The sequence below is a fragment of the Halogeometricum sp. CBA1124 genome, from assembly GCF_009741955.1.
GTDB classification, from domain to species: Archaea; Halobacteriota; Halobacteria; order Halobacteriales; family Haloferacaceae; genus Halogeometricum; species Halogeometricum rufum.
In genome coordinates this window covers 1-56,710 of the sequence record NZ_WPCD01000006.1, presented here as the reverse complement: position 1 = coordinate 56,710, position 56,710 = coordinate 1, and the positions used below count along the sequence as shown (strand labels likewise).

Annotated in this window: 51 protein-coding genes and 7 pseudogenes; 35 read left to right on the top strand and 23 right to left on the bottom strand. The window is 66.7% G+C overall.

What is annotated here, in order from left to right:
• The coding region (locus tag GJ632_RS01880; protein WP_191451904.1) for an NAD(P)-dependent oxidoreductase at positions 1-791 on the bottom strand (791 nt) is incomplete at its 3' end.
• 169 nt (positions 792-960) lie between these two features.
• Here GJ632_RS01880 and GJ632_RS01875 point away from each other — a divergent pair.
• From GJ632_RS01875 to GJ632_RS01860, 4 genes and pseudogenes are all read left to right on the top strand, one after another.
• Positions 961-2,237: pseudogene (locus tag GJ632_RS01875) on the top strand (amidohydrolase).
• A pseudogene (locus GJ632_RS01870) lies at positions 2,231-2,578 on the top strand (serine/threonine dehydratase); the annotation flags it as partial. The pseudogenes GJ632_RS01875 and GJ632_RS01870, both read left to right, overlap by 7 nt.
• A 3-nt stretch (positions 2,579-2,581) precedes the next feature.
• The gene (locus tag GJ632_RS01865; protein WP_191451903.1) at positions 2,582-3,361 is read left to right on the top strand and encodes a DMT family transporter; all 780 of its coding nucleotides are present in this window, start codon (positions 2,582-2,584) and stop codon (positions 3,359-3,361) included.
• Positions 3,244-5,205 carry a CocE/NonD family hydrolase gene (locus tag GJ632_RS01860; RefSeq protein ID WP_191451902.1) on the top strand — a complete coding sequence of 654 codons (1,962 nt, stop codon included), beginning with the start codon at positions 3,244-3,246 and terminating at the stop codon, positions 5,203-5,205. The genes GJ632_RS01865 and GJ632_RS01860 overlap by 118 nt, the downstream gene beginning before the upstream one ends.
• Before the next feature lie 86 nt (positions 5,206-5,291).
• Here the strand turns inward: GJ632_RS01860 and GJ632_RS01855 are convergent, their stop codons facing one another.
• Complete coding sequence (locus GJ632_RS01855) at positions 5,292-6,662, bottom strand: aminotransferase class III-fold pyridoxal phosphate-dependent enzyme (protein ID WP_191451901.1); 1,371 nt, start codon at positions 6,660-6,662, stop codon at positions 5,292-5,294.
• Positions 6,663-6,944: 282 nt separating this feature from the next.
• On the opposite strand from GJ632_RS01855, the pseudogene GJ632_RS01850 reads away from it, so the two are divergent.
• Both GJ632_RS01850 and GJ632_RS01845 read left to right on the top strand, forming a co-directional pair.
• A pseudogene (locus GJ632_RS01850) lies at positions 6,945-8,371 on the top strand (amidohydrolase).
• A 105-nt stretch (positions 8,372-8,476) separates the two neighbouring features.
• A complete protein-coding gene (locus GJ632_RS01845; protein ID WP_191451900.1) occupies positions 8,477-8,914 on the top strand; it encodes a hypothetical protein in 438 nt (145 codons plus the stop codon).
• A 359-nt stretch (positions 8,915-9,273) separates the two neighbouring features.
• Here the strand turns inward: GJ632_RS01845 and GJ632_RS01840 are convergent.
• Positions 9,274-12,396 (bottom strand): annotated as a pseudogene (locus GJ632_RS01840) (FAD-binding and (Fe-S)-binding domain-containing protein).
• A gap of 629 nt (positions 12,397-13,025) precedes the next feature.
• Here GJ632_RS01840 and GJ632_RS01835 point away from each other — a divergent pair.
• The 4 genes from GJ632_RS01835 to GJ632_RS01820 all read left to right on the top strand — a co-directional run bounded on the left by GJ632_RS01835 (position 13,026) and on the right by GJ632_RS01820 (position 15,003).
• Entirely contained in the window at positions 13,026-13,265 is a 240-nt protein-coding gene (locus GJ632_RS01835; RefSeq protein WP_089809656.1) for a hypothetical protein, read from the top strand.
• A complete protein-coding gene (locus tag GJ632_RS21795) occupies positions 13,262-14,194 on the top strand; it encodes a hypothetical protein (RefSeq protein WP_197427810.1) in 933 nt (310 codons plus the stop codon). Before GJ632_RS01835 ends, GJ632_RS21795 begins: the two co-directional genes overlap by 4 nt.
• Positions 14,195-14,330: 136 nt before the next feature.
• Positions 14,331-14,753 carry a CBS domain-containing protein gene (locus GJ632_RS01825; protein WP_191451899.1) on the top strand — a complete coding sequence of 141 codons (423 nt, stop codon included), beginning with the start codon at positions 14,331-14,333 and terminating at the stop codon, positions 14,751-14,753.
• Positions 14,754-14,823: 70 nt separating this feature from the next.
• Positions 14,824-15,003 (top strand): hypothetical protein, encoded by a 180-nt coding sequence (locus GJ632_RS01820; protein ID WP_191451898.1) that lies wholly within the window; start codon positions 14,824-14,826, stop codon positions 15,001-15,003.
• Positions 15,004-15,082: 79 nt separating this feature from the next.
• Here GJ632_RS01820 and GJ632_RS01815 read toward each other — a convergent pair whose 3' ends face one another.
• Positions 15,083-16,306, bottom strand: coding sequence for a Tm-1-like ATP-binding domain-containing protein (locus GJ632_RS01815; protein ID WP_191451897.1), 1,224 nt, complete (start codon positions 16,304-16,306; stop codon positions 15,083-15,085).
• Positions 16,307-16,467: 161 nt separating this feature from the next.
• Here GJ632_RS01815 and GJ632_RS01810 point away from each other — a divergent pair, with 161 nt between their 5' ends.
• Positions 16,468-16,875 (top strand): cupin domain-containing protein, encoded by a 408-nt coding sequence (locus GJ632_RS01810; RefSeq protein WP_089809665.1) that lies wholly within the window; start codon positions 16,468-16,470, stop codon positions 16,873-16,875.
• A gap of 27 nt (positions 16,876-16,902) precedes the next feature.
• Here the strand turns inward: GJ632_RS01810 and GJ632_RS25075 are convergent.
• A pseudogene (locus tag GJ632_RS25075) lies at positions 16,903-17,737 on the bottom strand (phosphoenolpyruvate hydrolase family protein).
• A gap of 94 nt (positions 17,738-17,831) precedes the next feature.
• Between GJ632_RS25075 and GJ632_RS01800 the strand changes: the two are divergent.
• From GJ632_RS01800 to GJ632_RS01790, 3 genes are all read left to right on the top strand, one after another.
• Positions 17,832-18,677, top strand: coding sequence for a DUF6544 family protein (locus GJ632_RS01800; RefSeq protein ID WP_191451896.1), 846 nt, complete (start codon positions 17,832-17,834; stop codon positions 18,675-18,677).
• A gap of 100 nt (positions 18,678-18,777) precedes the next feature.
• Positions 18,778-20,121, top strand: coding sequence for an NAD(P)/FAD-dependent oxidoreductase (locus GJ632_RS01795; protein ID WP_191451895.1), 1,344 nt, complete (start codon positions 18,778-18,780; stop codon positions 20,119-20,121).
• 150 nt (positions 20,122-20,271) lie between these two features.
• Positions 20,272-20,676 carry a DUF5518 domain-containing protein gene (locus GJ632_RS01790; protein WP_089809672.1) on the top strand — a complete coding sequence of 135 codons (405 nt, stop codon included), beginning with the start codon at positions 20,272-20,274 and terminating at the stop codon, positions 20,674-20,676.
• Here the strand turns inward: GJ632_RS01790 and GJ632_RS01785 are convergent.
• The 3 genes from GJ632_RS01785 to GJ632_RS01775 all read right to left on the bottom strand — a co-directional run bounded on the left by GJ632_RS01785 (position 20,670) and on the right by GJ632_RS01775 (position 22,326).
• Positions 20,670-21,113 carry a response regulator transcription factor gene (locus tag GJ632_RS01785; protein ID WP_191451894.1) on the bottom strand — a complete coding sequence of 148 codons (444 nt, stop codon included), beginning with the start codon at positions 21,111-21,113 and terminating at the stop codon, positions 20,670-20,672. The genes GJ632_RS01790 and GJ632_RS01785 overlap by 7 nt on opposite strands.
• A gap of 96 nt (positions 21,114-21,209) precedes the next feature.
• Positions 21,210-21,872, bottom strand: a complete 663-nt coding sequence (locus GJ632_RS01780; RefSeq protein WP_197427809.1) for a helix-turn-helix domain-containing protein — start codon at positions 21,870-21,872, stop codon at positions 21,210-21,212.
• Positions 21,873-21,978: 106 nt separating this feature from the next.
• On the bottom strand, positions 21,979-22,326 hold the full coding sequence (locus tag GJ632_RS01775; protein ID WP_197427808.1) for a helix-turn-helix transcriptional regulator: 348 nt from the start codon (positions 22,324-22,326) through the stop codon (positions 21,979-21,981).
• Between the two features lie 138 nt (positions 22,327-22,464).
• Between GJ632_RS01775 and GJ632_RS01770 the strand changes: the two genes are divergently transcribed.
• Positions 22,465-23,766, top strand: coding sequence for an MFS transporter (locus GJ632_RS01770; protein ID WP_191451893.1), 1,302 nt, complete (start codon positions 22,465-22,467; stop codon positions 23,764-23,766).
• Positions 23,763-24,638, top strand: a complete 876-nt coding sequence (locus GJ632_RS01765; protein ID WP_343160959.1) for a polymer-forming cytoskeletal protein — start codon at positions 23,763-23,765, stop codon at positions 24,636-24,638. Before GJ632_RS01770 ends, GJ632_RS01765 begins: the two co-directional genes overlap by 4 nt.
• A 236-nt stretch (positions 24,639-24,874) precedes the next feature.
• Here the strand turns inward: GJ632_RS01765 and GJ632_RS01760 are convergent, their stop codons facing one another.
• Together GJ632_RS01760 and GJ632_RS01755 are read right to left on the bottom strand one after the other, a co-directional pair.
• Positions 24,875-26,257, bottom strand: a complete 1,383-nt coding sequence (locus tag GJ632_RS01760) for an amidase (RefSeq protein WP_089809685.1) — start codon at positions 26,255-26,257, stop codon at positions 24,875-24,877.
• Complete coding sequence (locus tag GJ632_RS01755) at positions 26,257-26,610, bottom strand: hypothetical protein (RefSeq protein ID WP_191451892.1); 354 nt, start codon at positions 26,608-26,610, stop codon at positions 26,257-26,259. The genes GJ632_RS01760 and GJ632_RS01755 overlap by 1 nt, the downstream gene beginning before the upstream one ends.
• Before the next feature lie 332 nt (positions 26,611-26,942).
• Here GJ632_RS01755 and GJ632_RS01750 point away from each other — a divergent pair, with 332 nt between their 5' ends.
• Positions 26,943-27,269, top strand: coding sequence for a NifU family protein (locus tag GJ632_RS01750; protein WP_191451891.1), 327 nt, complete (start codon positions 26,943-26,945; stop codon positions 27,267-27,269).
• Here the strand turns inward: GJ632_RS01750 and GJ632_RS01745 are convergent.
• The 3 genes from GJ632_RS01745 to GJ632_RS01735 form a co-directional block, all read right to left on the bottom strand.
• Entirely contained in the window at positions 27,251-27,712 is a 462-nt protein-coding gene (locus GJ632_RS01745; RefSeq protein WP_191451890.1) for a metal-dependent transcriptional regulator, read from the bottom strand. The two genes, GJ632_RS01750 and GJ632_RS01745, sit on opposite strands and share 19 nt — an antisense overlap.
• Positions 27,713-27,822: 110 nt before the next feature.
• The gene (locus GJ632_RS01740) at positions 27,823-27,978 is read right to left on the bottom strand and encodes a hypothetical protein (protein ID WP_191451889.1); all 156 of its coding nucleotides are present in this window, start codon (positions 27,976-27,978) and stop codon (positions 27,823-27,825) included.
• An 11-nt stretch (positions 27,979-27,989) separates the two neighbouring features.
• A complete protein-coding gene (locus GJ632_RS01735; protein ID WP_191451888.1) occupies positions 27,990-28,922 on the bottom strand; it encodes a hypothetical protein in 933 nt (310 codons plus the stop codon).
• 613 nt (positions 28,923-29,535) lie between these two features.
• Between GJ632_RS01735 and GJ632_RS01730 the strand changes: the two genes are divergently transcribed.
• From GJ632_RS01730 to GJ632_RS01675, 12 genes and pseudogenes are all read left to right on the top strand, one after another.
• Positions 29,536-30,177, top strand: a complete 642-nt coding sequence (locus GJ632_RS01730; protein ID WP_191451887.1) for a helix-turn-helix domain-containing protein — start codon at positions 29,536-29,538, stop codon at positions 30,175-30,177.
• 168 nt (positions 30,178-30,345) lie between these two features.
• Positions 30,346-30,588 (top strand): 4Fe-4S ferredoxin N-terminal domain-containing protein, encoded by a 243-nt coding sequence (locus GJ632_RS01725; RefSeq protein ID WP_191451886.1) that lies wholly within the window; start codon positions 30,346-30,348, stop codon positions 30,586-30,588.
• Positions 30,581-33,069, top strand: a pseudogene (locus GJ632_RS01720) (molybdopterin-dependent oxidoreductase). Before GJ632_RS01725 ends, GJ632_RS01720 begins: the two are co-directional and overlap by 8 nt.
• Before the next feature lie 2 nt (positions 33,070-33,071).
• Positions 33,072-33,902, top strand: coding sequence for a sulfate reduction electron transfer complex DsrMKJOP subunit DsrO (dsrO, locus tag GJ632_RS01715; RefSeq protein WP_191451885.1), 831 nt, complete (start codon positions 33,072-33,074; stop codon positions 33,900-33,902).
• The gene (nrfD, locus tag GJ632_RS01710; protein ID WP_191451884.1) at positions 33,902-35,209 is read left to right on the top strand and encodes an NrfD/PsrC family molybdoenzyme membrane anchor subunit; all 1,308 of its coding nucleotides are present in this window, start codon (positions 33,902-33,904) and stop codon (positions 35,207-35,209) included. Before dsrO ends, nrfD begins: the two co-directional genes overlap by 1 nt.
• Positions 35,206-35,793 carry a molecular chaperone gene (locus GJ632_RS01705; protein WP_191451883.1) on the top strand — a complete coding sequence of 196 codons (588 nt, stop codon included), beginning with the start codon at positions 35,206-35,208 and terminating at the stop codon, positions 35,791-35,793. Before nrfD ends, GJ632_RS01705 begins: the two co-directional genes overlap by 4 nt.
• Before the next feature lie 75 nt (positions 35,794-35,868).
• Positions 35,869-36,219, top strand: coding sequence for a hypothetical protein (locus GJ632_RS01700; protein WP_191451882.1), 351 nt, complete (start codon positions 35,869-35,871; stop codon positions 36,217-36,219).
• Positions 36,212-37,252 (top strand): Mrp/NBP35 family ATP-binding protein, encoded by a 1,041-nt coding sequence (locus GJ632_RS01695; protein ID WP_191451881.1) that lies wholly within the window; start codon positions 36,212-36,214, stop codon positions 37,250-37,252. The genes GJ632_RS01700 and GJ632_RS01695 overlap by 8 nt, the downstream gene beginning before the upstream one ends.
• Positions 37,253-37,404: 152 nt before the next feature.
• A complete protein-coding gene (locus tag GJ632_RS01690) occupies positions 37,405-37,890 on the top strand; it encodes a molybdopterin-dependent oxidoreductase (protein WP_191451880.1) in 486 nt (161 codons plus the stop codon).
• A gap of 26 nt (positions 37,891-37,916) precedes the next feature.
• Positions 37,917-38,543: a molybdenum cofactor guanylyltransferase gene (locus GJ632_RS01685; RefSeq protein WP_343160957.1), complete on the top strand. Its 627-nt coding sequence runs from the start codon at positions 37,917-37,919 to the stop codon at positions 38,541-38,543.
• Positions 38,544-38,601: 58 nt separating this feature from the next.
• Positions 38,602-38,862, top strand: coding sequence for a hypothetical protein (locus GJ632_RS01680; RefSeq protein WP_394351772.1), 261 nt, complete (start codon positions 38,602-38,604; stop codon positions 38,860-38,862).
• A gap of 124 nt (positions 38,863-38,986) precedes the next feature.
• Entirely contained in the window at positions 38,987-39,316 is a 330-nt protein-coding gene (locus GJ632_RS01675; protein WP_191451878.1) for a carboxymuconolactone decarboxylase family protein, read from the top strand.
• Positions 39,317-39,714: 398 nt separating this feature from the next.
• On the opposite strand, the gene GJ632_RS22795 is transcribed toward GJ632_RS01675, so the two are convergent.
• Both GJ632_RS22795 and GJ632_RS22790 read right to left on the bottom strand, forming a co-directional pair.
• Complete coding sequence (locus GJ632_RS22795) at positions 39,715-40,695, bottom strand: bacterio-opsin activator domain-containing protein (RefSeq protein ID WP_343160956.1); 981 nt, start codon at positions 40,693-40,695, stop codon at positions 39,715-39,717.
• 39 nt (positions 40,696-40,734) lie between these two features.
• Entirely contained in the window at positions 40,735-42,450 is a 1,716-nt protein-coding gene (locus tag GJ632_RS22790) for a PAS domain S-box protein (protein ID WP_343160955.1), read from the bottom strand.
• Positions 42,451-42,681: 231 nt separating this feature from the next.
• Between GJ632_RS22790 and GJ632_RS01665 the strand changes: the two genes are divergently transcribed.
• Complete coding sequence (locus GJ632_RS01665) at positions 42,682-42,987, top strand: hypothetical protein (RefSeq protein ID WP_191451877.1); 306 nt, start codon at positions 42,682-42,684, stop codon at positions 42,985-42,987.
• A gap of 111 nt (positions 42,988-43,098) precedes the next feature.
• Here GJ632_RS01665 and GJ632_RS01660 read toward each other — a convergent pair whose 3' ends face one another.
• The 3 genes from GJ632_RS01660 to GJ632_RS01650 all read right to left on the bottom strand — a co-directional run bounded on the left by GJ632_RS01660 (position 43,099) and on the right by GJ632_RS01650 (position 45,344).
• Positions 43,099-43,500: a hypothetical protein gene (locus GJ632_RS01660; RefSeq protein WP_231751241.1), complete on the bottom strand. Its 402-nt coding sequence runs from the start codon at positions 43,498-43,500 to the stop codon at positions 43,099-43,101.
• A 5-nt stretch (positions 43,501-43,505) separates the two neighbouring features.
• Positions 43,506-44,381, bottom strand: a complete 876-nt coding sequence (locus GJ632_RS01655; protein ID WP_089809935.1) for a ParA family protein — start codon at positions 44,379-44,381, stop codon at positions 43,506-43,508.
• Between the two features lie 645 nt (positions 44,382-45,026).
• A complete protein-coding gene (locus tag GJ632_RS01650; RefSeq protein WP_191451875.1) occupies positions 45,027-45,344 on the bottom strand; it encodes a hypothetical protein in 318 nt (105 codons plus the stop codon).
• Between the two features lie 228 nt (positions 45,345-45,572).
• On the opposite strand from GJ632_RS01650, the gene GJ632_RS22785 reads away from it, so the two are divergent.
• The 3 genes from GJ632_RS22785 to GJ632_RS01635 all read left to right on the top strand — a co-directional run bounded on the left by GJ632_RS22785 (position 45,573) and on the right by GJ632_RS01635 (position 49,537).
• Positions 45,573-46,892, top strand: a complete 1,320-nt coding sequence (locus GJ632_RS22785) for a PAS domain S-box protein (protein WP_191451874.1) — start codon at positions 45,573-45,575, stop codon at positions 46,890-46,892.
• Positions 46,883-48,928 (top strand): bacterio-opsin activator domain-containing protein, encoded by a 2,046-nt coding sequence (locus GJ632_RS01640; protein WP_191451873.1) that lies wholly within the window; start codon positions 46,883-46,885, stop codon positions 48,926-48,928. The genes GJ632_RS22785 and GJ632_RS01640 overlap by 10 nt, the downstream gene beginning before the upstream one ends.
• 276 nt (positions 48,929-49,204) lie before the next feature.
• Complete coding sequence (locus tag GJ632_RS01635; protein ID WP_191451872.1) at positions 49,205-49,537, top strand: hypothetical protein; 333 nt, start codon at positions 49,205-49,207, stop codon at positions 49,535-49,537.
• 134 nt (positions 49,538-49,671) lie between these two features.
• Here GJ632_RS01635 and GJ632_RS01630 read toward each other — a convergent pair whose 3' ends face one another.
• The 4 genes from GJ632_RS01630 to GJ632_RS01615 form a co-directional block, all read right to left on the bottom strand.
• A complete protein-coding gene (locus GJ632_RS01630; protein WP_089809937.1) occupies positions 49,672-49,956 on the bottom strand; it encodes a PadR family transcriptional regulator in 285 nt (94 codons plus the stop codon).
• A 418-nt stretch (positions 49,957-50,374) separates the two neighbouring features.
• Positions 50,375-51,937 (bottom strand): Na+/H+ antiporter NhaC family protein, encoded by a 1,563-nt coding sequence (locus GJ632_RS01625; RefSeq protein ID WP_191451871.1) that lies wholly within the window; start codon positions 51,935-51,937, stop codon positions 50,375-50,377.
• Positions 51,938-52,184: 247 nt separating this feature from the next.
• Positions 52,185-52,751, bottom strand: coding sequence for a YdcF family protein (locus GJ632_RS01620; RefSeq protein ID WP_089809750.1), 567 nt, complete (start codon positions 52,749-52,751; stop codon positions 52,185-52,187).
• 132 nt (positions 52,752-52,883) lie between these two features.
• The gene (locus tag GJ632_RS01615) at positions 52,884-53,756 is read right to left on the bottom strand and encodes an alpha/beta fold hydrolase (RefSeq protein WP_191451870.1); all 873 of its coding nucleotides are present in this window, start codon (positions 53,754-53,756) and stop codon (positions 52,884-52,886) included.
• Between the two features lie 164 nt (positions 53,757-53,920).
• Between GJ632_RS01615 and GJ632_RS01610 the strand changes: the two genes are divergently transcribed.
• A complete protein-coding gene (locus tag GJ632_RS01610) occupies positions 53,921-54,769 on the top strand; it encodes a hypothetical protein (RefSeq protein ID WP_191451869.1) in 849 nt (282 codons plus the stop codon).
• Positions 54,770-55,154: 385 nt separating this feature from the next.
• Here GJ632_RS01610 and GJ632_RS01605 read toward each other — a convergent pair.
• Positions 55,155-55,741, bottom strand: a pseudogene (locus tag GJ632_RS01605) (flavodoxin domain-containing protein).
• Positions 55,742-55,944: 203 nt separating this feature from the next.
• Between GJ632_RS01605 and GJ632_RS01600 the strand changes: the two are divergent.
• Positions 55,945-56,710, top strand: a 766-nt coding sequence (locus GJ632_RS01600) for an alcohol dehydrogenase catalytic domain-containing protein (RefSeq protein ID WP_191451868.1), incomplete at its 3' end; no start/stop codon positions are given.

The following is a 56,710-nucleotide window of genomic DNA, read 5'->3' as shown; positions in this document are numbered from 1 at the left end:
GGGTCGGTCACGTCGAGGGCCGCGCCGCGAATCTTGTTCGACTGGAGAGCCGAGACGAGGGCGTCGGTGTCGACGATACCGCCGCGGGCGGCGTTGACGAGGACGGCGTTCGGCGGCATCGTGGCGAACTCCGCCTCGCCGACGAGGCCGCGCGTGAGGTCGTTCAGCGGACAGGCGACGACGACGTACTCCGACCGCGACAGGGCGTCGTGGATGGCGTCCTCGTCGAAGCCGACCACCTCGTCCGTCGGCCCGCCCTTCTCGGGCGTGTAGCGGACGCCGATGGTCTCCACCTCGAAGCCCTGCAGTCGCTGGACGAGTGCCTGCCCGATGGAGCCGAGACCGACGACCGTGACGGTGCTGTCGGTGAACTCGTCGGACTGGAAGTGCCGCCACTCGTTGTTCGCCTTGCGGCGCCACCCCTCGTGGAGGCGGCGGGTGAAGACGAGCATGTTCGCGATGGCCTGTTCGGCGATGCCGGGCGCGTGGATGCCGCCGGCGTTCGTCACGGCGACGCCCCGGGCGGCGAGTTCGTCCATCGGGACGTGGTCCGTGCCGGCGAACGTGCAGGCGAACAGTTCGAGGTTCGACGCCTCTTCGACCAGTTCCGGGTCGAGCGTGATGCCCGTCGCGACGCGCGCGTCGGCGACGAGTTCGCGTTCCTGCTTCGGCGTTCGGGCGAGCGCCACGGTTCGGTCGGGGAGGCGGTCCCGAAGCGTCTCCGCGTACGATTCCATCGAGAGTCCTTCCGTCCCCTCGCGGAGGACGACGACGTCGGGTGTGTCTGTCATTGTCGAATCATCGGTGGGTGTCGGTCGGTCGATTCCGGCCGGACGGCGGTGGCTCCGTCCGGCCCGAGTCGCTAGCGACCGATTGTCACTCTCGAACTTAGTCTTTTGTGTATCCGCTGTGTACGGAATTTGTGTACCATTAAGTGGGAGGAGTGTGTTACACCGTCGTATGCCAGCGACGACCACGCTAGACCTCCGTCAGTTACGACGAGCGTTCCACCGCTACCCCGAACCCGGGTGGCGGGAGTTCTACACCACGGCCAAACTCGTCGAGGAAGTCGAATCCATCGGCGTGGACGAACTCGCGGTCGGTCCCGAGGCGTACGACCCGGCGGACCGGATGGCCGCGCCGGACCCCGAGGACGTGCGGCCGTGGATGGACCGCGCCGTCGAACGCGGCGCGGACGAGGAACTGGTCGAGGCGATGGCCGGCGGCAACACCGGCCTCGTCGCCGTCCTCGACCGGGGGGAGGGACCGCACGTCGGGGTCCGCGTGGACATCGACGCCCTCTACGTCGAGGAGTCCGCGGCCGACGACCACGTCCCGGCCCGCGAGGGCTTCCGCTCGGAGGTAGACGAGACGATGCACGCCTGCGGCCACGACGCCCACATGACGTGGGGCCTCGCCGTCCTCGACGCGGTGAAGCGGAGCGACTTCTCCGGACGGCTCACCGTCTTCTTCCAGCCCGCAGAGGAGGTGTCCGGCGGGGGGCACCCGATGGCAGAGAGCGAGTACGCCGCGGGACTGGACTACCTGTTCGCGGCCCACGTCGGCCTCGACCACCCGACGGGCGAAGTCGTCGCCGGCATCGAACGCATCCTCGCGATGTGCCACGTGGACGCGACGTTCGAGGGGACGTCCGCGCACGCCGGGAAGGCCCCGAACGAGGGGGACAACGCGATGCAGGCGCTCGGAACGGCCATCCAGAACGCCTACGCCATCCCGCGGCACGCCGACGGGATGACCAGAGTGAACGTCGGCGTCGCGGAGTCGGGCACGGCGAGCAACGTCGTCGCCGAGGAGGCGACCATCCACGGCGAGGCGCGCGGCGAGACGACGGAACTGATGGAGTACGTGAAGGGAAAGCTCTCGACGACGCTCGAATCGGCCGCGGAGATGCACGGCTGCGACGCGCACGTGGACGTGGTCAGCGAGTCGCCCCGCGTCGACAGCGACCCCGAACTGGCGCGCGTCGTCGCCGACGTCGCCGGCGGGGTGGACGGCGTCGAGACGGTCAGGACGCACGCGGACTTCGGCGCGAGCGAGGACGCGACGTTCCTCATGGGACGCGCACAGGAGGCGGGCGGACTGGCGACGTACCTCGTCGTCGGGACTGACCACCCGACGAGCCACCACACATCGACGTCGACGTGGACGAGCGGAGCCTCCCCATCGGCGTCGAGGTGCTGACGAACGCGGTGCTGTCGGCGGGTGAGGCGACGTGACCGGCGAACGCGTCGCCTGCGTCGTCTCCGGCGGCAACGTCGACCTGACCGAACACGCCGAACTCACCCGAACCGGCCTGCTGGAACTCGACCGCTACGTCGAGGCGCGTCTGCACGTCGCCGACTGGCCGACGGCGCTCGGACGGGTCGGCGATGCGGTGGCCGACGCCGGCGCCGGACTCGACGCCGTCGAACGGGTCGACCGGACGGCGGGCGACCCGCCGAATCGGACGCCCGTCGCCGTCGGCATCGAGGGGAACGGCGCGGACCACCTCCGTGAGGTGCTGGGGTCGTTGGCCGAACTGGACGGCGTCGCCGTGGCGTCGCACACGCTCGCCTGACGGATGTCGGTCGCACTCGCCCTGCTCTCGTCGGTCGGCTTCGGGTTCCAGACGCTGTTCGTCAGACACGGCCTGTCGCGGGACGACGACAGCACGCCGCTGACGGCGGCGACGGTGACGCTCGTGACGAGTTGCACGCTCCTCGCGGCCATCCTGTTCGTTCGCCGGGGCGTCCCGACCGTTCCCGCGCTCCCGTCTCTCCTGCCGTTCCTCGTCGCCGGCGTCCTCGACCCGGGCGTCTCGCGACTGCTCTACTTCGAGGGTATCGACCGGGTCGGCCCGTCCGTCGCCGCCGCCCTCACGGCCAGCAGTCCCGCGGTGGCGACGATACTCCCGCTCGCACTCGGTTCCGGTCGGGTGCGGCGGTACGCCGGCACGACGAGCACGGAGGCGCTTGCGTCGTTCGCCGCCGCCGGCGTGTTCGTCGGAACCGCCTGGTACGCGATGTTCCTCGCCCTCGACCTCGGCTCGGTCGTCACCGTCCTCCCGGTGGTCAGCACGTACCCGCTCGTGGTCGTCGCCGCGTCGTACGCGCTGGCGGGCGAGTGGCCGCGGTCGCCGGCGCTGCTCGCGGCCGTCTTCGCCATCGTCGCGGTGCGGCCGCCGTCCAAGTCGGCTGAGCGCACGGGGGAACCTACAAGACCGAGGGCTGTCAACTGCTGGCAATGCTCGGGTCGAACGATGTCGTCCGACACGAAGACGTCCGCATTCCGGTCGCCGGCGACTCCGTCGCCGCGACGCGGTACGAACCGGCCGGCGACGGTCCGTCGCCGGCGCTGTTGATGTACGTGCCGTACCACCACCAAGACGGTATCACGTACGGCGCGTACGACCCGCTCAACCGCTACCTCGCCGCCGCCGGCTACGAAGTCGTCGTCGCCGACATGGTGGGAACGGGCGGGTCGACGGGGTTCATCGAGGACCCGTTCACGCGCCGCGAGGGGACCGAACCCGCCGAAATCGTGACGTGGCTCGCCGACAGACCGTGGACGACGGGCCGCGTCGGGATGTTCGGGAAGTCCTACGGCGGCATCACCGCCCTCGACGCCGCCGCGCAGCGACCGGAGGGGCTGGAAGCCATCGTCCCCATCCACACCCCGTTCGAGGGGGTGCGGAACGCCTACACGTACGGCGGCCTGTTCGAGTTCCTCACCATCGGGATGGACTGGCTCACGCTGATGCAGGCGCTGGACGCCAAGCCGCCGTCGAACCCGGACGCCGACCCGGCGACGATGGACGCGTGGCGAGAACGCCTCGACCGACTGGGCGACCGGGAGCCGTGGCTGTTCCAGTTCCTGGACGCGGAACCACACGAGGCGTACTGGGACGACAAGGTCATCCCCGTCGAGCGAATCGACGTCCCGGTCCTCGCCGTCGACGGTTGGCGCGACCCCTACACCGAGGACACCCTTCGCTACGTCGACCGAATCGACGCGCCCACGCGCGTGCTCTTCGGCCCGTGGCGACACCGGATGCCCCACCGGGGCCGCGAGTCGGCCGTCGACTTCCGCCGGCAGGTGCGCCGGTGGTTCGACGAGTTCCTGCGAGACGAGGACCACGGCGTCCTCGACCACCCCGAGTTCCGCGTGTGGACCGAACTCGACGGCGGCGGGACGACGGCGGGTCGGTGGCGCGGGCTGGACCGTTGGCCCACGCTGTCGACGGAGGATGCGGACACCGTCGCGTTCGCTCTGAGTCCGGGGGGCCTCGTCTCGCCCGCCGAGTACGACGGCGAGGGCTTCGAGGAGACGTACGAGTTCGACCCGACGGTCGGTCTCTCCTCGACCGACCCGTACGGCGCCACCGTCGCGCCGTCGGCCACCAACGACGACGACGCTCGCAGTCTGACGTTCGACTCGCAACCGCTGGAGACGGCGGTCGAACTGACCGGGACGGGAGCCGCGTCGCTTCCCCTGGAGTCCGCCGTCGCCGACCCGACGGTGGTCGTCCGCGTCGTCGACGTCGCCCCCGACGGGAGCGGGACGCTCGTCACGCGGGGGGCCGTCCGCGGGCAGTACCGCGACGGGATTGACGAGTCGAAACCGCTGACGCCCGGCGAGGAGTACGACCTGTCGGTCCCGCTCGCGCCGAAGTCGCACGTCTTCGAGGCGGGCCACCGCGTCCGGGTCGCCGTTGGGTCGTCGATGTTCCCGGAACTGCTCCCGACGCCCGAGTCGGGGTCGTTCACGCTCCGGTCGCGCCCGGACGACCCCGCCACCGTCGCGTTCCCGGGGGGACGGCTGGAGCGCGTCGCGTTCGACGACGCCGTTCGGATGGCGCCGCCGGACGACAGTCTCCCTGCGTCGCCCGAACGCGCTTCGGGCGCGTCCTCGTGGGTGACCGCCCGGGAGCACGTCTCCGGCGAGGCGCGGGTCGAGAAGGCGAACGAACTGACCGTGGACCTCCCGCACGGGACGCTCTCGCGCGACGCCACCTTCGAGGCGTCCGTGGCCGAGGACGACCCGGGATCCGCGTCCGCGCGGAACGAACTCCGACTGACGGTCGAGAACGGGTACGGGGCGTTCGAGGTGCGCGCGAGTAACTACATCTCACGGTCGTTCTGCCGCGTTCGCACCGAGGTGACCCACGACGGCGACCCGGTGTTCGAGCGGACGTGGACGCGGTAGCCGTCGCTCGTCACGACGCCGAGTAGCGAACGAAACGAGTCGGCCGCGGCGGCGGCCGAACGTCGGATTCGGGCGGACGAACGGCGCTACGAGGACGGTGCGGAGGGAGTTCGGGTCGCCACGCTGTCGACGGCGTCGGTGAAGATGTCGATACCGAGCGCAATCTCTCGTTCGGTGGCGTCGAGCGGTGGGAGCAGACGGATCGTCTTCTCGCCGCAGCCCAGCGTGAGGAGTCCGCGCTGGAGCGACGCCTCGACGACGGCGTTGCGCCGGTCTGCGGTGTCGAACTCGACGGCGAGCATGAGGCCCTTTCCGCGCACGTCCGCCACGTACTCGGGGGCGTCGTCGCGGAGCAGTTCCTTGGCCTGCCGACCGCGTTCCGTCGCGTTCTCCAGCAGGTCGTACTCCTCGATGGCGTCGAGGGTGAAGACGCCCTGCATCGACGAGAGGACGTCCCCGCCGCCGAACGTCGACCCGAGCCGGTTGGACTCCGCGGGGAACAGTTCACCGTTCGCGATGGTCGCGCCGACGCGGAGCCCTTTCGCGCTGGCGATGACGTCGGGTTCGATGGGGTAGTGGTCCGACGCCCACATCTCGCCGGTCCGACCGACGCCCGACTGAATCTCGTCGACGACGAGGGGGATGTCGTACTCGTCGGTCACGTCCTGCACCTCCTGCATGAAGTCGTCGCTCGGGAAGCGGTAGCCGCCGACGCCCTGAATCGGCTCCATCACGACGAACGCCACCTCTGCGGGGTTGACGTGGCCGCCCTCCGGACTGAGCATGCGGCGCAACTGCGTGCCCTCGCCCGTCACGAACCCGCAGTCGCAGGTGGCGGCGGTACACCCCCGGTCCGTGCAGAAGGGGACCGTCTCGATGCCCGAAATCTGGGGGTAGTGGCGCGTGTACACCTCGCTGGACTTGGTGACCGACAGCGTCCCCAGCGTCCGCCCGTGGAAACTCCCCTCGAAGGCGACGCCGTACTTCGCCGCCGGCGCGTTGTCGTGCGTTACCTTCATCGCGTTCTCCATCGCCTCAGCGCCGGAGTTCGAGAGGAAGACGGTGTCCATATCGTACCTCTCGGACACCTCGCACAGTCGCTTCATCAGGTGGCTGGACCCGGGGAACGGTGACGACTCGGGGTCTTCGCCCGCGCCGAAGTACATGTCCTGCCCGGCTATCTTCATCGGTTCCACGAGGTCGAACTCGCGGAGTTTGTCGAGCACTTTCTCGTTGTTGTAGCCGAGGGGTGCCGCGCCGATGTGGCAGGTGAAGTCCAGCAGGACGTTGCCGTCGACGTCCGTCACGAACGGCCCGTCCGCCTCGGCGGTCACGTCCCAGACGAAGTCGTGAGAGTACTCGCTCGGGGCCGCGTGCTCGGAGTGGAAGTCGATCCACTTGGCCGCGTTCGGACCCGGCAGACCCTCCGCTGTCGGTTCCGCGGTGTGCCTATCCATACACAACGAGTGTGTATGCCGTCCATTAAAACTAATTATTTTTGAGCACAGTAGTGTAGGAATAATCGAGAATTTCCACGTGTAGCGGGCCTCTCGTTCCTCTGGCGTGGCGTATCGACGGTGGAGTCCGCTCGTGGCCTCCGACCACGACTCGACTTCTTAGAGTAAATACACATAGTGAATGTATCTGGTGAACATCAGTAGTGAACACAAAGACTACCGGATCGCGCGGCGCAGTCGTGCGGGACACAGGTTGAATACGGCCCGGTTCGAGCGTCAGTCATGGCAAAATCGGACGTGTTCGCCCGGGTGGACGAGGCGGAGGACCGGTTGACGCGTATCGCGCGGGAGTTGTGGGAGACGCCGGAACTCGGCCTCCACGAGGAGCAGTCCGCGGCGGTCCTGCGGGACGCCCTCGAAGCGGAGGGGTTCGAGGTGGAGAGCGGCGTCGGCGGGATGCCGACGGCGTTCGTCGCCACCTACGGCGACGGCGACCCGACGGTCGGCATCTTGGGCGAGTACGACGCGCTCCCCGGACTCTCCCAGCGAGTCTCGGCCGACCGGGACCCGGTCGAACCGGGCGGGCCGGGACACGGCTGTGGCCACAACCTGTTCGGGACGGCGGGGGTCGGCGCCGCCGTCGCGGTGAAGGGGGCCATCGACGCGGGCGAGGTGGACGGAACCGTCGCCTTCTACGGTTGTCCGGCCGAGGAGACGTTGGTCGGAAAGACGTACATGGCCCGCGCGGGCGCGTTCGACGACCTGGACGCGGCGTTGACGTGGCACCCCGGCGACCTCAACACGCCGCGGATGGGCTCCTCGAACGCGCTCGACTCGCTGACGTTCACGTTCGAGGGCGTGTCGGCGCACGCCGGTGGGTCGCCCGACTCCGGTCGGAGCGCCCTCGACGCCGTCGAACTGACGAACGCCGGGGTGGAGTACATGCGCGAACACATCTCCGACGACGCCCGGATGCACTACGTCATCACGAACGGCGGGCAGGCACCCAACGTCGTCCCCGCCGAGGCGACGGTGTGGTACTACGTCCGCGCGCCGACCCGCGAGGAGGTCGAACGCAACACCGACTGGCTCCGCGATATCGCCGAGGCGGCCGCGAAGATGACGCAGACGACCGTCTCGGAACGGTTCCTCACCGGGTGCTACGACTACCGCGCCAACGACGTCGTCTCGAACGTCGTCTGGGAGAACGTGCGGGCGGTCGGTCCCATCGACTACGACGACGCTGACCGCGCGTTCGCCGCCGAGTTGCAGGCGACGGTGGCCGACGAGCGAATCGAGTCGCGCCTCTCGGACCTCCCGGACGAACTCGCCGACCGGGTTCGAGGCGAACCCCTGTACGCCGACCCGGTCGAACCGTTCGACCACGACCAGCAGACGCACGGGTCGACCGAAGTCGGCGACGTCAGTTGGATAACGCCGACCGGCCAGTTCCGCGGTGCGACGTGGCCCGTCGCGTCCCCGGCCACTCGTGGCAGGTGGTCGCGGCGAACGGCGACTTCGGACTGAAGGGCGTCGCCTTCGCGGCCAAAGTGCTCGCGGGCGCGACGTACGACCTGTTGGCCGACGAGGAACGACTGGCGGCCGCGCGCGAGGAGTTCGAGGCCGAAATCGGCTCGGACGCCTACGAGACGCCGCTTCCCGACGACGCGGAACCGCCGTTCGACGTGACTGCGATGGGCGGTGAGTGAGGGTTCGAACCGGTCGCGAGACTCCCGGTCCGACGGCACGGTCGTTCTCGATTCGTGGTTCTCGGGGGGGGCGGATAGATACGCTCGGCCGACGTAGTTCTCGGCATGAACACCTTCGCCCGAATCGCAATCGCTCTCGTCGTCGGGAGTCTCGGCTTCGCCGTCGTCGCCGTCGGCATCACCGCGGCCCTCGAACCTTGGGTCGCCTTCTCGCTGATAGTCGGTCTCCCAGTCGGACTGTCCGCCGGACTGACCGCGGCGTTCGCGACGTACGCCGGGTTGCGTTACCGCGACCAGGTGAGACGCGGGTCGGTGTCCAACTCGGCGGTTCGGACGCTCTGGGCCGGTATCACGGCCGTCTTGGACTTCGTCACCGTCACCGCTCTCGGTCTGACCGTCTACTTTCTCGTGGACGGAAGTCTCGGCATCGGACTTCTGGTCGTCGGCCTACCGGTGACGCTGCTCCTCGCCGCGGTTGCCGGCTATCTGAGCGCCGATACCGGTCGTGAAGCCGACGATGGGTCTCGATTCTCCGCCCGGTGACGGCCAACCGCTCCGGCTGTATTGCACGAACGAGGATTATAATCGAGTAATTATTAGTTCGAGAAAAATGGGTAGAAAATATATCGAAGTGATAAAATAACCCGCAACGCGGGTCGATTTGATAAGATACGACGGAGTATCTGCGTACCACTCGGTGGTGAGTAGAACCGGAAATCAGCTCCAGTAACCCGATTACCCGTCAGCTTCTCGACCGAGCGTAATCGAGGCCGAACGACTCGGTAGTGGGGAGATGTCGAAATATCGTCGAATCGGGGTACCGGTTCGAGAGCGGACGACCACCGACCGGTGACGACCGCCGGCCCGAACACGCGACGGTCCTCGAAGCGCTGGTGCGGGGGTTACTGCGACAGCGCGTGCGCGAGCAACTCGACGGGCGTCGGCGGTTCGTCGCGGTCCAGCGCCGTTCCCGCGATGGCGCTCGTCGCCGGCACCGGGTCGATTCGACCGTCGCCGAGTTGCGTCCGGCAGGACGCGCCCGGGGCGGTGACGACGTCCGCGGCGCTCTCCTCCACTTGGTCGAACAGGATGTCGCCGACGGCCTTCGACAGCGAGTAGTGTTCGGCCTCGTAGCCGAAGCTCCCGGCCATCCCGCAGCAGCCCGAATCCAGCGGGTCGACGTCGTACCCCGCCCGGCGGAGGACGCCGACGGCGTGGTGGTCTCGCTTCGTCGCCTTCTGGTGGCAGTGGCCGTGGTAGGTCAGCGACACGTCCGGGTCCGTCCACTCCACGTTCGCGTCGAGGCGGAACGCGTCGAGGTACTCGCAGGCGCCGTACGCGTTCGCGGCGACGGCTTCGACGTCCTCGCCGGACAGCAGGTCCAGCGCGTCCGACTGGAACATCACTGCGTCGGAGGGTTCCGCGAGGACGACGTCCCAGCCCTCGGCGACGCGCGGCGCGAGTTCGGCGACGTTCTTCTCCATCGCCTCCCGCGCCTTCCCGACGAATCCCTTCGACAGCGGGGGCCGACCGCTGTTCGTCCGCGTCGCCACGTCCACGTGGACGCCCGCGGCTTCGAGGACGCGCACGGCGGCTTTCCCGACCTCGGGGTGGCTGAAGTTCGTGTACGTGTCCGCGAAGAACACCGCCTTTCGTGTCGCGTCGTCCTCCGAGACGCGCGCGCCGCCCCGGCTCTCGAACCAGTCTCTGACCGTCTCGCGCCGGAACTCCGGCAGCGAGCGCTCGCGTGCGATACCGACGAACCGCTCTGTGAGCGTCCGCGCCCCCGGGAGCGACTGTGCGACGTCGAGAGGGGGGCGAGCGCGCTCCCGACCTTCGAGAGCGCGTCGACGTTCGCGAACAGTTTGTCGCGGAGGCTCGACCCGTGCTCTTGGTGCCGCGCGTGCATGACTTCGGTCTTGAGTTTCGCCATGTCCACCTCGCTCGGGCAGTCGCGGGCACAGCCCTTGCAGCCGATACAGAGGTCGAGTACCTCCTCGGCGAACTCGTCGTCCGTCGGGTCGTCGGGCAAGTCGCCGCTCATCGCCTGTCGGAGCAGGTTCGCCCGGCCGCGCGTCGCGGTAATCTCCTCGTCGGCGGCGCGGTAGGTGGGGCACATCACGCCCCCGGTGGTGTCCTGTCCGCTGCGGCAGCCACCGCATCCGTGACAGAGTTCGACCATCCCCTGCATCCCGTTCTCGTTGTCCCAGTTCAGCGACGGCTCGAACCCCGCGTCGAAGTCGTACTCGTCGTCGTACCGGAGGTGTTCGGTCATGCCGTGGCGTTCGACCGCGCTCGTCCCCGTCGCGGACGCTCCCTCCTCCAGGCCGCAGACGTTTCCGGGGTTGAGGAGCCAGTCCGGGTCGAACGCGGTCTTCAGGTCGCGGAACGCCTCCCACAACCGGTCGCCGTACAGCTTGTGGTTCCACTGCGTGCGCGCGCGGCCGTCGCCGTGTTCGCCGGAGACGCTCCCGCCGAACTCGACGACCATGTCGGTCACTTCGTCGGCGATTTCGACCATGTCCGCGCGGTCCTCCGCCGCCTTCGTGTTGACGAGCGGGCGGACGTGCAGCACGCCCGGACCCGCGTGGGCGTAGAACGCGGCGTCGACGTCCCGGTCTTTCGCCGCGAGGAGCGACTGGAACCGCTCGACGAACTCCGGCAGGTGCTCCGGCGGGACGGCGCAGTCCTCCATGAAGCTGATGTGCTTCTCGTCGGAGGTGCGCGAGAGGAGGATTGGGAGCCCGGCCTTCCGGAGCGTCCAGAACTGCGTCCGGTCGGACTCGTCGTGGGCCTCCAACCCCTCGAACGCGAGCGTCGGCCCGGACGCGGCCCCCTCGGCCGCCGTCCCCGCCTCCGTCGCGTCGCTGTCGGCGTCCCGAACCCTGTCGGTCAACAGGTCGGCCGTCTGCGCTCGTCCCGCCTCGTCGTCGCCGGCGTAGAACTCGACCAGCAACGCGCCTGCGCGTCCCCGGGGACGAGTGCGGCCACGTCCTCGAACTCGGCCGTGTTCCGCGCCAACCCGAGGAGGACGTCGTCGACGAGTTCGACGGCGGCCGGGTCGTGTTCGAGGACGTACTGCACGTCGGTCACCGCGTCGAGGACGCTCTCGTAGAACAGTAGCGACACCGCCTTCGTCTCGGGGACGGGTTCGAGCGACACCTCCGCTTCGGTGACGACTGCCAGCGTGCCCTCGCTCCCGGCGAGGAGTCGCGCGAGGTTGACGGTGCCCGTCTCCGCCTCCGCGACCAGCACGTCGAGATTGTAGCCCGAGACGTTGCGCTTCAGGTCCGGGAAACGCGCGTTGACCGCTTCGGCTTCCTCGTCGAGGATGCGGACGACTTCGGCGTACACCCGTTCGAGGAGGGTCCCGGTCGGGTCGGCCTCCGCCCGCAGGTCGGCGACGTCCGTCTCGCCCAGCGTGGTGACGGTGCCGTCGGCGAGGACGACTTCGCAGGACTCGACGTAGGCGTCGGTCTTGCCGTAGACGAGCGAGTGTGCGCCCGTGGAGTTGTTTCCGATGGCGCCGCCGACGGCGCTCCGGTTACCCGCGGCCGGGTCGGGCGCGAACTTCAGTTCGTGCGGGGCGAGCGCGTCGTTCAGGTCCGCGAGGACGACGCCCGACTGAACGCGGGCGACTCTGTCCTCCGGGGCGAGTTCCACCACGTCGTCCATGTGCCGGGTGAAGTCGAGGACGACGGCTTCGTTGACGGCCTGCCCGGCGAGACTCGTCCCCCCGCCCCTCGGCAGGACCGGAATCTCGTTTTCGGCGCAGTGGGAGACGACGGCGGCCACGTCGTCGGTCGAATCGGGGTAGACGACGCCGATCGGGGTACTCTCGTAGGCGCTCGCGTCGGTCGCGTACAACTGCCGCGTGTAGGTGTCGAACCGGACGTCGCCGTCGACTCGGCCTCGGAGCGCGTCGAGGAGGTCCGGCCGTTCGCGTCGTCGGAGACGTAGTCGTAGTCGGCGCGTCGGTCCGCGTCTGGTCCGGTCCGAATCGGTATCTGCGTGCGGTCAGACATCTGTGCGGGGCGAGAGAGTCTCGACTCCGTTCGACGGTGCTCCGCCGGCGCGACTCGTGACGGCTTCGCTCACGCGGATCCTCCGGTGGGTCTCCCGCGACGGAAACGCACACCTCGTCTGCTGACGATGGGTGACATGACTGGTCGTGCGTATCGCACACACGCCGATAAGTCTGACCGTCCGGTCCGTTCCCGGATGCGGACGCGCCGGTAAGTCGACGGGCATCGACGACGTGGACCGCTTTCCCGGGGGAATTCGGTACTACCGAACACGCGCCCTCGGGTCTCGTTGATGTATCGGAATCACGTGACACATCCGTGGACGCGAATACGTCACAGATACGACTAGACGGCCGCATCGGACATTCGTTCCAGGAGAGCGTACGGCGTCCGACTCTCCCGAACTCTCTACGTAATCACAATCTGCACGTCGCGTTACATATCTGCTCTCTTCGCTCACGAATCGCTCACTACGTGGTGGAGGGGTCCCCGACATTCGCCTTCCGGCACTCGGTTCTCGGTCGTTCCGCTACCCGGTAGGTCGTTCCGGTCGTCTCCCTTCAGACTCCCTCTCTCCTCCGCCGTTGGGTACTACGCTTATCATGTTACGTCTCGTACAACAAATAATTATGTTAGCCGAGTTGCGGCGGGCGAACCGGGACACACGCGTCCAGTACGGTCTCATGCTCCTCTTCGGGACGCTGTGTATCGCCGCCGCGTTCGCACCGCTCGAAGCGTCGCTCCGAGCGACCGCCGTGGGAACGCTGTTCGGCTTCACCGCCGGTCTCTGGGTCTCACATCTCGTTCAGGTCCTCAGACGGGCCGCCGACGCGCGGCGCGACGACATCACCGGAGCGCCCTCCCGATGAGCGATCGCACGACTCTGGTCGAACGACCGGACGCCTCCACCGACGCGGAGGCGGAGCCGTCGTTCCTGAAGGCCATCGAGTTCGTCACCGGTGAGGACGCCAACCTGGGGTCGTTCCTCCTCGTCGTGGCCATCGTGACCGCCGTGTTCATCGCGCTGTTCCAGTTCACGCTGCCGGCCCCGGCCTCCAACCTGCTCACGGTCGGGGTGCTGTTCGTCACCGCTCTCAGCGCCGTCTTCGCGGCGCTCTTGGACCGCCTCGGCTACTTCGACCGCCCCACCGTCTCGGCGACCGACGAACCGGACGCCGAACCGGCGGCGACGCCGTGGGTCCCCGTCGGGAAGGCGTCCGCGCCGCTCCCCCCGTTGATAAACTTCGACGCCGAACTCAGGGCGTACGCCGAGCTGTACGACGGCGAACTTCCGGCGGCGTTCGACGCGTTCGTCAGCGACTACGTGCGTCTGAAGACCAACACGCGGAACCGCCGCACCATCGCCAGCGACCTGCGCGCCGACCTCAACGCCGTCGGCGCGCTCTTCGAACGAGGGTCCGAGGGGGACAGACTCTACGAGGACATCTCCCGGCGACTGTTCCGGTACATCGGCGACAGGGACGGCCACGTCACCGTGGACCGCGTCGCGTTCTACGACGCGACCGGCACTGAGACGGACGTTGCGGCCGCCACGAACGAACTCGTTCGGGTCGAACTGACCGTCACCAACGAGGGAGAGGCGGCCGACGTCTCGGTGGTCGTCGACCTGTACGACGCCGACGGCGTCCCGGTCGCACGCCGCGTCTGTCCCGCGGGCGTCGTCAGCCCCGGCGCCACGAAGACGCTCGAAACCGACGTCTACGTGCCGCCCGAGGTCGAACGAGCCCAAACGACCGTTCAGCTCTCGAACGCGCCCGCGCCCGTCGAACGAACCTGACGGCTCCGACGGTTCGGGAGTCAGTCACCTTGTCTCGTCTCCTCGGATGACGGCCGGACGGACTGTGCGTGATATTTTCACGCTTTGGGAACTGACGACGGAGGTTAACAGCTCTCCTCGTGTACGGGTACTCGCCATGACACTGGAAGACGTGGCGACCCCGGGAGTCGAGACTGCGGGACCGGACACGAGCGTCGAGGTACTCGCCGACACGATGGCAGAGCGCACCGTCGGCAGCGTGGTCATCACCGAGGACGGCGCGCCGGTCGGCATCGTCACCGACCGCGACCTCGCCCTTGCGACCCTCCGGGGCGACGCCGACCCCGCGACGATGACCGCGAGCGACGTCATGACGCCCGACCCGCGGACGATGAACGTCAACGAGGGAATCCTCGAACTCACGAACGCGATGTGTCGAGACGAGGTGCGCCGGATGCCCGTGGTCGACGCCGACGGGCACGTCGTCGGCATCGTGACGCTCGACGACCTCGTGAGACTCCTCGTCGCCGAACTCGGCAACCTCGCCGGCGTCATCGAGGCGGAGTCTCCCCCCTACTAGTCGGCGGCGGCCCACGTCGGTCGCCGTGTGCTAACTGCAACCTTTTGTTGGCGAACCGACTAGCGGGTGTATGGAGACACGTCACGCCGTTCTGTTGCTCGTCTCGGCCGTCACGGTCGTGATGGCCGCCCGAGCGGTCGTCGCCCTGCAGAACGGCGAATTCGGAACCGTCGGTCGTCAGGTGGGCGTCGGCGCCGTCGTCCTCGTGTTCGGTGTCGCTCTGTACCGACGGTGGGAGACGCTCGGCTGACCGACCGCAGGGGCCGTGGTCGCGTCCCGCCGGTCGGTCGACCGTCTCGCCGGTGAACGCGCTGGTATCGGTCGCCTCGTCACTCCGGCGCGCGCCCGGCCGCCCGCATGTACGCGTCGAGTCGCTCTACCATCGCCTCCGCGAACGCGTCGTCGTTGATGGGAACGTCGAGTTCGAGCAGTTCCACGTCGTCGTCGAGATGTTCCCGTAGCGCGTCGAACAGGGCGGTGTCGGCGTCCGGGTCGTGGAAGTCCTCGCCCTCGACGTCGAGCATCGAGACGCCGCCGAGGGGCAGGGCGAGTGCGGTCGGACCGGTCGCGGCGTTGAGTTTCTCGGCGACGATGCGGCCGAGTTCCGCGTTCTCCTCCGGCGTCGTCCGCATCAGCGTCACCTGGGGGTTGTGGACGTGGAACCGTCGCCCCTCGAACTCGTCGGGGACGCTGTCGCGCGGCCCGAAGTTCACCATGTCGAGCGCGCCCGTCGAGACCACCTGCGGGATGCCCGCCTCGCCGGCGGCGTCGAGTCGCTCCGGGCCGGCGTTGAGGACGCCCCCCACGAGTTCGTCGGCCCACTCGGTCGTCGTCACGTCGAGGACGCCGTCGACGACGCCCTCGCGAATCAAGTCCTCCATCGCGCGTCCGCCGGTCCCCGTCGCGTGGAAGACGATGGTCTCGTACCCGCGGTCTTCGAGCATCTTCCGCGCCGTCTTCACGCACGGCGTCGTGACGCCGAACATCGTGATGCCGATGGTGGGCTTCTCTTCGACGTCGATGCCCGGGTCGTTGGCGACCATGCCCGCCACGGCGAGGGCGGCGTTCGCGATGACCGTCCGCGAGAGCTGATTCAGCCCCTCGATGTCGGCGACGGAGTACATCATCGTCACGTCCCGCGACCCGACGTACGGCTCCGTGTCGCCGGACGCCATCGTCGAGACCATGAGTTTGGGGACGCCGACGGGCAACGCCCGCATCGCCGTGGTCGCGATGGACGTGTTGCCAGACCCGCCCAGACCGAGGACGCCCTTCAGCGTCCCGTCCTCGTGGAGTCGCTCCGCGACGGCGGCCGCACCCTCGCCCATCGCCTCCATCGCCGCGCCCCGGTCGGCGTCCGCGCGCAGGCGTTCGAGCGTCGTCCCCGCCGCCTCCGCGACGGCTTCGGCCGACGTGTCGGGTTCTATCGTCGGCCCCCCCATCACGCCGACGTCCACCACGTGTACGTCCAGTCCTTGCGACTCGACGACGTCTCGCGCGAATCCGATCTCTTCACCCTTCGTGTCTAACGTTCCGATGACGACGACGGCCATGTCAACTCACTATCATCGAGAATCGTGATAAACGTTGGCGAGAGACGGCCCGAGCGGGTCCGAGCGCAGACCGCGACCCGGCCGGTCGTCGGACGCGTCGCCGCCACGAGCGGCGGTAAATAGCACGAAAGAATATTGTTATCCGGCGTCTATCGGGGTTCATGTCAGACGAGAAGCGATTCGTCTCGCCGGAGGACGTGGAGAGCCAGCGGTTCGGGTGGGGCGTGTTGAAGTGGATGTCGACGCCGGCGGAGACGGGGTCATCGCGGATGAGTTGCGGCGTCGTCCGACTGAACCCCGGAAAGGGCCACGAGCGACACACCCACCCCGAGAGCGACGAGATGCTGTACGTCGTTCGCGGCGAAGGCGAACAGGAGATAGGCGAGGAGACGCGCGACATCGCCGCGGGCGACATGCTCCACGTTCCGGAGGGCGTCCCGCACGGCACGGTCAACACCGGGTGGGAACCGCTGATACTGCTGGCGGTGTACGCGCCGCCGGGGCCGGAGGAGGAACTCCGCGACCTACCCGACTGTGAGGTCATCCCACCGGGCGAACTCCCGGAGTGAGGGCCCGGCGGGCCGGCCGACGCGGCGTCAGAACTGAATCGACTTGAACTCCTTGGCCTGATTCTCGATGGCCTGTTCCGTCGGCAGTCGTTCGAGGCTGGACGCACCGAAGAAGCCGACGACCCCCTCTGTCTCGTTGAGGACGTACTCGGCGTCGTCCGGCCACGCGATGGGGCCGCCGTGGCAGATGACCATCACGTCCTCGTTCACCGACTTCGCGGCGTCGTGGTGCGCCTGCACCCGTTCGGCGGCGGTTTCGAGGTCGAGTGCCGTCTCCGCGCCGATGTCACCGGACGTCGTCAGCCCCATGTGCGAGACGACCACGTCGGCGCCCGCTTCGGTCATCGCGCGGGCCTGTTCCTCGCTGAAGACGTACGGGCAGGTCAGCATCCCCTGCTCGGACGCCTCTCGAATCATCTCGACCTCCTTGTCGTACCCCATCCCGGTCTCTTCGAGGTTCTGCCGGAAGCTGCTGTCCTCGTCGATGAGGCCGACCGTCGGGAAGTTCTGCACGCCGGAGAATCCTCGCCGCTTCAGGTCCTCGACGAACACCTCCATCCGCCGGAACGGGTCGGTGCCGTTCACCCCCGCGAGGACGGGGCGTGTCCTCGACGACCGGCAGGACCTCCCGACCCATGTCGAGGACGATTTCGTTCGCGTCGCCGTACGGCAACAGGCCGGCGAGCGACCCGCGGCCGTTCATCCGGTACCGGCCGGAGTTGTAGATGATGAGGAGGTCGACGCCGCCCCGTTCGGCGAACTTCGCGGAGATGCCCGTCCCCGCGCCCGCCCCGATGACCGGGTCGCCGTTCGCCACCGTCTCGCGGAGTCGCGAGAGCGACTCCTCTCGTGTGAACATCATGGCTCGTTCACACGTTCGTGAGACGGTCGCATCAACGTTGCCCCGCGTCGACCCCGTGGCGAACACTCAGGTCGGTGGCGGTCGAACGGCCGGTATGCCCTCGAAATCCGCTCGGTGGCTCTCCGCCGCCGCCCTCGGTGCCGTCGCCGCCGTCGCCCTGAGTCGAGTCCGCCTCGAACGCGCGACGGCGCGGCGCGTCCGCACCCTCCTCGCGGACGCCGACCCGCCCTCGAAACCGACGTACGGCCGCGACGACGTGGCCGACCTCCCCGAACCGGTCCGGCGCTACTTCGAGACGGTCCTGCGGGACGGACAGTCTCGCGTTCGCTCGGCGCGACTGGAGCAACGCGGCGAGTTCCGCCTCGGCGACGACGAGGACGACTGGAAGCCGCTGGTGGCCACCCAGCACTACACGACGAACCCGCCGGGGTTCGTCTGGGACGCCGACATCCGGATGCTACCGTTCCTCCCGGTTCGCGTGGTCGACGCGTACGAACGCGGCCGCGGGTCGCTGCGCGCGATGGCCCTCTCGACGGTTCCGGTCGCGACGGCCGACCCCACTCCGGAGATGGACGAGGGGGAACTGCTCCGCTACCTCGCGGAGGCGGTCTGGTTCCCGACCGCACTCCTCCCCGGCGAGGGCGTCGAGTGGGAGGCCAGAGACGACCGGTCGGCCCGGGCGACGCTCACGGACCGGGGAACCACCGCGTCGGTCGTCTTCCACTTCCGCGAGGACGGCCGCGTCGAACGAGTCTCCGCGGACGAACGCTACCGGCAGGCGGACGACGGCTTCGAACGGTGGACCGGCCACTTCGACGACTACGAACGCCGCGAGGGGATGTCGGTGCCGACGACGGCGTCCGTCGAGTGGAACCTCCCCGACGGCGACGCGCCGTACTGGCGGGCGACCATCACGGGGTTCGACGTACGGACGCGGTGACTGTCCGGGCACGTCGCCTCTCCGTCGGGGCACCGGCGAGCCCCCGAGTGTGACATGTTTTAACAAGACACGATCGAAATATCGTCGGAGGGGAGTCGACATGACGTTAGCCACGGTTCCGCGGTACGACCCGAGGCGGACCGGCGAACGAGGGGGGAGCGCGGTCGTCGTGGGGGCGGGCATGGCCGGCCTGTTCGCCGCCCGCGTGTTGGCCGACGAGTTTCGGACGGTGACCGTCGTCGAACGGGACTCGCTCCCGGCGGACGCGACTGCTCGCGGCGGCGCCCCGCAGGACAGACACGTTCACATCCTGCTGTCGGCCGGGCGTGCCACGCTGTCGGACCTCTTTCCGGGCTTCGGTGAGGACGTGGTCGCCGCGGGCGGACTGATAATCGACGGCGCGAGCGACCTGAAGCACTACGACGAAGGCGACTTCCTCGCCGACGGTACGGGTCGGATTCCGATATACACCGCCTCCCGACCCGTGTTCGAGCGAATCGTGCGCCGGCGAGTCGCCGACGTCGACGGGGTCGAACTCCGACCGAACTGCCGGTGGACGGACTACCTCACCGACGGCGACGGCGTCGCCGGAGTTGCGGTCGCGTCGGCCGACGGCGAGACGAGGACACTCGCGGCCGACCTGGTCGTGGACGCGACCGGTCGGACCTCCCGCACCCCGGCGTGGTTGGCGGACCACGGCTTCGAACGCCCCGAAACCGACGAGGTGCGCGTCGACATCGCGTACAGTACGGCCCGCCTCGAACGCGACGCCGGTGAACGTCGCATGCTGTTCGTCCCCCCGTCTCCGCCCCGCACCCGCGGCGGCGCGGCGTTCCCCATCGAAGACGACCGCTGGCAAGTCACCCTGTTCGGCCTGCACGGCGACCACCCGCCCGCCGACGTCGACGGCCTGACCGACTTCGCCGCGAGCCTCCCGGTACCCCACCTCGAACGACTCCTCGATGCGCGACCCCTCGCGAGCGAGGACGTGGCTCACTACCCGTTTCCGACCAGCCTCAGGCGCCGTTACGAGGACCTCGACGAGTTCCCGGACGGCCTGCTCGTCGTCGGCGACGCCGTCTCGAGCTTCAACCCCATCTACGGACAGGGGATGACGGTCGCCGCCCTCGAAGCGCTGACGCTGCACCACACGCTCGCCGGCGGCCGCGAGAACCTCGCCGCTCGCTTCTTCGAGGACGCGACGGCAGTCGTCGACACGGCGTGGACGCTCGCGGTCGGTGCGGACTTCGCGTTCGAGGAGACCGACGGGCCGAGGCCCCGCGGGACCGGCCTGACGAACCGCTACCTCGCCCGATTGATTCGGGCGGCGCACACCGACAGCGCCCTCCGTGACGCGTTCAGCCGCGTGCTCATGATGGAACGGCCGCCGGAGACGCTGTTCCGTCCCGGCGTCCTCTGGCGCGTGTTCGGCCCGACCGGGTGAGTCACCGACCGCGGGCCGTCCACTCGTCGCCGGTCGTCGACCCTGTCCGCAGTCGGGGACCCCCCACCGCTTCGTCCCCGGTAACCGCCGATTCTCAGCGTCGGGGAAGCGCCCGCACTATCTAACTCGACAGCGGTCGTACGCTTGCACATGAGCACAGAAAACACACTCAAGAACGCGGTCATCGGCGCAGTCGTCACCGTCGCGCTCTCCTTTACGGCCGTCTCCCCGGTGCTCGGCGGAGGCGTCGCCGGCTACCTCCAGCGCGAGTCTCCCAAGCGCGGCGCGAGAATCGGCGCCATCTCCGGCGCAATCGCGAGTCTCCCGTTCTTCCTCGTCCTCGTCCTCGGTCTGGTCACGCTGTTCGGGACCGCGATGGGGGGGTTCGGCGTCCCCGGCGGGGTGGAACTGGTCATCATCTTCCTCGTCGTCCTCCCGCTCCTGTTCGCCTGGAACGTCGGACTGAGCGCCCTCGGCGGCTACCTCGGCGCGTATCTCCGCTCGGAACGGCAGTCGGCCAGCGGTGAGACGGTGCCGCCGGACTCCGGCTACTGAGCGGGCCCGCTGTCCCGCTTCGAACCGTCCGTCACCGCCTGAGCAATCGGCCGACTCGCCCGCTCGCGTTCCAGGGCGGCGTCGACGGCGTCGAGGAGCCTGTCGCGACAGACCGGTTTTGTGAGGTAACACGAGACGTCTTCCGCTCCGAGGTCAGCGTCCGGTTCGTTCCCGCTCACGACGACGACCGACCCGTCGAAGCCGTCTTTCGAGAGCGCGCGGACGACTTCGCCCCCCGAGACGAGGGGCATCTCGCGGTCCAGAACGACGGCGTCGGCGGCGGGCGTGACCAGTTCCAACGCCTCCCGCCCGTCGGCCGCCGCGCGAACGTCCCACGCCGACCGCGCCGACAACCACAGTTCGAACGTCTCGCGGAGGTCCTCGTCGTCGTCGGCGACCACGACGGTCGTCTCTCGGTCCGCGGGGGGGTTGCTCATCGTAACCGAACGTCCTTCGCCATCCGCATAGCGCGTTCTCTTGTCGAGACCGGCGCTTTATAAGTGATTTATCAGCGGCTTATCCGTGCAGTCCCGTCAGTTCGTCCCGCCTCTCGTCGACGCCGACAGGACGTTCTCCAGCACCTTCTGTTCGGCCCGACGGAGGCGGTCCGAGAACGCCTGCTGCGTGATGCCCAGTTCCTCGGCCATCTCCGACATGTCCGTCTCCTGCGGCGTGTCGAAGTACCCGCGCTTGAGTGCGATGACGAGTGCCTCTCGCTGTTTGGGCGTGAGTCCGAAGTTTCGCCCGCGGAGGCTCTCCTCGGTGAGCGTGTACGTGCGCTCGATGTGGATGGGGATGTCGCGTTCCGTACAGAAGTTGTAGAAGTCCGCGACGTGTTCGTGGTCGAGGAATCGCAGTTGGAAGTACCACTCCTCGGAGCCCTCTCCCTCCAGAATCGTCCCGCCCGTCGAGACGATGCCGTTGAGGAGGTCCTCGTACTCGCCGGTCCACTCGACTCGGTAGAGCGTGTGGTCGCCTATCTGGTCGACGACCGAGAGGTTCTGCACGTACTCGCTGGCGTCGACGTCGGCTTTCAACTGCTCCGGTCGTTCGCCGACGACCCAGAAGAACGGAATCACGGTGTTCTCCATCGGGATGATTCGCTCGAGTTGGACCTGTCTGTCGGACGCACTGCTCAGTGCGCGACCGAGTGCGAACTCGTCCCACGCGAGCGTGAACTCCAGGATGACTGTCACAGTGGGTATAGGGCGGGCGAGGGGAGGACCCTTTTGTTCACAGTCAGCGACTGCGAATTGGCCGAAGATATCTCGAACTGCGAGATAGCAATCGACGACGCCCGCGTCAGTTCGACCCGTCTCCGAACGCGGCGAGCAGGGTGCGCACTCGCCCGTCGTCGTCCCGGCGCCGAACCCGTCTCGCCGTCGCCTCGGCGTCGTACGTTATCAACCCGGCTTCGTGCAGTTTCGGGAGGTCGACGTGGTGCAGACGCAGCCGAATCTGCTCGTCCGAACGCCCGTTCGCATCGCTCTGACGCTCCGAGAGGTGGTCCGCCAGTTCGGTCAGCGTTGCGGTCTCTCGGCCACTCTCCTCGAAGTGTTCGAGGACGCGTCGACGACGCTCGTTCGCGAGTGCCGCGAACAGGTCGTCGACCGCTCCGGCGTCGCTCGAAGTCCGCTTCTGATTCTTCACGTTGTGTATTTCTCGTCTGCTCGGAAGTGTAGGTTAACTGGCTGTTGGAACAACCGTTTTATCCGATACGTCCGCGTCGCCGGTCAATCGCCCCCGGCAACTAAGACGTTCGGCGCCGCACGTTCTCCGAGAGAGAACGTGCGATTCGTCGAGTTCCTCCGCGCGCGCCAATGGTCGACGGTGTTCGGCTACCTCCTGTTCGTCGCGCTCATGGTCGCCGGCTACTACTACAACATCACGTTCGTCCAACTCGGGCTCATCGACCTCGGCGTCCGACTGGTCGGGATGACGGAGACGGCCGTCTCCGCGTGGATGGCCGGACTGGCGCTGTGTACACTGGTCGTCGCCGTCGCGACGGGCGTGACGATGGACCGCCGCGGGTGGAGTACGGACCTGCGGACGAAGTTCAGACTGCTGTTCGGCGTCGTCGTCGTCCAGTTCGTGCTGACGCTCGTCGCGCCGTCGATTCGGTCGGTCCCCGGCTTCGGCGCGTGGGTCGTCGCCGCCTCGGTCGGACTCGGCGTCGGGTTCCCCGTCTCGTTCTCGCTGGCCATCGACTTGATTCCGGTCGCGGACCGCGGCCACGTCGCCGCCGCCATCACGGCTATCGCGTACTTCGCCGCGAACGCCTATCCGCTCACCTGGTCGGTCGACGTGTTCAGTCGGTTGCTGGTCGCCGCGATGCTGCCCGGCCTCCTCGTCCTCGGCGTCCTCGCCTCCGGCCGGGTCGCCGCCGTCGAGGCCGTCGTCTCGGAACTGGCCGACCAGCACCGCGCGTTCGGCACCGGGCGGTTCTGCCGCCCGACGCCCGTTCGACTGCGGAGTTTCGCCTTCGTCGTCCCCCTCGTGCTGATGTTCGGCGTGTTCTTCGTCGACAGTCTGGGGTTCCTCCGCATCATCGACACGCCGGCGCTCCTGCTCAGTTCGTGGCAGTCGCCCGCGCTCTCGACGCGACTGCTCATCGCCGCGGCGCACGTCGTCGGCGCCGCGATGGCCGGCGTCCTCTACGTCAACTTCGACCTCGAACGGGTCTTCCTGTGGACGTTCGCGCTGTTCGCCCTGACGCACGTCCTCTACACCTCGGACCTCCGACTCGCGTCGACGTTCCCCACGCTCGCCACCGCGGGGCCGTCGCCGCTGAATCCGATGTTCTACGCGGTGGCGGTGAGTTTCTACACCACGCTCAACTTCGCGCTGTGGCCGGACCTCTCGACGGCGGCCAGCGTCGGAACCTACTCGGCGGTCGGTATCGGCGTCGCCGGATGGCTCGCCACCTTCCTCAGCACCGCGCTCTCGCTGTACTTCGCGGCGGCCGACCTCACGCTCCTGTCGCACCTCAACGTCGTACAGGCGCTCTCGCTCCTGCTCCTGTTCGGACTCGCCGTCGGGGTGTACGCGCGCCGCGTCCTCGGACTCGTCAGGGAGGGTGCCGCCGCGTGACGCCGACCGAGGTCATTCCGTTGCTGGTCCTCGTCCTCCTCCTCGTCTCCGCGGGCGGCGCGGACGTCGAGCAGATGTCGGTGACGTTCGAGGGTGACCGCGCCGTCGAGGCGGTGGACGACGTCCTCGTCGTCGCCGGCGGGAACACCACCGTCGCGGCCGACGCGTCCGTCGAGGGCGACGTCTACGTCGCCGGCGGGTCGGTCCGAGTCGACGGCCGCGTGGACGGCGACGTGACGGTGCTTGCGGGTCGACTCTCGGTCACCGAGGGGGCGACGGTCACCGGAACCGTCCAGCGCATCGCCGGCGAGGCGGCGATTTCCGACGGTGCGAGGGTGGGCGAGGTGTCCGCGCTCGACCCGCCGACGCCGGCGAACTCGCCGACGAGAGCCGTCGTCACGTTCCTGTTGCAGTTCTCGGCGCTCGGCGCCGTCGGCTGGTGGGTCGCCCGCCGCCGCCCGGCGATGCTGGACACCGTCGGGCACTCGATAACCCAACACACGGTCGTCAGCGGCGTCGTCGGCGCACTGGCCGGCGCGACGCTCCTCGTCCTGTTCGTCTACATGGCGTTCACGCTGCTGTTGCTCCCGCTCAGCATCGTCGGTCTCGGCGCGCAACTGCTCGTCGTCGCCTACGCGCAGGTCGCCTTCGGCTACCTCGTCGGAGAGCGACTGCCCATCGACCGCACCGACGTGGCCACCGTCGTCGGCGTCGGCGCGTTCCTCCTCGGACTGCGACTGCTCGGCGAACTCCCCGTAGTCGGCGGACTGGTCCAGTTCGCCCTCGTCGTCGTCGGGTTCGGTGCCGTGCTGAACACGTACTTCGGGCTCCAGCGGTTCGAACCGGCGACGATTCCCCGCGCCGACGACTGACCGCTCCGCGCCGCCGTCTGCGGGTGCCGCCTCGACGGAACGCGGCGACGGCCGTCCGGCGTGCTGGCGAGCGACGTTCCGTGCGACCGCTGGCTCGAAAAACCGCGGCCAGCGCCGGGTCTAACAGACGAAACGAGGGGGGCCCTTCGGCCGGTGGGAGGGGAGGTGGCGGCCGTCCGCCCGTCTCGGTCGTCCCGCCCGCCCGTCCGTCGGTCGGTGCCCCTGCGCTGCGTCCGTCAGTCGGACGCCGTCGCGGCTTCGGTCTCCGACTCGGAGTCGGACTCGCCCTCGAACAGGGGCGTGTCGAGCAGGTCAGTGTAGTCGACGTGGTCGGTCCGCGACTGGTACTCCTTCGCGAGTTCGACGAGTTTCAGGTCGGCGAACGCCCGCCCGGTGAATATCAGCGCCGTGGGCACGCCCTCGTCGTCGAAGCCGTTCGGAATCGAGATACCGGGGAGACCGGCGACGTTCGCCGCACCGCCGATGGACCGGTTCGGGAGCACCATCGCGTCGTACGGGGCGAGCGTCTCGTCCAGTCGCTTCTGCACGAGTCGGCGGACGCGGTTCGCCGTGACGTAGTCCTTCGCGAGGATGGTGTCGTAGGCGTAGCCGCCGATGCTTCCCTGCGGCGACGTCAACTCCTGCACTCGGCCGGACTCTATCAGGTCGTCGAACACCGACCCCGCCTCCGCGAACAGCACGGTGCTCGCCGTCTCCTCGTACGGGAGGTCCGGCAGTTCGACCGTCTCTATCTCCGCGAACTCCTCCAGCGTCTCCATCGACCGCTGGAACTGCTCGTCGTCCAGCGCGCTCTCGAGCGTCGCGAGTTTCGGCGTGTCGGGGAGGGCCGCGAGTTCGTGAATCGTCTCCATCTTATCGACCGAGGTGTGGTCCTTCGGATCAGGGCCGGCGATGGTCTCGAAGACGAGCCGACAGCCCTCCGCGGACCGGCACATCGGCCCGAGTTTGTCCATCGTGTAGGACAGCGCCATCGCCCCGTATCGGCTGACGACGCCGTACGTCGGGCGGAGTCCAGACAGGCCGCAGTTGCCCGACGGGGAGAAAATCGAGCCCCACGTCTCCGACCCGATGGAGAAGCCGACCAGACCGGCGGCCGTCGCAGAGCCCGGACCGCTGGAGGACCCGCCGCTCCACACGTCGGTGTTCCACGGCGTGTAGCCCGTCCCGGTGAACGTCATCGCGTCGGGCGAGTAGCCCATCCCTCCGGCGAGTTCGACCATCGCCAGTTTCGCGACCAGCACGGCGCCGGCCTCGTCGAACCGCTCGATTATCGTCGCGTCGTAGTCGAACTCCTGGTCGCGGTACGGCGCCGCCCCCCAGGTCGTCTCGTAGCCGTCGACGGCTATCAGGTCCTTGACGCCGTACGGGATGCCGTGGAGCGGCCCCCGGTCGGTGCCGTTTCGCAACTCCTCGTCCGCGCGCTTGGCCGCCTCCAGCGCGCGGTCGCGGGTCAGCGTCACGACCGCGTTCAGTTTCGGTCCGACGCGCTCCAGTCGGTCGAGGTACGCCCGGGTCAGTTCCTCCGAGGTGACCCGGCCGGCTCTGAGGTGGTCGCCCAGTTCGGGAACCGTGTCGAACAGCGTCTCCTCGGAGACCATCAGTACGACCCCCGGTAGGCCCGAAAGGTCAGCGCCATGTCGTCGCCGTTCTCCAGTTCGACCCCGTCGAGTGCCTGCGCGCGGCGGACGTTGCCGGCGACATCGTCTGCCAGTTCGTCGAGGTCCGCGTCGGCGAGTTGGTCGCCGTACCGCGCCCCGAGGTAGTCGAGCAGCTCCCGCGTCCCGACCGGCCGGTCCGGCCGCTCCTCGTCGCCCTCTTCGGACTCCGTCTCCTCGTCCTCGTCGGCGGCCGCAGCGCCGGAGAACGCTCCCGCCCCCGCGACTGCGGTGAGTAGTTGCATGGCCGACCGACGACTGAGCAAGTGGTCCGTTCGGTGATTCTGGTCTGTCATCTCGATGACCGATTCGACACATTCGGCACGCACAGTTAGTTTTTCTGTGGAAAGACTAGTGAAATTCTTGTGAAATATTAGGAATAACTGTCTGACTCCGACACTTTCGGATGTCGTATATTCACGGCTGTGAACGAACGCCGCGCGTCTCGAAGAGTCGGAGATGCTGACACGACCGTCGTCGATTTCGCGTTCGAACTGTCCGAAGACGGGGCGCACGCTCAGTAATTTGACAAACGTTTTTTGTTTGGCCCACCTAAAAACACGTTCGTACGGTTTAGGCAACCCAAACAGCATACATTTATGACAATACGAGATATACGACTACGTGTATGAGCGCACAAAGCCTCGAACGACAGACGCGGAACTACCTGAGCAACAACGTCCCGCAGATTCAGGAGCACGGCGGGCACTTCGAGATAGAGGACGTGGACGAGGAGTCCGGCGAAGTGACAGTCGCCATCGGCGGCGCCTGCTCCGGGTGCGGCATCGCCCCGATGACGATGCGGGCCATCCGACACCGCCTCCCCGACGAGGTGGACGACGTCTCGAAGGTGACGGTCCGACGCGCCGGCGGGCCGCGGGCGGCCGTGATGCCGAACAAGACCGAAGAGATGGAGGAGATGGAGGAGTACGAGGACTACTCGCCGCCGTTCTGATCCGTCGAGACCGACTCCCTCCGCTCTCGGGGGTCGGTGGCGTCGTCCAACGGCGTGACCGACTCTCGGACTCCGGCGACCGACTCGCCGTCGAACGGGAGCGTCGCCGCGAGACGGACCGCCGTCTCGGCACTCACGACGCCCGCCATCTCCATCGCCTCCCGCTCGTAGTCGTCGAGTTCGAGGACGCTCCGAAAGAACCACGAGAGCGTCACGTACGTCTCGTGCAGGTCCTCGGCGACGTCCCGTCCGCGCTCCGTCAGCGCCGCGCCCTCGTACGGTTCGTACGTCACCAGTCCGTCGTCGTCGAACCGGTGGAACGCCTCGATGACCGTCGCTGGCGTCCGCCCGAGTCGCTCGGCGACGGCCCCGGGCGGGACGGGTGGCGACTCCCGGTGCTCCGTGATGTAGAGCGCCAGCAGGTACTGCGGGCTCCCACTCATCGGTCGTCGACCCGCGGCACGGACAGTCGCCGACCGCACTCGTTCTCGGGGGAGGCCCCGACTCGACTCGCCGTGTGGGGGCCGGGGAACGTACCGCCGTCCGACATCGGTCACTCCTCCTCCGTCGCTTCCGACGACGACGGGGACTCCGTCCGCTTCCCGGTTTCACGCGGCGATTCCGTCGGTTCGTCCGTCTCGCCGTCGTCGCCGCCGACAGTCGCCGTGTACGCCCACGCCCAGAGGCGAGCGCGTTTTCGAGGGCTCACGCGCCGCACGGTCAGGCCCCCGTCGGTCGAATCGGCGCCCTCGCCAGGTCGCCGGGGTCCGGTTCGCGCGCGAGTACGAGTCGGACGCGCCAGTCCTCGTCGTCCGAGTCCGTCACCTCGACCGACGCGGGCGACCAGTCCCAGCCGCCGCGGTAGAGTTCGACCACGAGCGGGAGGGTCGGGAGTCGACCGTCTTGCGGCGATAGCGCGTACTCGTGCAGGCGCACGACGACAGACCGGGTACCCTGTCGCAGGTCGACGGACCACGGCGAGCGACTGACGCTCTCGACGACGCCCGCCGCTCGCAGATGCGCGAACGCGGCGTCGATTCGCGGCCCGCGCGCCGTCGTCCTCGAATCCAGTCGGGACGCGGCGTCCGACAGGACGGCCGCCTGCTCTGCGGGCGAGAGGCGCGCGTCGAGTTCCGCCGCGACGCTCTCGAGCAGGCACAGGCAGAGTTCGTCCGTGTCTTCGACGGACTCGGCGAGTTCGAAGTACGCGTCCATCACCGCGGTTTCGACGGCGTCGTAGCCCGTCTCGCTGAGCGTCTCGAACACGACGGCTGCGACTTCGTGACAGAACTCCGTCAGTCGCTGCCGGTCGTCCGCCGTCGCCGTTCCGCGGAGTACCGGTTCCGAGAGCGACCAGCGGTCCTCGCCGGCGTCTCGTGCCTCTCCTCCGGCGGCGGCCGACGTTCCGGTGCCGGCGTCCTGACAGACGACGAGGTCGCGGTAGGGTACCTGTTCGTCGTAGCGACGGAGGGAGGTCCGATACTGTTCGGCCGCCCGTACGGCGCTTCTCGCGGTCGCTCTCCCCTCGAACCGGAGTCCCGTCGTGGGGATGGGTCGCTCTCCGGTGCGGGCGCAGACGAGGAAGTACGTCCCCCCGTCGCTGGCGAGACTCTCGACGCGTTCGCGGAGTTCGATGAGTGTCGTTCCGACCATTGTCTGTGTCTCCGTGTTCGCTCGTGTCGCCCGGTTCCTCCCTGCCGACGGCGGCCGTGACGGTTCGCTGGCGGTCTGGCGGCAGTCCGGCCACCGCCGACAGTCGCCATCGAGCGACTCTCTCTGCTTATTTAGGCCACCCTAAAACACTAAGCTGTTTCGATTATTAGGCGAACCTAAACGACCGCGACGACGGTCCCCGGCACCGTGATTCCACAACCTCGGAGGATGATCTTGATGCGCGGCTCATCTGTGCTATATTCTGTCCTGAACTAGCCGATCGGTACGCTTGCGAAGTCTGTGACCCATACCGACCGTCCGAATCCCGTGGCCGAGTTAGAGACCATGACTGGACCTCCGCCGGAACATACGTTGGGGTGCGCTCGTTCTTCCAAGCGTCTCGAGACTCCACGTCTGTGTGAGCAGGTCTTCGAGTCGGATAGCCACCACTCACTACGACCTGTTCGCTTCTCAACCTCTCTCGATCAGGTAGTACCGGTGTCTACAAGATGTGGGTAGAATCACACAATATTGTCTATCATCGATTAATATTTGTAAATGTCGTTGCGCTGTCGAAGATTGTTTATACGAGTGTAAAGAATATTTGAATCGAATGGAGCAGTCTGAGAGCGGGGTCGTTGATTCAGCAGACAGTGACCCGAAGAGGCGAACCCTTCAGGTCGTCTTCGAGATCGAACTCTCCGAAAGTGGTTCGTGTCCGCTCTCGAACCCGGAGTCCTCGGTCGAAGCCGTTCACAACCAAATCGACGGAGAGGTTTGTCACGCAGACGTGACCGTCGCCGACGAGGGCGACAGCACGCAGATGCTGCATACGACAACTCAGGTCGGGGACTCGTGTCTCTGTCTCGCGTTCGGCGACGTCGGGTGCGTCCCCCGATTCCGACGTGTCGACGGCGAGACCATTCTCATCGAGACGTACGCTGGAGACCGGAACGACATCAGTGAACTCGTCGCCCGACTGAAATCCGTGACCGACCGCGTGAGTCTGCGTCGACTCACGACCCGACAACAGACCGACGGCGCGACGGTCGAGTCGACGACGGTCGACCTCTCGCGTCTCACCGCGAAACAGCGGGAGGCAGCGACGATTGCGGTGTCCGAGGGGTATTACCAGACTCCTCGTCAGACGAGTCTCGAGGAACTGTCGGAAGCGCTCGGTATCTCGAAATCCGCCCTCTCACAGCGACTGAGTGCGGTCGAATCGAAACTCGCGACGGCCGCGTTCGACCCGTAACGTCGGTTGCAGGTCCGTTCGTGCGAGCGGTGACTCTTCTCAGTCTCCTTCTTCGAGGAGTGACTCGACCGCGGGGAGGCCACACCGTCGATATTCTCCCCCATATAAACCGCTTCAATATACAGCGTTCGTCCTACCGGACTCCGACCGCACGTACTAGATAGAGCCATGAACGACCCACAACAGCCGCGGTTGACGCCGATCGACGAGTGGGAAGAGGAAGCCGAAGCGATGCTGGACGGCGTCGAGTACGACACCGACCTGGGAGTACGAATGGCTCGCGACGCGATTCGTGTCTCAAACGGTGAGATGACCGACGCCGAGTTCCACGAGAAGTACCACGACGAGGTGCTCGAGGAGTTCGGTGAAGACGAGCGTCCGACCAAACCAGAGGGATTCGACGATGACTGACGAGGGAGTCCACCGACGCGACGTGTTGAAGGCCGGCGGTGCTGCTGCCGCCCTCGGCCTCGGCGGTGGCGGGTTCGTCCAGACGCTGGTCGAGAGCGTTGACGACGTGCAATCGACGCGCGACCCCGGGGTCGAGAGTTTCGTCGGGCAGAACGAGGTTATCCAGACCGTCTGCTCGCCCAACTGTCGGGGGAAGTGTCCGATCGACGTCCACGTCCGTGACGGACAGGTCAAGAAGATCGAGCCCCACCCGCCCGAGGACGAACAGTACAAGCGCGCCTGTGTGCTCGGCCTCTCGCACACCCAGCGCGTCTACGACCCGACGCGGCTGAAGTATCCGATGAAGCGCGCTGACTGGTCACCCGACGAACCCAATCCGAAGGGTCGCGGCCCAGACGCCGAGTTCGAGCGTGTCTCCTGGGACGAGGCGCTCGACCTCGTCGCCGGGAAGATGCAGTCGCTGAAAGCCGACCACGGCGCAGAGAGCGTGCTCTTTCACGAGGGGTCGGGCAACTACGGACAGACGGGGAAGTCGTTCAACCGACTGGCTTCGCTGTTCGGTGCGACCCAGTCCGCGTGGGGGATCGACGCCAACGTCGGCCGCGGGTTCAACCGCGTCACTGGCGTCGGCTTCTTCCTCCCGCCGACGAACGAGGCGGAAGACTGGGAGAACGCCAACACCATCATCGTCTGGGGGTCGGACATCTTCTCCAGTCAGTTCCAGATGGACGCCTCGAAGATACTCGACGCCGTCGAGAACGGGGCGAAACTCGTCGTCGTCGACCCCGTGTACACGACGACGGCGTCGAAGGCCGACCTGTGGCTTCCGGTCAAGCCCGGCAAGGACGTGCACCTCGCGCTCGCGATGATGCACACCGTCTTCGAGGACGAGACGTACGACGAGGAGTTCCTCCGGAAGCGGACGACCGCGCCCGCGCTTATCCGCAAAGACACCGGCGAACTGCTCAGCGCGAGCGAGGTCTTCGACGACGGCGGCGAGGACCAGGTCGTCGCCTTCGAGCAGGGGACCGACAGCCCGGTCGAACTCGAACCCGAAACCGGCGGTCCGTACGCCCTCTTCGGGGAGTACACCGTCGACGGTATCGAGTGTGAGACGGCTCTCGAACGGCTTCGAGACCACGTGGCGGACTACGCGCCCGAGAACGTCGCCGAGAAGACGGGTGTCGACGCGGAGAACATCCGGACGGCCATCCGCTGGCTTGCGACGCGTGGTCCCGGCGGAATCGCCCCGAGTTACGCCATCGGGCGCTACAAACACGGGCACATCTTCGGGCAGGCGTACGCGATGCTGATGGGCCTGACCGGCGACTACGGTCGGCACGGCAACATCCACGCTCACCACTCGGGCGGGGCGACGCTCAGCGCGGGCGACTGGGCCGCACCCGAGGGGGCCGACCCCGGGCCGTCGATGTTCTTCCCCGACTACCCCGACGCGATGATAGACGGCGACCCGCACGAGGTTCGGGCCGTCTACTCCATCGAGTCGAACATGATGGGGAACCAGTTCCCCGACCGCCAGCGGTTCCAAGAGGCCATCGAGAGCCTCGACATGTACGTGGTCGCGGACATGCACCACACGGACACGGTCCAGCACGCGGACATCATCTTGCCCGTTCCGCACTGGTTCGAGCAAGAGGACATCAGCTCCGGGTGGGGCTCGCACCCGCACCTCGGCTATCGGCACAAGGTGCAGGAGCCGCTGTGGGAGACGAGAGACGACTACTACGCGATCCGTGGGCTCGCCGAGCGACTCGGCTTCGGTGACCGGTTCCCCGAGACGAAACGCGAGATGCTCCGAGAACTCGTGAGCCGAGACGACGACATCGACTTCGACACCTGTTCGAGCAGGGAACCCAGAAGAAAGAGAGCGTCCCCATCGTCAAGTACACCGACGAGTTCCCCACGGAGACGGGTCGCATCAAGATGTACGACGACGACGCGCCGAGCGAAGAGGGCGTCACGTTCGACGTCCCGCGCCCCCTCGAAGACCGGACAGCCGACGACTACGAGAAGGCCGACGACTACCCGCTGATGTTCATGCAGAAGCACAGCCGGTTCCGCATCCACTCGCAGTACGAGATGCTGAACTGGGTGCGGGAGATCAACCCCGAGCCGCAGTTGGACATCCATCCGAAGGATGCGAAGGCTCGCGGTATCGAAGACGGCGACTACGTTCGGGTGCACAACGACCGCGGCGAGATGGTCGTGAAGGCGAAGTACAACGAGGCGTTCCAGCCCGGCCTGGTCAACACCGACCAGGGCTGGTGGTCGCGTGACTACGTCAAGGGCCACCACAACGACCTCACGCACAACGAGACCAGCGAAATCGGGAAGACAATGTCGTTCTACGACGTGCGTGTCGAAGTCGAGCCCGCACCCGACGACATCGAGACGGAACAGTACGAAGCGAACAACCCGCGCGGAGCCGGCGCCGAGGCGTCGCACGCAGGAGGTGACTGAAGATGACGAACTACGGTTTAGTAATCGATCAGGAGCGGTGTATCGGCTGCCAAGCGTGTGCAGTGTCGTGTAAGCAGGAGAACAACGTCCCGATGGGGCAGTTCTGGAACCGCGTCCTCACGGAGGGGGGCGACAAGATGGACACCCCGGCTGGCGGCTACCCCGAAGACGGGGGAAGCGGCTCGCTGGACATGCAGTACCAGCCGACCGCGTGTCAACACTGTGAGAACGCCCCCTGCGTGAAGGTCTGCCCCGTCAACGCGACGTACACCCGCGACGACGGCATCGTCGAGATCGACTACGACAAGTGTATCGGCTGTCGCTACTGCATGGCCGCCTGTCCGTACAACGCGCGGGTGTTCAACTGGGACGAACCCGAGCACATGCCCGAGGAGGGGACGGGAGACGTTCCCGCCCGGCCACAGGGTGTCGTCGAGAAATGTACGTTCTGTAGCCACCGCGTCGACGAGGGCCTCGACCCGGCCTGTGTCGTCAACTGTCCGGCCGACGCACGTATCTTCGGTGACCTCGACGACGAGGAGAGCACCGTCTCGAAGTACATCAACCAGTACGAGACGAGCCAGTTACTCGAAGACCGCGGGACGAACCCGAAGACGCACTACATCAGCGGCGAGATGAGTCCCGGCCGCCCGCAGACGTCCGACAAACTGGAGAGCGAACTCGACGACGTCTCGCCGTGGTCGGACGGGGCCGACGACGTGCCGTCTGATCCGTCGGAAGGCGGCAGTAGCGACTCGGGTGGTGGCCACCACTCGGTCGACAACGGGGCCGTTCCGCACGTCCCTGCCGCGAAACCGGGAGGTGACGACTGATGACGACGAACACTGACCGGTCACGCATCGCGATTCCGCAGTTCGGCACGAAGGGGAAACTGTGGCTCGGTCTGCTCGCCGCGGTTATGCTCGGCGGACTGGCAGCCTGGGGCTATCAGCTCACGACGGGTCTGGTCGTCACGGGAATGCGCAACGTGTTCTCGTGGGGGCTGTACATCATGATGTTCGTCCTGTTCGTCGGGCTGTCGGCGGGTGGGCTCATCATCTCGAGTGCGCCGAAGTTCTTCCACTCGCACCGCTACGAGGGGTTCGCTCGGCTCGGCGTGCTGGTCAGCCTCGCGTGTATCACCGTCGCGGGACTGCTCATCCTCCCCGACATCGGCCGTCCGGAACGGCTGTACCAGTTCTTCACCTCACCGGACTTCCGGTCACCGATGGTGTGGGACTTCGGTATCGTCCTCCTCTACGGCCTCTTGAACGTCTGGTATCTGTGGCTGCTGACCAGACGCGACCTCGCTGCTCGGGGGTCGCCGCTGGCCCTGGGTGTCGAAGACACCGAAGCCGGCCGTGAGCGCGACCGCACGCTCATGTTCTGGACGGCCGCAGTCGCGCTGCCGACCGCCGTCGCACTCCACTCGGTGACGGGGTGGATCTTCGCGACGCAGATCGGTCGCGGTGACTGGTTCAGCCCGCTCGTCGCTCCGGTGTTCATCGCCAAGGCGCTCGTCTCCGGGCTCGGGCTGTTGTTGGTCGTGTCGGTCCTCGCCGACCGGCTGACGAACTTCGAGGTCGACCGCGAGGAGCTCACGAGTCTCGGCAAGATACTCGGCATCTTCCTCGCGTTCCACGTGGTCTACCTGCTCGCAGCCGAGCGACTGCCACACGCCTGGGCCGACCACTTCGAGTTCTGGGCCATCACGAGCAGTTTCCTCATCGGTGAGTCGGCGTACTTCTGGCTGTGGACGGTCGTCGGCGGGGCAGTTCCCCTCGCGATGCTGGCGATTCCACGGCTTCGCAAGCGTGTGGCAGTCATCTTCACGGCGAGCGCTCTCGCCGTCTTCGGCACGATGTTCGAGGGCGTTCGACTGGTGTTCACGGGCTACGAAGTTGCCAACATCGACCTCCCGCCGGGCATCTCGCTCGGTGGCGCGTATTCGGGCATCACGACCGACGTCTGGGCGACTGCAGGAGCTTACACCCCGACGCTGGTCGAGGTGGCTGTCACCCTCGGCATCGTCGCCTTCGGCGCACTCATCGTCACCCTCGGTCTGAAATACGTCCCGATCCAGCGAGCTGACGCACAGGCATCGTACGTGACTGACGGCGGCAGCGAGGAAGGCCGATGACCGAACAGACGAACGCACCCCGCGAGCGGGACCGACCAGCCGCACTCGGCACCGAGAGCGACGAGATCCAGTCGGCGGTCGCGGCGACGTACGCCGTTCTCGCCGAGTGCTGGCGGGAGCCGACCGAGCAACTGGTCGAGGTCGTCCACGCTGGTGAACTGGCCCCCGTCGTCGGCGACGTCGGGCCGGTGGACCTTCGAGACCTCCGAACCGAATACACCCGGCTGTTCATCGGCCCGGCGGGACCACCGTGTCCGCCCTACGAGAGCGTCTACCGCGACGGTGAAGCCCCGGACGAACTCGGGCCGGTCAAGGGACCAGCCACGATGGCGGTCACGCGCTGGTACCGGGAGTTCGGGGTCCAACCCGCACCGGACCACCCGGACCTCCCGGACCACCTCGCGACGGAACTGGAGTTCACCGCCTACCTCGCAGAGCAGGGGTTCGACGACCGACTCGACCAGTTCCTCGACGAGCACCTCAGACAGTGGACCGACGAGTTCCTGACGCGGGTGGAACGAGAGACGCGTGAACCGTTCTACACGGCGCTCGCAGAAACGACCCGAGAGGTGGTCCATCAGTAGACGGCCTCCGGGTTGCTCGCCGGAACCCCCCGAGACAACCCAGGTGTATGTCCCATGACCACTCACGAACGATACGTGTACGAAGTCACGTACGATGTCGTCGACCCCCACCGTGAGGAGTACGAGACGTGGCTTCCGGAGACGACAGAACAGTGGATACTAACCCCGACCGTCGCCGGCTTCAGCAGCGAACAGAGCGTGACGGACGAGAGCCCAGAGATGCGTCTCCGGCTCGAATTCGAGACGCTCGCCGACTGGCTGGTGTTCGTCGAATCAGATCCGTTCACGCACCGCCTCGAACAGCTCCAAGATATGACAGATACACTGGCGACCCACCTCTGGAAACCGACCGCAATCTCACTGAACCCGACAGCCGACGGCGGCGTCTCGATGGCTGCACACACCTCGGGAGTCCACGATGACTGACGTCGCCCCTCGCGAGGTCTTACAGACCGTAGACGACCCGCAACTCGGCACGGACATCCTCTCGCAGGGGCTCGTGACCGACGTCACGGTCGAAGACGGCGTCGTGTCGGTTTCGGTGGCACTCGGCGCACCGCACGCACCAGTGGCGAACGAGATCAGCCGTCGTATCGAGGGGGCATTCGAGGAGCGAGGCGTCGAGGCAGTGGTCTCGACGGAGCCCGAAACGGCAGGGCACGAAGACGGCGGTCCGCTCTCCGGCGTGACGAACGTCATCGCCGTCGCGTCTGGCAAAGGTGGGGTGGGGAAGAGCACCGTTGCGGTGAACCTCGCTGCCAGCATGGCCCGTCGTGGCGCACGCGTCGGCATCCTCGACGCCGACGTGTACGGCCCGAACATCCCCCGGATGCTGGACGCCCGTGAGCGACCGGACGTGACCGAGGACAAGCACCTCGTCCCAGTCGAACGCCACGGGCTTTCGGTCATGAGCATGGAGTTCATCACCGAGGGGGAAGGGCCCGTCATCTGGCGCGGTCCGATGGTCGACAAAGTCATCACCCAACTGCTCGACGACGTCGCGTGGGGAACACTCGACTATCTCGTCGTCGACCTTCCCCCGGGAACGGGCGACACCCAACTGACGCTCCTCCAGCGTGTGCCCGTGACCGGTGCGGTGGTCGTCACGACGCCGCAAGCGGTCGCTGTGGACGACGCGGATAGGGGCATGCAGATGTTCAGCGAGTACGACACCCCCGTCCTCGGCGTCGTCGAGAACATGAGTGGGTTCGTCTGCCCAGACTGCGGGTCAGAACACGACATCTTCAACAGCGGTGGCGGACAGGCGTTGGCCGAGAGCTTCGACTTGCCGTTCCTCGGGAGCGTACCCCTCGACCCCGAGATACGGACGCGCGGAGACGACGGACGGCCGGTCGCGTTAGACGAGACGACAGAGACGGGCCGGGCGTTTCACGAACTCACGGCCGCCGTCATGGACAATACCAGCCTGGTGCACCGACGAGAACGGTCTGACGAGTGAGCCAGTCGCTCGTCGCACCGGCCGTTCGCACGGGTAGGTGACGTGCCTCCGATCGAATCGAAACCACCACCCGCCACGGTCATTTAAACCGCTTAATTATTCGGGGTTACACACAGCGTCGCTGGGCACCAACGTTTCGCCAGTGAGCACCAATGAACTCACCAGACGCTCATCTCCAAGAGATTCCCTCACTATCCACCCCGATTACCGTCTCGGGCGACCGACGTCTGTCGCTGTCCGGTGACGCGCTGTCGGCGCACCCGATCGAGACACAGACGGTCACGGTCAGGTGCGCGTCGGGGACGCGCCACACAGCGACGTGGGCGGGCGTTCCGGTACTCGAACTGCTCTCTGCCGCCGCCGCCCCAGGTGAGACGACCCACGTGGTCGTCGAAAGCGACGGCGGCTATCGTATCTGCGTCGATATGTACGCGGCGCTCGACGGCTTGCTCGCGTTCTTCCGGGACGGAACGCCGATTTCGGAGCACCAGCCGTACGAGACGCGGTTCATCGCGCCCAGTATCGACGGCGCTCGAACGGTGAAAGCCGTCACCCTGCTGGAAGCACGGTCCTTCTCTGCGGGCGCTGACCCGGAATCGGTCGAACGGATGTCTCGGGAGGAAGAATACTCCGCATGAGGAGCGAATCACCCGACGTGACTGGCGTGGTTCTCGCAGGCGGGGACAGCCGCCGATTCGACGCCGGAGACAAAGCACTCGCCACGCTCGACGGCGAGACGTTCATCGAACGAGTGCTCGGTGAACTCCGCGCCTCGACGGCACAGCCCCCGATTGTCGCGGTCCGAACCGAGACACAGCGGAAGCAACTTCGCAGGACAATCTCGCCGTCGTGGGACGGGCGCTTCGTGCTGGACGACGGCAGTCTCACGGGACCGCTCGCTGGACTACTGTCGGCGTGCGAGACGGCGTCGACACCGTGGATATTCGCGGTCGGGTGCGACATGCCGCTCCTCGATTCGAGAGCAATCGATAAAGTATGCGTCCGAGTTCCACGAGACGCCGAGCGAGCGCCCGAAGCAGTCGTTCCAGTCTCACAGCACGGACGACGCGAACCACTGCACGCGGTATACCGGCGCTCTGCAATCGTCAACTGCCGAAGGCACCTGTCGAACGGGGATAGCTTCAACGCGCTCCTCACCGCGCTTGACGACGTCGATTACGCCGTTCTCAACGAACTACCGCAACTGGTCCGGCTATCGGTGACGAACGTGAACACGCTCTCGGAACTCGAACGCGTCGCAACGAGCGTCGAGGGGAAACGAAGTGACTGATTCGCACTCCAAGGGTACTCGTCGGGCCTTCCTCACGACGACGGCTGGGCTCGCGACGATGGGTGGTTGCCTCGGGCGTTCCGGCTCGGCGTCGACCGTCTCGGTCCTCGCGGCCGGGAGCCTTCAGAACGCGCTCACGTCCGACTTCCGGTCGCAGACCGACGCTCACGTCGAAGTCGAAGCCCACGGGTCTGCACGTGCCGCCCGCATGGTTGCCGAGGGCCAGCGCGACCCGGACATCGTCGCGCTCGTCCTCCTGACGATTGCCGTTGGGACAGTCCTGTTGATTTACACCGTTGGAACGAATCCGTGGCAGTGATTCTACCGCGTGACACCCAGTGAACCCGCTCGAAGTCACTCGGGGTGCATCTCCGCTGTCCCCACGACTCGTAGCGGACAGACACCGCCGAAATGGTTATTCTCTCGGTGCTACAACAACATTCATGGCAGATACAGTCGAAAAACCGGAAGAGCTCCCGTCGATTGCGGGGAAACTGGCTGAACAGCATCCCGAGGTCTGGGAAGAGTACGCCGACCTCGGGAAGGCCTGCTCTGAGGCCGGGCCGCTCGACGATGACGCGAAGCGGCTCGTTAAACTCGGACTGGCTGTCGGGGCGCAGTCGGAGGGTGCCGTCCACTCGCACGTCCGTCGCGCACTCGACGAAGGAATCGCTCCCGAGGAGTTGCGCCACGTCGCGATTCTGTCGATTCCCACGATCGGATTCCCGAAAGCGATGGCCGCGTTGACGTGGATTGATGACTTAACGGAGTAATATCTCGACACCGATTCATACCCTGAGAGCTCGACGGAGACGACTCCTGTCTTCGACACTGGTTATCTATTTTCCATTGGCTCCGGCTCGTAACTTGCGGACCGACGATATAGTATTGCGACATGTAGTTTATCTCTCGGCGTAGGAACCGTCGTCCCCCGCGCACCTCGGTCACCGTGGCGACTCGCGTTCGAACGCCCTCTCAACGCTCGCCGAACGCGTGACGGCGGTCGCCCCCGGGCGAACGGAAGCGGAGAAACGGGATTCAGGGCGGCGCGAACGATGGGGTGCCTTGCGGGACGGGACACTCGGTGTTCGGGTGCCACACGACCCAATCGGAGTGAGTTACTACACTGTTGTTACTCTTTCGCAGGGGAGTCACGTTCTCCGACGGGTTGCTACTGCTGGGCGGGAATGGACGCCGACAGCAGGTGGTCGAACACTTTCCGTTCCGCCTTTCGGAGGTGCTGGTGGAACGTCGGCGGTGCGACGTTCAGCGACGCCGCGACTTCCTCGCCGGTGCTCTCTCGCGGCCACTCGAAGAACCCGGAGTGGAACGCGGCCTCCAGCGCCTGATGTTGACGCTCGGTGAGTTCGGCGGTCATCACACGCTGCACCCGAGTCGGTGGATGTTTCAGCCGCGTAATCTGTCGCTGCTTGAGTAGCCGAGCCGTCGGATACACTTCCCGGACGCGGTCGATTATCCGACGGACGTCCCCCGTCGGGGGCGCGTGGATGGTCATGCTGAAGCCGCCGTCCTCGATGACCGCCCGTTCGACGGACCCCCCGACGGACGCCACGGCCGACAGGACGGGGGGGTCGGACAGACGCGCCTCGAACCCGCCATCGTGGAACGTCACCGTCTCCCAGTGCGGGCGGTGCTCCACCACGCTGCGGACGACGTCCGCGCCGTCCCCCGTCGTCGTCCCGAACAGGAGGTACGACCCGCTCTCGACGGGAATCGCGTGGTCGAAGGTGACGCGCCCGTCCGTCGCGTCGACGACGTTCAGCGTCGTGAACAGGTCCGGAACCTCGAAGGCGAGTTCGACCACGTCGTCGCTCATCAGCGCTCGCTTCCGTTCGGCCGCGGCGATGGCGTGACCGACGACTTCGCCGAGTTGCCGCATCACCGACCGCTCTTCGCCCTCGAACGCGCCCGGTCGCTCGCTGTAGACGTTCAGTACGCCGTAGGTCGCGTCCTCGTGGACGACGGGGATGGCCGCCGACGAGCGGAAGTCGTACCGTTCGACGTGGTCGCGCCACGGGTCGTGGCGGGCGTCGGCCGCGACGTTCTGCGTGGTCTGCACTTCCCCCGTCCGTATCGCCCGTCCCGTCGGTCCCTCGCTTCGCTCGTCGTCGGGGTCGACCGAAATCGTCACCCCGTCCAGGTAGCCCTCGCGCCCGCCTCGGCCCGGAGGTTAACCGTCTTCGTGGCCGCGTCGACGTCGCCGACCCACGCGAACGAGTAGGAGTCCGACTCGGCGAGGCGCGTGCAGACCGTCTCCTCTATCTCCCCGCGCGTCGACTGTCCGATGACCGCGTCGGTCGTCTCGCGGACCACTTCGTGGAGGCTGTTGAGTGCCACGAGTCGCTCTCTGCGGCGTTCGAGTTCGCGCTCCCGGTCGTGACGCGCGATGGCGGACGCGAGGATGTTGGCGACGCTCTGGACGAAGTTGACGTCGTGCGTGGAGAACTCCGTCGACGACCGATTGTGCGTGCCGAGGATTCCCCACGGGTCGTCGCGGGGGCCGATGACCGTGCTGACGCCGCTCCGACGCCGTGGTCGTGAGCAACGACGGTCCGCCGAACCGCCGTTCGGTCGCGAGGTCGGTCACGACGACGGGGCCGTCGGCTCGGAGCGTGTGGGCCGCCTGCGAGTCGTCTCCGTCCGCCGAGACGCGCGCCGTCCCGACCAGTCCGTCGTCCCATCCCACGCCGCTCCGAAGCAGCAGTTCGTCGCCCGACTCGTCGAGGTCGAGCACTTTACACAGGTCGCTGTCTAGGGTCTCGGCCACCAGTTCCGCCGCCTCGGCCAGCAACGCGTCGATGTTGCGGTCCTCGAGTGCGCGCCGACCCAGGTTCGTAACGACCGACTGCTGGTGGACCCGTCGCTGGAGTTCGTCCTCGCGTTCGAGGCGGTCGGACACGTCGCGGACTACCCCGCACCGGCCGTACCCGTCCTCGAGCGAGTACGCCGCGAGTCGCGTCTCGCACGGTACCCGCCTGCCCGCCTTCGTCTCCACGTCGAGGTCGATTCGCGCCGATTCGCGTTCGCCGGCGACTATCGCCCCGACCTTCGACTCGGCCTCCGGCGTTATCTCGTCGTCGTGAACCATCGTCGCGTGCGCTCCCAGCAGTTCCTCGCGGTCGTACCCGGTCAACTCGCAGAACCCGTGGTTGACCGCGACGAACCGGGCGTCCTCGTCCACCGCGTAGATGCCGTCTTCGACCGTCTCCACTATCGTCTCGTACTGCGCGCGGTGTTCCCGGAGTTCCCGCTCCCGTCGCTTCCGCTCGGTCACGTCGTGGTACACGGCCGCGTGGCCGCCGGCGTACGTCCCCGCCGTCACGCGCTCGCTTCTGCGTTCGAGCCACCGTTCGGTTCGCTCTCCGCTCGGAGTCACGCGGCACTCGACCCGGTCGCTGCTCTCGGCACCGCCCGCCGCCAGAACCCGGTCGACGAACGCCTCGGCGTCGTCGAGGGTCGGTGCAACCTCGTCCACGACGAAATCGCGTTTCTCCCGCCCGACGACTCCCGTTCGGTCGACGCCGAAGTACCGCTCGACGGCGGCGTTGGCCCACGCGACGGTGGACTCCGAATCGAAGACGACCACGGCGGCGCCGACGTCGACGCCGTCGAGAACGCTGCCCGCCACGGTCCCGGCGTTCGCCGCCGCGTCGTCGCCGACGTGCGTCGCCGCCGACTGCGTGGGTCGCCACCAGACCCGGGCGTTCGCCCCCACCTTCTTGGTCGCCAGCCGGTCGCGTTCGGCCAGTCGGTCCAGTCGGTCGTACGCGCTTCGGCGCCCGACCTCCAGTCGGTCGGCCACCTCCGTCGTCGTCACCGGGTCTCCCGTCTCCTCGAACAGCGCGAGCGTCTCTCGGAGCGCGCCGGTCAGCGAACTGTCGGTCACGAGGCGGGGTACGATGGCGACTCACTTCATGCCTCCGACGACGGAGCCTTTCCGTTCGTAACCCGCGCGATACGACCGCTCACCGTGATATATGACCGACAGAATCGACACCCCGCGGAGAACGCTCCCGCTACCCGACCGTCGAAACCTAATATGTTATAGACAGTTCTTAAGCGGGCGTGATGATTCTGCAGTGATACACGTCGGAGCGACTCCGACTACATTCCCATCATGGCCTCGTCCCCGAACGAACTAACGGCTCTCGCAGCGGTTACGAGCGAACTCTCGGCGAACGAACGGCACCGACTGTTGTCGGCCGAACGACGGCGACTGACGCTCGACGTCGTCACGAACCGCTCCACGTCCGTCAGTCTCGACGCCGTCGCACGCGTGGTTGCGGACCGCGAAACCGACGCCGACGTCCCGGACGACGAAACCGTCGAACGGGTGGCGATTTCACTCCACCACGTCCACCTCCCGAAGTTGCACGACGCCGGCGTCGTCGAGTACGACACCGAAACGAACCAGATAGCCTGACTCGGTCGCGAGACCCGCGACCGGAGTCGGGAGTCCCCGCTGACCACCCTCTTCTCGAACGAAATACCCGGTTTCGACGGACCGAGCGAACGGCCCCACGAGTCGACGTTCTCAGTCGAACGTCATCCCGTAGCCCCACTCCTCGAGGTGTTCCTCGGCTTCGTCGAGGTGGTCGAGGCCCACCATCACCAGCGCCTCCCGGAGGTCCGTCAGCGAGACGTCGCCGTCGAAGCGGTCCTCCAACTCGCGGAGGGCGTCTCGCTCCGCGGTCTTCGTCTCGGACTGGAGAAACAGGGGGACGCGACTTCGGCCGTCTTGAACCCCATCGCGGCGGAACTTGTACGGAATCTGTATCGACTGCCTTCGTTCGTCGGCCGTCGTCTCCGTCTGGTCTGCCGTCCCGGCATCGTCCGTCGTCTCTGTCGACGCCGAACCGCCGTCCGTCTCGTCGTCCGCGTCGTCGGTGACCGGGTCGTCGTCGGCGAACGGGTCCTCGCCGGCGCCTTTCTTCATCCCGGTCATACGGTCATCACCTCGTGGTCCACGTCGCCCGGTTCCGGCGGGTCGGGTGCTTCGAGGCCGACTTCAGACTCGAGGTGTCGCGCGAGGCGGTCGAACTGCGCGAGCGTCTCGACCTCGTAGTCGCGGCGACGCTCCCGGTGTTCGCGGACGTACTCGAACGCCGAACACTGCTGCATCCAGCAGCCTTCCATCATCGACGCTCGTTCGCCGACGATTTCGGGGATGGGGTAGTCGATTTCGTCGAGGATGGAGCGCTGGTCGCGCGTGTTCTTGAAGCCCATCGGAATCGCGGCGAGGACGCCGACTTCGACCGCCAACTGCTCTTCGAGGCCGACGACGAGCGACTCCAACCCCTCGACGGCGGCGCGCCCCTTCGCGCTCGGTTCGACCGGGATGACGAGCGACCGCGTCGCGTTGATGGCGTTGTAGAGGTGCGGTCCTTCGGTCGCGGGCGGGTCGCAGATGAGCACGTCGTACGTGTCGGGGACGCCCGCCTCGCGGAGGACGCGCAGCAGTTGCGCGTGCATCCCGAACGCCTCGCCCATCGCCTCCGACTGCTCCTTCTCTCGCTGGAGGTACTCCGCGAGGTCCGACAGCATGTTGTGTTCCGGGACGATGTCGACGCCTTCGACCGTCCGCACCAGGTCGTCGAACTCCCCCTTCGGTCGCCGAATCATGTGCCGGACGACGTTGTCGACCGACTCAGTTCGTCGACCGTCGACGCCGAACAGACGCGAGAGGTCGCCGTCCTGTGGGTCGAGCGGTACGACGAGCGGTTTCAGGCCCGCGCGAGCGTGCGCCACGGCGAGGTTCGCCGCGGTCGTCGTCTTCCCCACGCCCCCGGCCTCGCTGTACGTCGAATATGCCAGCATCGTCGTGTACATTACGACAACTCGTCTTTAATGTTCGTCAGACAAACTCGTGAACACTCTTGATGAATGTATGTAGTGGATGAATGCGGTGAACACAACTAGTGAACATCACCGGGGCCGCTCTCCTACCCGATTCGGCGAGGCGCGCCGGTGATTCCGCGAGAACGCCGTCGAACGCCGTTCAGAGTCGAGACCGGGGAACGCCGAGACCACCGCACACGGATTCACGTGAGACACGTCGGTACCGGAGTCCAGCGATGAACGAATGCGGTGAACATCATCGCTGAACACGTCCGACGAACGAACTGTCCCGGTGAACCGCTACAGGTGGAATACGTCGTGAACGACGTTCGAGAATCTCACCACCGAACCACTGTCGCGAACACGTCCGCTGAATCATGTGAATGAATACACTTGATGAATACAAACGGTGAACACAAACAATGAACACAAACAATGAACACAAGTAACGAATGCAACTGATGGGCGAAACACGTGGACGCGGAGCACGAACACACGGCGCGAGCATCTCGTCGAGGAGTCCCGCCGGTGCCGTCGTCGACGATTTCGCCGTCGTCACCGCCGCGAACGACACGGCGACGAGAGAAGAGTCAGCGAGGGCCGCGAGTGGCAATCGAACGCTCGTTACGGCTCGATTCGACGGGAGTCCGGGTCGTACTCGACGACGCCGGCGTCGTGTAACTTCGGGAGGTGGACGTGGTGGAGCGAACTCGCTACGCGCGTCAGGACGGCGTCGTCCGCGGCGTCCGGGGCGTCGAGTTCGTCGTCTCGCGTCGCGATTTCCGCCGCGAGTGAATCGAGTGCGAGGGGACCGCTCCGGTCGTCGAACACGTCGAGCAACTCCCGGCGTCGTTCGGCCGAGAGCAGTCGGTACCAGTCACTCTCTGTCACGTGGTCGGGCCGTTCGTACTCCGTCGCGAGTTTCGGTACTGTGTGGCTCATGGGAGGCGCTTCGTCGCTACTGTCGTCCAGTCTCTGGGGCCTCCTAAGAAACGTCCCTAACGAGTTAGGTACCTGTCGTCGTCGAGGACGAAATATTTCGTCGCCATGGAGTAAACGTCGTGTCACGACGGCCCCTGTCGGTTGGGGGCGCCGGTCACCTCGTCTCTCGGTCCGATTCTGTTTCCATCGACGGGATTTTAATATACCGAGGCAGCGCACCCTCAGGAAATGGAATCCCGACCGCTGACGGACCCGCTCAGACAGACCCTCGACGCGTTCGAGGCGGTCGGTGAACCGGTGACGACGCCCGAAGTGGCCGAGCGTCTCGACATCGGCCGCCGAACCGCGTACGCTCGGCTCGAACGACTCGTCGAGGACGGACGGGTCGAGACGAAGAAGGTGGGAGCGACGCCCGGGTCTGGTGGCGACCGGTGGGTGGCGCTCCGACGGCGACGCTCGGCCCGTCGACCGCGGTCGATTCGCTCGTCGGCGAGGTGCTCGACGACGTCGAAGTCGGGATCTTCGTCCTCGACGAGTCCTTCGACGTCGTCTGGGCCAACGGCGCGACCGAACGCTACTTCGGTCTCGACCGGACGGGCGGTTCTGGGGGCGAACAAGCGTCGACTCGTCACCGACCGCATCGCTGCGACCGTCGAGGACTCGGCGTCGTTCGCGGACACCGTGCTGGCGACGTACGACGACAACAGTTCTCCTCAGGAGTTCGAGTGTCACGTGACGGCCGCCGGCGAACGCGAGGAGCGGTGGCTCGAACACCGCAGCAAACCCATCGAATCGGGCACGTACGCGGGCGGTCGGGTCGAACTCTACTACGACGTTACCGAACGGAAGCGGTCGGAACGCTCCCGCCGAGAGGACAGCGAGGTGTTCGAGTCGTTCGTCGAAAGCGTCGACGAGTACGCCATCTTCACGCTCGACACCGAGGGTCGCGTCCAGACGTGGAACCGGGGGGCCGAGCGAATCAAGGGCTACGCGCAGGAGGACATCGTGGGCGAGCACGTCTCGACGTTCTACACGGCGGAAGACTGCGCCGCCGGCGTCCCGAAGGAGAACCTCGCGGCGGCGGCAGAGCGAGGTTCGGTCGAGTTCGAGGGCTGGCGCGTGGACGCGGACGGCGACCGATTCTGGGCGAGCGTGACGATTTGGGCGATACACGACGAGAACGGGGAACTGGAGGGCTACGCGAAGGTGACCCGGGACCTGACGGAGCGACGCGACCGCGAACGCCAACTACGCCGCGAACGTGACCTCACGGACCGGTTGCTGGAGACGGCACCCGTCAGGCTCGCCATCTTCCGACCCGACGGGACGGTGGAGCGAACGAACGCCGTCGCCGGCAGGGAACTGGGCCTCGACGACGCCGAGCTAGAGACGCTGCGAGTCGAGGACCTCGACCTCTACGACCCCGACGGCGAGCCGATTCCGACGGCCGAACACCCGGTTTCTCGCGTCGTCGAGACCGGAGAGCCGGTCTCCGACTGGTTGGTCCAACACGACGCTCCGACGGCACCCAGCGGTGGGTGTCGCTGACCGCGACGCCCCTGTTCGACGACGGGACCCTCGAACGCGTCGTCGTCGCCGGAAAGGACGTGACGGAACTGAAGCGGAAGGAACGGCGACTCGAACGCCAGCGGGACGAGTTGGACGCCGAACTCGACGAGGTGTTCGCGCGCATCGACGACGCCTTCTTCGCCCTCGACGAGGAGTTGCGGTTCGTCTACCTCAACGAGCAGGCGGTGACGCTCATGGACCTGTCGGGGGCCGGTCCGGTGGGCGAGCACGTCGGGAACGTCGTCCCCACCGATACCGAGGTGGTGGCGGCGTTCGAGGAGGCGTTCGAGACGCAGGAGTCCGTCTCGGTCGAAGAGCACCACGCCTCGTTGGGCCGGTGGTTCGAGACGCACGTCTACCCGTCGGAGACGGGTCTGTCGGTCTACTTCCGGGACGTCTCCCGGCGGAAAGCCCACGAACGCGAACTCGAACGGTACGAGACCATCGTCGAAACGGTCCCCGACGGCGTCTACGCCCTCGACGACGAGGGTCGGTACGCTCTGGTCAACGACGCGTTCTGCGAGTTGACGGGGTACGACAGCGAGGACCTGCTCGGCCGCCGGCCGACGCTCGTCGAGGGCCGAGAAGTCCACGAACGGGCGAACGAACTCGGACGGGAGATACTTGCCGGTGACCGGGACGACGGGACGCTCCAGTACAGTCTCCAGACCGCCGAGGGCGGTGAAGTCGCCGTCGAGGGGAACTTCACCACCTCCCGATACGGAGACGACGCGGCCGGTCGGGCCGGCGTCGTCCGCGACGTGACGGCACGGGTCGAACGCGAACGCGAACTCGAACGCCGGCGTGAGCGACTCCGAGCGCTCAACAGTCTCAACGAGGTGGTGCGGGGCATCGCCGAGGCCGTCATCGAGCAGTCGACGCGCGAGGAGATAGAGGAGACGGTCTGCGACCGACTCGCCGCGGCGGAGCCGTATCTGTTCGCGTGGGTCGGCGACGTCGACCCGGCCTCGCAGACGGTGTCGCTGCGGTCCGAAGCGGGCGTCGAGGGCTATCTGGACGGCGTGACGATTTCGGTCGACCCGGACGACGAACGCAGCGAGGGGCCGACCGGGCGGGCCATACGGACGGGCGAGGTGCAGACCACGCGGGACACCGTGGCGGACGTCCGCCACGACCCGTGGCGCGACCACATCGAGCAGTACGACTTCCGCTCGTCCGCCGCGATACCGATAACTCACGAGGACACGCCCTACGGCGTGCTGAACGTCTACAGCGACCGCCCGGGCGCGTTCGAGGGCGAGGAGTACGAGATGGTCGGACAACTCGGCGAAATCGTCGGTCACGCCATCGCGGCCGTGGAACGCAAGCACGCACTGATGAGCGACGACGTGGTCGAACTCGTCTTCCAGATCGAGAACGTCTTCGAGTCGCTCGGCGTGGACGACGCCACGGACGCCCCGATTCGCCTCGAACACATCGTCCGGGTCGGCGACGACAAGTTCGTCTTCTTCGGACGGACGACTCCCGAGGGCGTCGGCACCGTGGAGGCGATGGTCGAGTCGGTGCCGTTCTACGAGTCCGTCACCGTCCACGACGGCGGCGACGAACGGCGGTTCGAACTCCGAGTGTCGGAGCCACCGGTACTCGCCGCCATCAGTACGCTGGGCGGCGGCGTCGCCGAGGCGGTCATCGAGGGCGGCGACTATCGGCTCAGCGTTCACCTCCCGCCGAGCGCCGACGTTCGCCGGGTGACCGAGACGATGATGGACGCCTACCCGACGACGAAACTGCTGAAGCGCCGACAACTGACCAAACACAGTCGCGCCGAGGACCGGCAGGTGAGCACGCTCACGTCCGACCTGACGGACAGGCAGCGCACCGCGCTGGAAACCGCCTACTACGCGGGATTCTTCGAGTGGCCGCGGGCGGTGACGGGCGAAGACGTCGCCGAGTCTCTGGGCGTGAGTCCGCCGACGTTCCACCAGCACCTCCGCAAGGCCGAGCGGAAGATGTTCGACGCGGTGTTCGATTCGGGGATGCGCGAGTCGACGTGAGTGGCGACTGAACGGATGTGAGCCGCTCTCGCCGGGGCCGAGGCCGCGGATTCGTCCCGATTCCCGAAGTAAATCTCATGTCGCTATACGCTCGCTCTTTGACGAGGCCGTCGCTCCCGCCGTCCGCGGCGTCGGCGCGGCCCAACTTCTGCGCCTCGCGGAGGTCGGACACCGTGTCGGTGTTCGCGTCGCGAACGCGACTCGTCAGCTGTCGTCGTCTCGACGTCGCCGGCGGGGATTCGCGACGCCGTCGACTTCGACGCGGAGACGTACGTCGTGGTGGCCGCGCACGACTTCGTGGACGACCGCCTCACCGTCGAGCAACTGTTCGAGACGGACGTGCCGTACGTCGGACTGACGGGGCCACGCGACCGGTTCGAGGAGATGCTGCGACTTCGACTCGGAGGGGCGGACGTTCTCCGTCGCCGACCCCGACCGCCTCTACACGCCGGTCGGACTGGACCTCGGCGGCGGGTCGACGCAGCAGGTCGCCCTGCGCGTCGTCTCGGGGTGCCGGCTGTCGAGAACGAGCGAACGCCACAGCACCTCCGGAGTCGCGCGGGCACGATTCGCGACCGAGTCGAAGTCCGGAGCGACGGCGGCCGCTAGCGAGCGACTGTCGGGTTCGGTCGGGAGCCCACCGAACGGGGGGCGCGGACGCCGAGCCGGCGACTCACGGTCCGGCCCTGCGCCGCGGCGGACGGACCCGACGCCTCGCACTCGCCGTGCGGCCGTTCGCGCGCCTACCGCTCGCCGAGTTCGTCGACGGTCGAGTTCTCCCACTCGCGCCGCCGTTTGAGAGCCTCGTAGCCCTGTTCGGAGAGCGCGTAGTAGTTCGTCCGGCGGTCTATCTCGCCTTTCTCGACGTACCCCTCCTCGACGACGGCGTCGAGGTTCGGGTAGAGTCGACCGTGGTTGATGTCGCCGATATCTTTCTGGAGTTCCTCTTTGACGTCCTGTCCGGAGGGTCTGTCCAGACCAGCGATGACGGTCAGGATGTCCCGTTGAAATCCCGTTAGCTCGAACAGTTGGCCTGTCATACAGGTTCGTGGACGGTAACAGTCAAAAATCATATGCCCATAACTCCTGAAATACGGGAGTTAGAGACTGTCTACTCGACTGACTACAGCGACGGATACTGAAATGGCCGCGACCCGGACGGACACCGACGGCCGCGAACGTCCGAATCGTTCTCGCACGAAAATATATCTGCACTGAGGTGACTGTTCGAGCGGACGTCCCGGTCTTCACCGACGGAACCACACCTGCGAACGCGCCGGCGACCGGGCCTTCGGGCGAGTCAGCGACACGGGCGGCGTCGACGGGGAGCGACTCCACACTCCCGGCTTCGAGACGTTACAGCGCGGACGAACCGCGGGCGCGCCGGTCACGGCGGCTTCCTGCGGCCGTCGCGTCGGAGAACGAGGGTGGAACCGAGGGGTCGACTCAGTCAGACGAGGAGCCGAACACCGTCGGCATCCGCGTGTCGGCGTGTTGGGAGAAGTAGTACGCGGCGACGACCAGTCCGACGACGCCGACGGGAAGGAGCGCCAGCGCACCGACGCCGTAACCGCTCGCGAGGAACAGTCCCGTCGCGACGGTCCCGCAGAGCACCGCGTACGGAATCTGCGTGTTCACGTGGTCGACGTGGTCCGCGCCGGCGAACATCGACGAGAGGACCGTCGTGTCGCTGATGGGTGAACAGTGGTCACCGAACAGCGAGCCGGTGAGGATGGCGCCGATGGCGCCCGGCAACGGCGCGCCAAGTTGGTAGGCCAGCGGAACCGCGACGGGGAACATGATGCCCATCGTCCCCCACGAGGTGCCGATGGAGAAGGAGATGACGGCCGCCGAGATGAACACCACGGCCGGCAGTAGCGCCGGCGTGATGACGCCCTCGGCGATGCTGACGACGTACGGGCCGACGCCGAGCGACTCGCTGACGCCGCCGATGGTCCACGCGAGCGAGAGGATGGCGACGGGGAACATCACCATCTTGAACCCCTCGAAGATGGAGTCGCTGACCGCTTCGAGTTCGACGCGGGCGTGTCCGACGAGGATGGCCAACAGGAGCGCGCAGGCCGAGAAGACGCCCCAGAGGATGGCGTCGGCGGTGGCCGCCCCCTTCAGCGCTTCGACGGGGGCCTTCGAGGGCCACCCGCCGGAGTAGAGCAATCCGAACCCGGTGACGGCGACGAGGACGACGATGGGTGCCGCGAAGTACCACCAGCGAGCGTCCACGTGGTCGGGGGTAACGATGTCCTCTTCACGCGTCTCGATGAGGGGGTCGGCGTCGTCGGCGAGCACCTTCCCCTCCTCCTTCGCGCGTCGTTCGGCCCGCTTCATCGGGCCGAAGTTCCACCCCATGAAGACGAGGATGAAGACGAGGGCGACGGCGAGGATGCTGTAGAAGCGGAACGGGATGCTCTGGAGGAACACCACGAACGCGCTCTGGTCGATGCCGAGTTGCGTGAACTGGTCGCGGATGAGGCCCACCTCGAATCCGACCCACGTCGAGACGACGGCGATGCTCACGACGGGGGAGGTGGTGGAGTCGAGGAGGTAGGCGAGTTTCTCTCGACTGATGTCGAACTGGTCGGTGATGGGCCGCATCACAGACCCCGTGATCATCGTACTCGCGTAGGAGTCGACGAAGATGAGCATCCCGAGGACGCTCGTTCCCAACTCCGCCTGTCTACGAGTCTGGACGCGGGAGATGATGCGCTGTGCGAGCGCGTTCATCCCGCCCGAGAGGAATATCATCCCGAGCATCGCACCCGAGAGGAACGTGAACAACAGCAGTTTGCTGTTGAACGACGCGGTGACGCTATTGATGACCAACTGGAGGGAGTGAGCCACGCCGCCGATCGGATTCCATCCCACCAGGATGGTCGCACCTATCCAGATTCCGGTGAACAACGAGAGCAATACCTGCCTGCTCACCAGCGTCAGCACGATGGCGAAGAGTGCCGGGAGCAGACTGATTATGCCATACGTTTCAGCGGGCATGACAAACCGTGGGAAACACTCCTCCGTGTTAAGGGTTTTAGCTTCGAGGCGGAATAATTGGATTATTGTAACTTACATTTATAAATTCTTGTGTATCGTTTTCATCCCACACTGTCGCCAGCGTCGCTGTCCTCGCGTCCGCGTCGGGTCCGACGGGCCCTACGGGGCCGGCGTGGTCACTCTGAGAACGGCGCAGACTCCCGTTCGGACTCGGCGTCCACGGGAGTGTCGGACGAGACGACGCCCCTCACTGGGATATCGGCTGGACGGTTTCGGAGAAGTCGTAGCAGTCGTGGTCGGCGTGCAGACGGCGGCGAATCGCGTCGGCGTCACCGACCGGAACCGGTTCGAAGAACCGTCGGGTCTGCTGTAACTTCTCCCGGCAGGTCGGCGAGTGGGGGTCGCGTTCGGTTTCGACGCTGTGTGTCGTGTCTATCGTCGTGTCCGGACCGAAGCAGTGTTCGAAGGCGCACTTCGCCCGCGGCGCGTGAAAGTCGTCCGTCACGAGGTGGACGCGACTCGGGTCGAGTCCGACGTCGTCCAACAACACCCGGGAGAAGTACGCGTTGCCGATAGTGTCGTAGGCGAACGGGTCCAGTACGATTCGGTCCGGGTCGACTCCGCGTCGGACCGCGTACTCGCCCATCACGCCGCACTCCGTTCGGTCCACCTCGGGGTTCGATTGTCCGCCGGTGCAGAGGAGGTACGACTCGTCCTCGGCGTCGAGCGCTCTCATCCCGCCGACGACTCGCGCCCGGAGTCGCGTGTGTATCTGCGGGGATTCGAGGCGGTGTCCGAGCACGACGACGACCATACGACGTTCTACATTCCCTGATATATAATATTTCTGTATATTCACGCTTCGGTAACGCTCGCTCGAAGCGGAGTCCGTCGCCACCGCCGGTGCCACGGCGGTAGCGCGGCCGCCGACGCACTCGTCGCCGCGTCAGTCGTTCGGTTCGAAGACCCGACGGGCGAAGCGGCGGACGGCGTCCGTGAAGAACGCGGGGTTGTCGACGTTCGAGGCGTGGCCGGCGGCGGGGACGACTCGCACGTCCACGTCGGCGTTCGTCAGTCGGGCGGCGAGTCGTTCGTGCATCTCGACGAGCACGTCGGGGTTGTGTTCGCCGTACAGGACGAGGGTCGGCGCGGTGATTCCGGTCACGTCGAAGTCGCTGTCCGGGAACGCCGCCACCGAGTCGGCAATCTTGACGAACTCCGCGTGGGGAATCCGCGGACCCGTCTCCATCACCCGCTGGATTTCGGTGCCGTCGCCGGCGACGCCCGGGGCGAGGCGGTTCCCGACCCAGGTCTGGAGTCGATTGAGGGTCGTGTAGCGAACGACGCCGTCCAGTCGTCCCAGCAGACGGAGGTTCGCGAAGACGAGACGGGCACCGAAAGACAGTTCGTCCGCGGAGAACGTGTCGGCCAACACCAGGCCGGTGACGTTCTCCGGATGTCTCGCCGCGTACACCTGTGCGATACAGCCCCCCATCGAGAGGCCACAGAGGAGCGGTCGCTCCACGTCGAGCGCCGTGAGCAGGGCGTCGAGGTCGGACGCGTACAGTTCGACGTCGTACGATTTACGGTCCGATCCGCCGGTCCGGCCGTGCCCGCGGACGTCGTACGCGATGGTCGTGTACTCCGAGAGCGCGTCCATCTGCGCGTCCCACTGGGCCGTGTTCGTGGCCATCCCGTGGACGAAGACGACGGGCGGGCCGTCGCCGCGCCGTACGTAGTAGGTGTCTACGTCGTTCGTTCGGACCCGTCCCGTCTCGGTTCGTGTACCGTTCGCCGGCGTCGACCGCTCGACTTCCATCCGTCTACCTACGCGGTCCGAGAACGAGAATCAGCCGCTTCTGTGAGTGGCTGTCGTCCACCGACGACGCGACGAGCGCACGCGGCCGGTCGGTATTCGGCGGTGGCTGAAACGGGCCTTTGTCTCGACGGGAGGTACTTTATCTCGCGGTGTCACGAAACGGCATGGTCGACTTCGACTCCGACACGCTGTTCAACGGCGCCGCGGCCATCGTCGCGACCATCGCCGTCGTCGTCTTCGTCGTCGACGTGGAGTTCGGCTACTCGCCCGTCTCGAAGTTCGCTCTGGTCGTCCTGTTCCTCGCCGGTGTCTTCGCGCTCACGCAACGGACGAGCGACCACCAGTCGATCCTGCTCGGTTACGGCGTGGTCGTCGTCTCGGCCGTCGCGCTCTTCGTCGAGACGGTGAACACGTTCGACGTCGGGAACGCACTCACCGTCGCCGGTCTGCTGGCCGTGGCGGCCGTACTCTTCTGGGTGCGGACGCGGGTAGACGAGAACGACCGCTTCACCACGGGCCGTCGGGCCACACTCGCGCTGGTCGTGGTCGCCGCTCTCGTCGCCGGCGTCCTCGTCGTGGACGTCGCCTCCGGCGGCCCCGCGTACGAACTCCGATCGCAAAGCGAGGTCACGGTGCCGGACTCCGACCGCAATCAGTTGCGCGTCGCCTCCGTGGTCGTGACGAATCCGACGCCGCTTCCCGAACGCGTCGACGCGCCGAACTACGCCGTGTGTCCGGCGGGAGACTGGAGCGCGCACCGGCGGTCGACGGACTCGAGTGAACGCCAACGTCCCGTCCACGCGCATCTGAACGTCCGAGACGGATACAACGAGCACGTGCTGAGTTTCTCCGAGAAGACGTACCCGGTGGGGCTGTACCTCGACGGCGCCAACCTCACCGGGGAGACGTTCCCGATCCAGCGAACCGACGCCTGCCCGGAGTCGGAGACCGATGCACCGTTCCTCGCCGTCTACGAGGCTCCCGACGACCGGCCGTCCGCTCGCCCGGTGTGACGGCTCCGTGCGACGATGCCGACCCGGGCGGCGGTCGATGAACACGCTGAACACACGTACTGAACATTTATGGTGAACACGAATGGGTAGACAAACGACGTTGGGCCCGCGGACGCCGTCGGTGGCCGTTGCGCGTCTGACGACCGAACCGACAGATTCGTTCGCCGGATACGTCGATAGATACCGAGAGATAGAGGTCGAACGGCGATTTCGAGAACACAGCGACACTACTGAGCGTACTCTTTCCGATACTAATAGCATCTAATGTATTACTGTGTTCATACCTCCCGATTCTATCTGCAGATTTGTCTATTCGTATACGAACGACTTCAGGCTCCGCTACGACGACACGAACGCGACGGCGTCGCGATGGGGTCCGGGAGGGCTACGACTCGGTGACCCCGTCTGCGGACGGCGGAACGACGCCGAGTCGTCCCTCCACGAACGCGGCGACGTCGGCGGCGAACGCCTCGACTTCGTCCCAGTCGGTGAACTCGACGTCCTCGGAGCCGTCCACCTCCGGCATCGTCTTCTTCACGATCTGACGCATCAGGAGGCGCTTGAAGAACCCGTACTCGGAGTAGCGCAACGCGCCGCCGAACAGGCCGATTCGGTCCGGATGCCACCCCGTGGCGTCGACGAACTCCTCGACGTACGTCGCCGCCTGTGCCGCCGCCTCCTCGTCGTCGCGGGAGGAGGTCAGCGACACCTGGAAGAACGCGGTCGGTCGCGCCGCCAGCGTGTCGCGAGCGGACTCGACGAAGGTCCGGACCGCCTCCTGGTGCTTGCCGGCGTGGATGGACGCCCCGACGAGGACGGCGTGTACGCCGACACGTCGAGGTCGGCGGGTCGGTCCCCGGCGTTCACCGTGGTCGCGTCGTGGCCGCGGTCGCGAAGCACGCCGGCGATTCGCGACGCCACTTTCTCCGTCTGTCCTTCACCGGTTCCGTAGACGACGAGGAAGGATATCATGTTCCGAGCGTCCTTCGTTCGGACGGCTAAAGAAGCTATACTCGCCGTGCCGAGACTGTAACGCGTGACGACGTGTGCGTTCCTCCTCGCGTCGGTGTGTTTAACTCGCCCTGCGAACAACCCGAACCCATGCCGAGCAGTGACGACGGCGTCGGTCGTCCCCGAACGGACGCCCGGCGTCTCGACCGGAGAGGTGGTCTCGTATGAGGGCAGTCGCCGTGACGCGCGAGGGGTCCGGCCCCGAACTCATCGAGGTACCGGACCCGACCCCCGAAGCGGGGGAGGCCCTCTTGCGAACGCTCAGAGTCGGCATCGACGGCACCGACCACGAGGTAATCGCGGGCAATCACGGCGGGTATCCCGAGGGCGACGACCACCAGATTCTGGGTCACGAGGCCGTCGCCGTGGTCGAAGACGCGAACGGGACGGGTCTGGAGGAGGGGTCGCTCGTCGTCCCGACCGTTCGGCGACCCAGCGGTGCCGACGGCGGCCACTTCGAACGCGGCGAACCCGACATGGCGCCCGACGGCGCGTACGTCGAACGCGGTATCGTCGGCGCGCACGGCTACATGTCGGAGTTGTTCACCAGCCCCCCCGAGTTTCTGGTTCCCGTCCCGGACTCGTTCGCCGAGTACGGCTTCCTCGTGGAGCCGATATCGAACTCCGAGAAGGCGTTCGAACACGCGTTCGCCGCCCGGTCGGCGTTCGACTGGCGACCCGAGAGCGCACTCGTCCTCGGCAACGGACCGCTCGGGCTGCTCACCCTCGCGATGCTGGAGACGGAGCGCTCGCCGTTCGACCGGACCTACTGTCTGGGGCGGCGGGACAGACCCGACCCGACCGTCGACATCGTCGACCGTCTCGGCAGCACCTACGTGGACTCCCGACAGACGCCCGTCGACGAGATACCCGAGGCGCACGAGGCGGTCGACTTCGTCTACGAGGCGACGGGGTACGCGAAGCACGCCT

Bases quoted from the DNA above. Each gene is read 5' to 3' on its own strand.
- GJ632_RS01705 (WP_191451883.1), top strand. From the start codon at position 35,206: ATGACCGAACAGACGAACGCACCCCGCGAGCGGGACCGACCAGCCGCA.
- GJ632_RS01655 (WP_089809935.1), bottom strand. From the start codon at position 44,381: ATGCTGGCATATTCGACGTACAGCGAGGCCGGGGGCGTGGGGAAGACG.
- nrfD (WP_191451884.1), top strand. From the start codon at position 33,902: ATGACGACGAACACTGACCGGTCACGCATCGCGATTCCGCAGTTCGGC.
- GJ632_RS01865 (WP_191451903.1), top strand. From the start codon at position 2,582: ATGTCGGTCGCACTCGCCCTGCTCTCGTCGGTCGGCTTCGGGTTCCAG.
- GJ632_RS01860 (WP_191451902.1), top strand. From the start codon at position 3,244: ATGCTCGGGTCGAACGATGTCGTCCGACACGAAGACGTCCGCATTCCG.
- GJ632_RS01845 (WP_191451900.1), top strand. From the start codon at position 8,477: ATGAACACCTTCGCCCGAATCGCAATCGCTCTCGTCGTCGGGAGTCTC.
- GJ632_RS01615 (WP_191451870.1), bottom strand. From the start codon at position 53,756: ATGGAAGTCGAGCGGTCGACGCCGGCGAACGGTACACGAACCGAGACG.
- GJ632_RS01730 (WP_191451887.1), top strand. From the start codon at position 29,536: ATGGAGCAGTCTGAGAGCGGGGTCGTTGATTCAGCAGACAGTGACCCG.
- GJ632_RS21795 (WP_197427810.1), top strand. From the start codon at position 13,262: ATGAGCGATCGCACGACTCTGGTCGAACGACCGGACGCCTCCACCGAC.
- GJ632_RS01735 (WP_191451888.1), bottom strand. From the start codon at position 28,922: ATGGTCGGAACGACACTCATCGAACTCCGCGAACGCGTCGAGAGTCTC.
- GJ632_RS01835 (WP_089809656.1), top strand. From the start codon at position 13,026: ATGTTAGCCGAGTTGCGGCGGGCGAACCGGGACACACGCGTCCAGTAC.
- GJ632_RS01690 (WP_191451880.1), top strand. From the start codon at position 37,405: ATGAACTCACCAGACGCTCATCTCCAAGAGATTCCCTCACTATCCACC.
- GJ632_RS01660 (WP_231751241.1), bottom strand. From the start codon at position 43,500: ATGAAGAAAGGCGCCGGCGAGGACCCGTTCGCCGACGACGACCCGGTC.
- GJ632_RS01855 (WP_191451901.1), bottom strand. From the start codon at position 6,662: ATGGATAGGCACACCGCGGAACCGACAGCGGAGGGTCTGCCGGGTCCG.
- GJ632_RS01750 (WP_191451891.1), top strand. From the start codon at position 26,943: ATGAGCGCACAAAGCCTCGAACGACAGACGCGGAACTACCTGAGCAAC.
- GJ632_RS01800 (WP_191451896.1), top strand. From the start codon at position 17,832: ATGCCCTCGAAATCCGCTCGGTGGCTCTCCGCCGCCGCCCTCGGTGCC.
- GJ632_RS01815 (WP_191451897.1), bottom strand. From the start codon at position 16,306: ATGGCCGTCGTCGTCATCGGAACGTTAGACACGAAGGGTGAAGAGATC.
- GJ632_RS01610 (WP_191451869.1), top strand. From the start codon at position 53,921: ATGGTCGACTTCGACTCCGACACGCTGTTCAACGGCGCCGCGGCCATC.
- GJ632_RS01665 (WP_191451877.1), top strand. From the start codon at position 42,682: ATGGCCTCGTCCCCGAACGAACTAACGGCTCTCGCAGCGGTTACGAGC.
- GJ632_RS01650 (WP_191451875.1), bottom strand. From the start codon at position 45,344: ATGAGCCACACAGTACCGAAACTCGCGACGGAGTACGAACGGCCCGAC.
- GJ632_RS01795 (WP_191451895.1), top strand. From the start codon at position 18,778: ATGACGTTAGCCACGGTTCCGCGGTACGACCCGAGGCGGACCGGCGAA.
- dsrO (WP_191451885.1), top strand. From the start codon at position 33,072: ATGACGAACTACGGTTTAGTAATCGATCAGGAGCGGTGTATCGGCTGC.
- GJ632_RS01810 (WP_089809665.1), top strand. From the start codon at position 16,468: ATGTCAGACGAGAAGCGATTCGTCTCGCCGGAGGACGTGGAGAGCCAG.
- GJ632_RS01820 (WP_191451898.1), top strand. From the start codon at position 14,824: ATGGAGACACGTCACGCCGTTCTGTTGCTCGTCTCGGCCGTCACGGTC.
- GJ632_RS01745 (WP_191451890.1), bottom strand. From the start codon at position 27,712: ATGAGTGGGAGCCCGCAGTACCTGCTGGCGCTCTACATCACGGAGCAC.
- GJ632_RS01695 (WP_191451881.1), top strand. From the start codon at position 36,212: ATGACTGACGTCGCCCCTCGCGAGGTCTTACAGACCGTAGACGACCCG.
- GJ632_RS01760 (WP_089809685.1), bottom strand. From the start codon at position 26,257: ATGGTCTCCGAGGAGACGCTGTTCGACACGGTTCCCGAACTGGGCGAC.
- GJ632_RS01755 (WP_191451892.1), bottom strand. From the start codon at position 26,610: ATGACAGACCAGAATCACCGAACGGACCACTTGCTCAGTCGTCGGTCG.
- GJ632_RS01785 (WP_191451894.1), bottom strand. From the start codon at position 21,113: ATGAGCAACCCCCCCGCGGACCGAGAGACGACCGTCGTGGTCGCCGAC.
- GJ632_RS22785 (WP_191451874.1), top strand. From the start codon at position 45,573: ATGGAATCCCGACCGCTGACGGACCCGCTCAGACAGACCCTCGACGCG.
- GJ632_RS01790 (WP_089809672.1), top strand. From the start codon at position 20,272: ATGAGCACAGAAAACACACTCAAGAACGCGGTCATCGGCGCAGTCGTC.
- GJ632_RS01825 (WP_191451899.1), top strand. From the start codon at position 14,331: ATGACACTGGAAGACGTGGCGACCCCGGGAGTCGAGACTGCGGGACCG.
- GJ632_RS01675 (WP_191451878.1), top strand. From the start codon at position 38,987: ATGGCAGATACAGTCGAAAAACCGGAAGAGCTCCCGTCGATTGCGGGG.
- GJ632_RS01680 (WP_394351772.1), top strand. From the start codon at position 38,602: ATGGGTGGTTGCCTCGGGCGTTCCGGCTCGGCGTCGACCGTCTCGGTC.
- GJ632_RS01725 (WP_191451886.1), top strand. From the start codon at position 30,346: ATGAACGACCCACAACAGCCGCGGTTGACGCCGATCGACGAGTGGGAA.
- GJ632_RS01625 (WP_191451871.1), bottom strand. From the start codon at position 51,937: ATGCCCGCTGAAACGTATGGCATAATCAGTCTGCTCCCGGCACTCTTC.
- GJ632_RS01620 (WP_089809750.1), bottom strand. From the start codon at position 52,751: ATGGTCGTCGTCGTGCTCGGACACCGCCTCGAATCCCCGCAGATACAC.